Annotated in this window: 58 protein-coding genes and 1 tRNA gene (2 of these 59 cut by a window edge); 30 read left to right on the forward strand and 29 right to left on the reverse strand. The window is 56.1% G+C overall.

The annotated features are described in order from the left end of the window. The 6 genes from GGE09_RS03875 to GGE09_RS03900 form a co-directional block, all read left to right on the forward strand. Positions 1–665: the 3' portion of a Zn-dependent hydrolase gene (locus GGE09_RS03875; protein WP_309744049.1), read on the forward strand. 586 nt of this gene lie to the left of the window's left edge; only the last 665 of its 1251 coding nucleotides appear in the window; its start codon lies off the left edge, out of view; it ends in the stop codon at positions 663–665. A gap of 169 nt (positions 666–834) precedes the next feature. Then, entirely contained in the window at positions 835–2298 is a 1464-nt protein-coding gene (gene hydA, locus GGE09_RS03880; RefSeq protein WP_309744051.1) for a dihydropyrimidinase, read from the forward strand. Positions 2299–2313: 15 nt separating this feature from the next. Further along, positions 2314–3096, forward strand: coding sequence for an ABC transporter ATP-binding protein (locus GGE09_RS03885; protein ID WP_309744052.1), 783 nt, complete (start codon positions 2314–2316; stop codon positions 3094–3096). A gap of 272 nt (positions 3097–3368) precedes the next feature. After that, positions 3369–4244 (forward strand): ABC transporter permease, encoded by an 876-nt coding sequence (locus tag GGE09_RS03890; RefSeq protein WP_309744054.1) that lies wholly within the window; start codon positions 3369–3371, stop codon positions 4242–4244. Then, positions 4241–5080, forward strand: a complete 840-nt coding sequence (locus GGE09_RS03895) for an ABC transporter permease (RefSeq protein ID WP_309744056.1) — start codon at positions 4241–4243, stop codon at positions 5078–5080. The genes GGE09_RS03890 and GGE09_RS03895 overlap by 4 nt, the downstream gene beginning before the upstream one ends. 35 nt (positions 5081–5115) lie before the next feature. Beyond that, the gene (locus GGE09_RS03900; RefSeq protein ID WP_309744058.1) at positions 5116–6105 is read left to right on the forward strand and encodes an ABC transporter substrate-binding protein; all 990 of its coding nucleotides are present in this window, start codon (positions 5116–5118) and stop codon (positions 6103–6105) included. Positions 6106–6182: 77 nt separating this feature from the next. Here GGE09_RS03900 and idi read toward each other — a convergent pair whose 3' ends face one another. Beyond that, on the reverse strand, positions 6183–6704 hold the full coding sequence (gene idi / locus GGE09_RS03905; RefSeq protein WP_309744059.1) for an isopentenyl-diphosphate delta-isomerase: 522 nt from the start codon (positions 6702–6704) through the stop codon (positions 6183–6185). A 235-nt stretch (positions 6705–6939) separates the two neighbouring features. Here idi and fnrL point away from each other — a divergent pair, with 235 nt between their 5' ends. The 11 genes from fnrL (at position 6940) to GGE09_RS03960 (ending at position 17385) form a co-directional block, all read left to right on the forward strand. Next, the gene (gene fnrL / locus GGE09_RS03910; RefSeq protein WP_309744061.1) at positions 6940–7668 is read left to right on the forward strand and encodes a transcriptional regulator FnrL; all 729 of its coding nucleotides are present in this window, start codon (positions 6940–6942) and stop codon (positions 7666–7668) included. A gap of 132 nt (positions 7669–7800) precedes the next feature. Next, the gene (gene ccoN, locus GGE09_RS03915; protein ID WP_309744063.1) at positions 7801–9417 is read left to right on the forward strand and encodes a cytochrome-c oxidase, cbb3-type subunit I; all 1617 of its coding nucleotides are present in this window, start codon (positions 7801–7803) and stop codon (positions 9415–9417) included. A gap of 12 nt (positions 9418–9429) precedes the next feature. Further along, positions 9430–10155, forward strand: a complete 726-nt coding sequence (ccoO, locus tag GGE09_RS03920; RefSeq protein ID WP_309744064.1) for a cytochrome-c oxidase, cbb3-type subunit II — start codon at positions 9430–9432, stop codon at positions 10153–10155. 9 nt (positions 10156–10164) lie between these two features. Then, the gene (locus GGE09_RS03925) at positions 10165–10377 is read left to right on the forward strand and encodes a cbb3-type cytochrome c oxidase subunit 3 (protein WP_309744066.1); all 213 of its coding nucleotides are present in this window, start codon (positions 10165–10167) and stop codon (positions 10375–10377) included. Next, the gene (ccoP, locus tag GGE09_RS03930) at positions 10370–11242 is read left to right on the forward strand and encodes a cytochrome-c oxidase, cbb3-type subunit III (RefSeq protein WP_309744068.1); all 873 of its coding nucleotides are present in this window, start codon (positions 10370–10372) and stop codon (positions 11240–11242) included. Before GGE09_RS03925 ends, ccoP begins: the two co-directional genes overlap by 8 nt. Before the next feature lie 148 nt (positions 11243–11390). Next, positions 11391–12818 (forward strand): cytochrome c oxidase accessory protein CcoG, encoded by a 1428-nt coding sequence (gene ccoG, locus GGE09_RS03935; protein WP_309744070.1) that lies wholly within the window; start codon positions 11391–11393, stop codon positions 12816–12818. Beyond that, on the forward strand, positions 12818–13270 hold the full coding sequence (locus GGE09_RS03940; RefSeq protein WP_309744072.1) for a FixH family protein: 453 nt from the start codon (positions 12818–12820) through the stop codon (positions 13268–13270). The genes ccoG and GGE09_RS03940 overlap by 1 nt, the downstream gene beginning before the upstream one ends. Next, on the forward strand, positions 13267–15432 hold the full coding sequence (locus GGE09_RS03945) for a heavy metal translocating P-type ATPase (protein WP_309744073.1): 2166 nt from the start codon (positions 13267–13269) through the stop codon (positions 15430–15432). The genes GGE09_RS03940 and GGE09_RS03945 overlap by 4 nt, the downstream gene beginning before the upstream one ends. Continuing rightward, complete coding sequence (ccoS, locus tag GGE09_RS03950; protein ID WP_309744075.1) at positions 15429–15590, forward strand: cbb3-type cytochrome oxidase assembly protein CcoS; 162 nt, start codon at positions 15429–15431, stop codon at positions 15588–15590. Before GGE09_RS03945 ends, ccoS begins: the two co-directional genes overlap by 4 nt. 104 nt (positions 15591–15694) lie before the next feature. Continuing rightward, entirely contained in the window at positions 15695–16471 is a 777-nt protein-coding gene (locus GGE09_RS03955; protein WP_309744077.1) for a sulfotransferase family 2 domain-containing protein, read from the forward strand. Next, positions 16468–17385: a phosphoadenosine phosphosulfate reductase gene (locus tag GGE09_RS03960; protein WP_309744079.1), complete on the forward strand. Its 918-nt coding sequence runs from the start codon at positions 16468–16470 to the stop codon at positions 17383–17385. The genes GGE09_RS03955 and GGE09_RS03960 overlap by 4 nt, the downstream gene beginning before the upstream one ends. Positions 17386–17616: 231 nt before the next feature. Here GGE09_RS03960 and GGE09_RS03965 read toward each other — a convergent pair. From GGE09_RS03965 to GGE09_RS03985, 5 genes are all read right to left on the reverse strand, one after another. Further along, positions 17617–17691: transfer RNA gene (locus GGE09_RS03965), tRNA-Glu, on the reverse strand. A 75-nt stretch (positions 17692–17766) separates the two neighbouring features. Continuing rightward, positions 17767–19512 carry a single-stranded-DNA-specific exonuclease RecJ gene (recJ, locus tag GGE09_RS03970; protein ID WP_309744080.1) on the reverse strand — a complete coding sequence of 582 codons (1746 nt, stop codon included), beginning with the start codon at positions 19510–19512 and terminating at the stop codon, positions 17767–17769. Continuing rightward, on the reverse strand, positions 19505–19852 hold the full coding sequence (locus GGE09_RS03975) for a hypothetical protein (RefSeq protein WP_309744081.1): 348 nt from the start codon (positions 19850–19852) through the stop codon (positions 19505–19507). Before GGE09_RS03975 ends, recJ begins: the two co-directional genes overlap by 8 nt. A 10-nt stretch (positions 19853–19862) precedes the next feature. After that, positions 19863–20828, reverse strand: a complete 966-nt coding sequence (gene glpX, locus GGE09_RS03980; protein ID WP_309744083.1) for a class II fructose-bisphosphatase — start codon at positions 20826–20828, stop codon at positions 19863–19865. Between the two features lie 151 nt (positions 20829–20979). After that, a complete protein-coding gene (locus GGE09_RS03985) occupies positions 20980–21750 on the reverse strand; it encodes an FCD domain-containing protein (protein WP_309744085.1) in 771 nt (256 codons plus the stop codon). A 187-nt stretch (positions 21751–21937) separates the two neighbouring features. On the opposite strand from GGE09_RS03985, the gene yghX reads away from it, so the two are divergent. Beyond that, positions 21938–22825 (forward strand): YghX family hydrolase, encoded by an 888-nt coding sequence (yghX, locus tag GGE09_RS03990; RefSeq protein WP_309744087.1) that lies wholly within the window; start codon positions 21938–21940, stop codon positions 22823–22825. Positions 22826–22929: 104 nt separating this feature from the next. Here the strand turns inward: yghX and GGE09_RS03995 are convergent, their stop codons facing one another. From GGE09_RS03995 to GGE09_RS04010, 4 genes are all read right to left on the reverse strand, one after another. Further along, positions 22930–23571 (reverse strand): OmpA family protein, encoded by a 642-nt coding sequence (locus GGE09_RS03995; RefSeq protein WP_309744089.1) that lies wholly within the window; start codon positions 23569–23571, stop codon positions 22930–22932. Positions 23572–23659: 88 nt separating this feature from the next. Beyond that, a complete protein-coding gene (locus GGE09_RS04000; protein ID WP_309744091.1) occupies positions 23660–24523 on the reverse strand; it encodes a bifunctional helix-turn-helix domain-containing protein/methylated-DNA--[protein]-cysteine S-methyltransferase in 864 nt (287 codons plus the stop codon). 28 nt (positions 24524–24551) lie between these two features. Next, positions 24552–25295, reverse strand: a complete 744-nt coding sequence (locus tag GGE09_RS04005) for an SGNH/GDSL hydrolase family protein (RefSeq protein WP_309744093.1) — start codon at positions 25293–25295, stop codon at positions 24552–24554. An 11-nt stretch (positions 25296–25306) separates the two neighbouring features. Continuing rightward, the gene (locus GGE09_RS04010; protein WP_309744095.1) at positions 25307–25543 is read right to left on the reverse strand and encodes a hypothetical protein; all 237 of its coding nucleotides are present in this window, start codon (positions 25541–25543) and stop codon (positions 25307–25309) included. 266 nt (positions 25544–25809) lie between these two features. On the opposite strand from GGE09_RS04010, the gene nth reads away from it, so the two are divergent. The 3 genes from nth to GGE09_RS04025 are packed head-to-tail and all read left to right on the forward strand — an operon-like array spanning position 25810 to position 28379. Continuing rightward, positions 25810–26454, forward strand: coding sequence for an endonuclease III (nth, locus tag GGE09_RS04015; RefSeq protein WP_309744096.1), 645 nt, complete (start codon positions 25810–25812; stop codon positions 26452–26454). Next, positions 26451–27446, forward strand: a complete 996-nt coding sequence (locus GGE09_RS04020; protein WP_309744098.1) for an adenosine kinase — start codon at positions 26451–26453, stop codon at positions 27444–27446. The genes nth and GGE09_RS04020 overlap by 4 nt, the downstream gene beginning before the upstream one ends. Positions 27447–27470: 24 nt before the next feature. Continuing rightward, the gene (locus GGE09_RS04025; protein WP_309744100.1) at positions 27471–28379 is read left to right on the forward strand and encodes a DMT family transporter; all 909 of its coding nucleotides are present in this window, start codon (positions 27471–27473) and stop codon (positions 28377–28379) included. Positions 28380–28537: 158 nt separating this feature from the next. Here the strand turns inward: GGE09_RS04025 and GGE09_RS04030 are convergent, their stop codons facing one another. From GGE09_RS04030 to GGE09_RS04075, 10 genes are all read right to left on the reverse strand, one after another. Further along, entirely contained in the window at positions 28538–30742 is a 2205-nt protein-coding gene (locus GGE09_RS04030) for a 3-hydroxyacyl-CoA dehydrogenase NAD-binding domain-containing protein (protein ID WP_309744102.1), read from the reverse strand. Between the two features lie 28 nt (positions 30743–30770). After that, a complete protein-coding gene (locus GGE09_RS04035; RefSeq protein WP_309744103.1) occupies positions 30771–31724 on the reverse strand; it encodes a cupin domain-containing protein in 954 nt (317 codons plus the stop codon). Positions 31725–31802: 78 nt separating this feature from the next. After that, complete coding sequence (locus GGE09_RS04040; protein WP_309744105.1) at positions 31803–32372, reverse strand: hypothetical protein; 570 nt, start codon at positions 32370–32372, stop codon at positions 31803–31805. Then, positions 32372–33586, reverse strand: a complete 1215-nt coding sequence (locus GGE09_RS04045; protein WP_309744106.1) for an acetyl-CoA C-acetyltransferase — start codon at positions 33584–33586, stop codon at positions 32372–32374. The genes GGE09_RS04040 and GGE09_RS04045 overlap by 1 nt, the downstream gene beginning before the upstream one ends. A 30-nt stretch (positions 33587–33616) precedes the next feature. Beyond that, entirely contained in the window at positions 33617–34249 is a 633-nt protein-coding gene (locus GGE09_RS04050) for a glutathione S-transferase (RefSeq protein WP_309744108.1), read from the reverse strand. Between the two features lie 93 nt (positions 34250–34342). Then, positions 34343–35497, reverse strand: coding sequence for an acyl-CoA dehydrogenase family protein (locus GGE09_RS04055; protein ID WP_309744110.1), 1155 nt, complete (start codon positions 35495–35497; stop codon positions 34343–34345). Between the two features lie 60 nt (positions 35498–35557). After that, positions 35558–37333, reverse strand: coding sequence for an acyl-CoA dehydrogenase C-terminal domain-containing protein (locus tag GGE09_RS04060; RefSeq protein ID WP_309744111.1), 1776 nt, complete (start codon positions 37331–37333; stop codon positions 35558–35560). 46 nt (positions 37334–37379) lie between these two features. After that, positions 37380–37778 carry a MerR family DNA-binding transcriptional regulator gene (locus GGE09_RS04065; protein ID WP_309744113.1) on the reverse strand — a complete coding sequence of 133 codons (399 nt, stop codon included), beginning with the start codon at positions 37776–37778 and terminating at the stop codon, positions 37380–37382. Between the two features lie 161 nt (positions 37779–37939). Next, positions 37940–38335 (reverse strand): MerR family DNA-binding transcriptional regulator, encoded by a 396-nt coding sequence (locus tag GGE09_RS04070; protein WP_309744114.1) that lies wholly within the window; start codon positions 38333–38335, stop codon positions 37940–37942. A gap of 97 nt (positions 38336–38432) precedes the next feature. Next, the gene (locus GGE09_RS04075) at positions 38433–39596 is read right to left on the reverse strand and encodes a putative manganese transporter (protein ID WP_309744831.1); all 1164 of its coding nucleotides are present in this window, start codon (positions 39594–39596) and stop codon (positions 38433–38435) included. A 129-nt stretch (positions 39597–39725) separates the two neighbouring features. On the opposite strand from GGE09_RS04075, the gene GGE09_RS04080 reads away from it, so the two are divergent. The 3 genes from GGE09_RS04080 to GGE09_RS04090 are packed head-to-tail and all read left to right on the forward strand — an operon-like array spanning position 39726 to position 42026. Continuing rightward, a complete protein-coding gene (locus tag GGE09_RS04080) occupies positions 39726–40181 on the forward strand; it encodes a PaaI family thioesterase (RefSeq protein WP_309744116.1) in 456 nt (151 codons plus the stop codon). Continuing rightward, positions 40178–40687, forward strand: a complete 510-nt coding sequence (locus tag GGE09_RS04085) for a PaaI family thioesterase (protein WP_309744117.1) — start codon at positions 40178–40180, stop codon at positions 40685–40687. The genes GGE09_RS04080 and GGE09_RS04085 overlap by 4 nt, the downstream gene beginning before the upstream one ends. Positions 40688–40721: 34 nt before the next feature. Further along, the gene (locus GGE09_RS04090; protein ID WP_309744119.1) at positions 40722–42026 is read left to right on the forward strand and encodes an MATE family efflux transporter; all 1305 of its coding nucleotides are present in this window, start codon (positions 40722–40724) and stop codon (positions 42024–42026) included. A gap of 38 nt (positions 42027–42064) precedes the next feature. On the opposite strand, the gene arsC is transcribed toward GGE09_RS04090, so the two are convergent. Genes arsC through GGE09_RS04105 form a run of 3 tightly spaced genes read right to left on the reverse strand, consistent with a single transcriptional unit; the run spans position 42065 to position 43799 of the window. Next, positions 42065–42412, reverse strand: coding sequence for an arsenate reductase (glutaredoxin) (gene arsC / locus GGE09_RS04095; RefSeq protein ID WP_309744121.1), 348 nt, complete (start codon positions 42410–42412; stop codon positions 42065–42067). Next, entirely contained in the window at positions 42409–43467 is a 1059-nt protein-coding gene (locus tag GGE09_RS04100) for a quinone-dependent dihydroorotate dehydrogenase (protein WP_309744123.1), read from the reverse strand. Before GGE09_RS04100 ends, arsC begins: the two co-directional genes overlap by 4 nt. Next, entirely contained in the window at positions 43464–43799 is a 336-nt protein-coding gene (locus GGE09_RS04105) for a DUF952 domain-containing protein (RefSeq protein WP_309744124.1), read from the reverse strand. Before GGE09_RS04105 ends, GGE09_RS04100 begins: the two co-directional genes overlap by 4 nt. A gap of 106 nt (positions 43800–43905) precedes the next feature. Here GGE09_RS04105 and GGE09_RS04110 point away from each other — a divergent pair, with 106 nt between their 5' ends. Continuing rightward, the gene (locus GGE09_RS04110; protein WP_309744126.1) at positions 43906–45279 is read left to right on the forward strand and encodes an MATE family efflux transporter; all 1374 of its coding nucleotides are present in this window, start codon (positions 43906–43908) and stop codon (positions 45277–45279) included. Between the two features lie 36 nt (positions 45280–45315). Here GGE09_RS04110 and GGE09_RS04115 read toward each other — a convergent pair whose 3' ends face one another. The 5 genes from GGE09_RS04115 to GGE09_RS04135 form a co-directional block, all read right to left on the reverse strand. Then, positions 45316–45507, reverse strand: coding sequence for a hypothetical protein (locus tag GGE09_RS04115; protein WP_309744128.1), 192 nt, complete (start codon positions 45505–45507; stop codon positions 45316–45318). A 172-nt stretch (positions 45508–45679) separates the two neighbouring features. After that, on the reverse strand, positions 45680–46204 hold the full coding sequence (locus GGE09_RS04120) for a GNAT family N-acetyltransferase (RefSeq protein ID WP_309744130.1): 525 nt from the start codon (positions 46202–46204) through the stop codon (positions 45680–45682). Positions 46205–46211: 7 nt separating this feature from the next. Next, on the reverse strand, positions 46212–48158 hold the full coding sequence (gene thrS, locus GGE09_RS04125; RefSeq protein ID WP_309744131.1) for a threonine--tRNA ligase: 1947 nt from the start codon (positions 48156–48158) through the stop codon (positions 46212–46214). A 97-nt stretch (positions 48159–48255) separates the two neighbouring features. Beyond that, positions 48256–48657: a hypothetical protein gene (locus tag GGE09_RS04130; RefSeq protein ID WP_309744133.1), complete on the reverse strand. Its 402-nt coding sequence runs from the start codon at positions 48655–48657 to the stop codon at positions 48256–48258. Next, the gene (locus tag GGE09_RS04135; RefSeq protein WP_309744134.1) at positions 48638–49333 is read right to left on the reverse strand and encodes a hypothetical protein; all 696 of its coding nucleotides are present in this window, start codon (positions 49331–49333) and stop codon (positions 48638–48640) included. The genes GGE09_RS04130 and GGE09_RS04135 overlap by 20 nt, the downstream gene beginning before the upstream one ends. An 83-nt stretch (positions 49334–49416) precedes the next feature. Here GGE09_RS04135 and GGE09_RS04140 point away from each other — a divergent pair, with 83 nt between their 5' ends. The 5 genes from GGE09_RS04140 to GGE09_RS04160 all read left to right on the forward strand — a co-directional run bounded on the left by GGE09_RS04140 (position 49417) and on the right by GGE09_RS04160 (position 53337). Continuing rightward, complete coding sequence (locus GGE09_RS04140; RefSeq protein ID WP_309744136.1) at positions 49417–50304, forward strand: DMT family transporter; 888 nt, start codon at positions 49417–49419, stop codon at positions 50302–50304. A gap of 81 nt (positions 50305–50385) precedes the next feature. Next, entirely contained in the window at positions 50386–51333 is a 948-nt protein-coding gene (locus tag GGE09_RS04145; RefSeq protein WP_309744138.1) for a hypothetical protein, read from the forward strand. Positions 51334–51391: 58 nt separating this feature from the next. Then, a complete protein-coding gene (locus GGE09_RS04150) occupies positions 51392–51931 on the forward strand; it encodes a pseudouridine synthase (RefSeq protein WP_309744139.1) in 540 nt (179 codons plus the stop codon). 9 nt (positions 51932–51940) lie between these two features. Further along, complete coding sequence (locus GGE09_RS04155; RefSeq protein WP_309744141.1) at positions 51941–52678, forward strand: alpha/beta hydrolase; 738 nt, start codon at positions 51941–51943, stop codon at positions 52676–52678. Then, a complete protein-coding gene (locus GGE09_RS04160; RefSeq protein ID WP_309744143.1) occupies positions 52675–53337 on the forward strand; it encodes a nitroreductase in 663 nt (220 codons plus the stop codon). Before GGE09_RS04155 ends, GGE09_RS04160 begins: the two co-directional genes overlap by 4 nt. A 5-nt stretch (positions 53338–53342) precedes the next feature. Here GGE09_RS04160 and GGE09_RS04165 read toward each other — a convergent pair whose 3' ends face one another. Next, on the reverse strand, positions 53343–56394 hold the 3' portion of the coding sequence (locus GGE09_RS04165) for an efflux RND transporter permease subunit (RefSeq protein ID WP_309744145.1). The gene runs 365 nt beyond the window's last position; 3052 of the gene's 3417 nt are visible here — the last part of the coding sequence; the start codon falls outside the window, past its right edge; it ends in the stop codon at positions 53343–53345.

Here is a 56394-nt window from a genome sequence, read left to right on the forward strand (position 1 = left end):
AACAAGGTCCGATTCTGGAAGCTGAGGGCATTGAAGTGGGCGTTGTTACCCACGGGCAGGGCCTGTCTTGGACCCAAGTGACCGTAACGGGGAATGATGCGCACACGGGGTCTACCCCGATGCCCATGCGAAAAAATGCCGGCCTTGGTATGGCGCGGATGCTAGAGCTGGTCGAAGAAATTGCATGGAGCCACGCCCCTGACGCGGTTGGCGCGGCGGGGCATATTGATGTGTTCCCGAACTCGCGCAATGTGATCCCGGGCAAGGTGGTGTTCACGGTTGATTTCCGCTCGCCCCAGCTTGACGTGATCGAAGATATGGAAGCGCGGTTTAAGGCGGGTGCGCAAAAGATCGCGGATGATATGGGGCTGGGTGTTGCCTTTGAAAAGGTTGGCGGCTTTGACCCCGTGGAATTTGACGAAGGCTGTGTCAGTGCTGTGCGCAACGCGGCTGAACGGCTGGGTTATTCCCACCGGAATCTGGTGTCTGGCGCAGGGCATGATGCCTGTTGGATCAACCGCATGGCCCCGACTGCTATGGTAATGTGCCCTTGTGTGGACGGGCTGTCGCACAACGAGGCCGAGGAGATTTCCAAGGACTGGGCGGCTGCGGGGGCGGATGTTCTGATGCACGCGGTGTTGGAGACAGCGGAGGTTGTCGGTTAAAACAACATCAGGCTCACAACTTTAAGGTGCGGGAGCCGAAGCTGGAAAGATTGATGAAACGAAGAAAGAAATCCGCAATAGCAGAAAATAACGGGGTAAAATCCGTTGTGATGCTGCAGGTGGTTTTGACCAAAGGTCGGAGCGCTGCGGAGAAACAGGGAGAAAAAACATGACAACTAAAGTCATCAAAGGCGGCACCGTTTGTACCGCAGATCGCGCTTGGAAAGCGGATGTTTTGATCGAGGGAGAAACGATCAAACAAATCGGCGAGGATCTGAAGGGCGATGAATACATCGACGCAGAAGGCGCCTATGTGATCCCCGGCGGGATCGACCCGCACACCCATTTGGAAATGCCTTTCATGGGCACCACGGCGGCGGAAACCTTTGAATCCGGCACTTGGGCCGCCGCTGCGGGGGGCACCACCATGCTGGTGGATTTCTGTCTGCCGGGCGAAGACGGGTCCATCGTGAACGGCATCAAGGAATGGCACCGCAAGTCTGCGCCGCAGATTTGTTCGGACATCGGCTATCACATGGCGGTGACAGGCTGGAACGAACAAATTTTTGCGGAAATGAAAACCGCAGTTGAAATGGGCGTGAACTCGTTCAAACACTTCATGGCCTATAAAGGCGCGCTGATGATTGAGGATGACGAAATGTTCGCCTCGTTCCAGCGCTGCAAGGAACTGGGCGCGCTGCCTATGGTCCACGCCGAAAACGGCGATTTGGTGGCGATCCTGCAGGAAAAATACATGAAGGAAGGCATCACCGGCCCCGAAGGCCACGCCTATTCCCGCCCACCCGAGTTGGAAGGCGAAGCCGCCAACCGCGCGATCACTATTGCGGATGCGGCGGGCGTGCCTTTGTACATCGTGCATGTGTCCTGTGAGCAAGCCCATGAGGCGATCCGCCGTGCGCGCCAAAAGGGTATGCGCGTCTATGGCGAACCGCTGATTCAGTTCCTGACGCTGGACGAGAGCGAATATTTTAACAAGGACTGGGACCACGCCGCCCGTCGCGTCATGTCCCCGCCTTTCCGTCACAAAGACCATCAAGCCAGCCTTTGGGCAGGTCTGCAATCAGGTTCCTTGCAGGTGGTCGCCACCGATCACGCAGCCTTTAGCACCGAACAGAAACGGGCAGGGCGCGATGATTTCCGGATCATCCCGAACGGATCAAACGGCCTAGAGGAACGTCTGGCGGTTCTGTGGACCGAAGGTGTGGAAACAGGTCGCCTGACCCCGCAGGAATTTGTTGCGGCCACATCTACGAATGTTGCGAAAATCCTGAACATCTATCCCAAGAAGGGTGCAATTGTCGAAGGCGCGGATGCGGATATAGTGGTTTGGGATCCAAAAATCTCCAAAACCATCAGCCCTAGCAACCACCATTCCGTGTTGGATTACAACGTGTTTGAGGGCTTTGAAGTCACCGCCAACGCCCGCTTTACACTGTCTCGGGGAGATGTGATCTGGGCTTGGGGCAAAAACTCGCAGCCCCAACCTGGCCGAGGCCGCTTTGTGCCGCGCCCCGCCTTCCCGTCCGCCCATACCGCGTTGAGCAAATGGAAAGAGTTGAACTCTCCGCGCAAAATCGAGCGGGATCCTATGAACATTCCGGCGGGGATATAAGATGAAGGCCAGCAAGTGAGCGAGACTACCGTAATCAAAGCACAAAACCTGTCGCTGACGTTTGAAACAAATGACGGGCCAGTCCATGCGCTGAAAGACATTAACCTTGATATCAACAAGGGCGAGTTCGTGTCCTTTATCGGCCCGTCAGGCTGTGGCAAAACCACGTTTCTACGCTGTATGGCCGATCTGGAACAACCCACGGGCGGGTCGATCACCGTTAACGGAGTCAGCCCGCGCGAAGCACGAAAATCCCGCGCCTATGGCTATGTGTTTCAGGCCGCGGGTCTCTATCCGTGGCGCACCATTGGCGGCAATATCCGTCTGCCGCTGGAAATTATGGGCTATTCCAAAGAAGATCAGGCCGAACGTGTGAATCGTGTGCTTGAACTGGTGGAACTTGAAGGGTTCGACCGGAAATTCCCATGGCAATTGTCAGGCGGCATGCAGCAACGGGCCTCGATCGCCCGCGCGCTGGCCTTTGATGCGGATATTCTGCTGATGGACGAACCCTTTGGCGCGCTTGACGAAATTGTCCGCGACCATCTGAACGAACAACTGCTTGCGCTTTGGGCGCGTACAGAAAAAACCATCGGCTTTGTGACCCATTCGATCCCCGAGGCCGTGTATCTTTCCACCAAAATAGTCGTTATGTCCCCACGCCCGGGGCGCATTGCGGATGTGATTGAAAGCACGCTGCCCAAGGAACGCCCGCTTGATATCCGCGACTCGCCTGAATTCATCGAAATCGCGCACCGTGTGCGGGACGGTCTGCGTGAAGGCCATGCTGATGGGTAAAATGCAGCCGGTTCAAAAGAGAAGGAGCGCCCGACCTCGCTTTGCGCGCGCTCCTCAGATTAGATCACTTTTGCCCTATAGGGAGGGTAAAGTGGCTTCAACGTTCACGGCCATCGGCTCTCCAGCCTGTTCCGCAAGATCAGGATGCGACTCAAATAGTTTCAATGTTCTTAAAGTACTCAAAGAAACCGTCGCACTCGGCGCTGGGTTTTCAAATAATATGCCTCCGGCGGGAGTATTTCGGGGAACATTGAAGCTGGGGGAGTGTGCCTGTGCGTAATTTTTTACCGATAGGCACTGTGGTGCTGGTGCTTTTTGCGTTTTGGTATGGCGGCGCGGTTCTACTGAATAAGAATTGGGCTTATGATAAGGCTGAGCGAGCCAATATAGAACTGTCTTTTGGCGACATGGTGAAAGACACGATGACGCAAGACAAACCGCGTTTGCCCCCGCCCCATCAAGTGGCAGCGGAGCTGTGGAAAACCACCGGCGCGATGGTTCAGGCGGGTAAGGCGTTTGGCAAACGGTCGTTGATTTATCACGGCTGGATCACCCTGAGTTCAACTGTTCTGGGGTTTGTTTTTGGAACCGGCTTGGGAATTTTACTGGCGGTTGGTATTGTCCATAATCGGGCGATGGACAAGTCGGTGATGCCGTGGATTATTGCCAGTCAAACCATCCCGATTCTTGCGATTGCGCCGATGATTGTGGTGGTTCTGGCCAGCGCGCAGGTGGATGATCTGATCGCGAAAGGGGTGATTTCCATGTATCTGTCATTCTTCCCCGTGGTGGTTGGCATGGTCAAAGGGTTGCGTTCCCCTGATCACATGCAGATGGACCAGATGCGCACGTGGAATGCCTCGCGCAGTCAGACCTTCTGGAGACTGCGGTTGCCTGCATCAGCCCCTTATTTGTTTGCATCCCTAAAGGTCGGTATTGCGGCCAGTTTGATCGGGGCTGTGGTGGCTGAATTGTCTTTGTCACAGGATGGTGGCCTTGGGGCGCGTATGCTGGTTGGCAGTTATTATGGTCAGACGGTTCAGATCTGGAGCGCCCTTATCGCGGCGGCTACATTGGCGGCTTTGATGGTGGCGGTGATTGGCATGATCCAGACGCTAACGTTGAAACGGATGGGGATGGCGCAATGATCTGGATTCTGTCTGTTTTGGTGTTCTGGGCCGTGGCGTGGTGGGTAAATATCCGGCTGACCGCACAAAAGCCCTCTCGGTTTATCGGGTTTGCAGTTCCGGCCCTGTTCGGCATTACGTTGTTGCTGCTGTGGGAGGGACTTGTGCGCGGGCTGGGCATTAGCCCTGTGCTGTTGCCGCCACCCTCGGCGATTGGGGTGACGTTTGTGCAGAGCCTGCCAATCCTTTGGGCGGATTTCTTTCAGACCTTTGTGAAGGGCGCTTTGTCTGGCTATATCATCGGCTGTAGCGCTGCGGTTCTGGTGGCGATTGCTGTGGATCGCAGCCCGTTTTTGCAGCGTGGCTTGTTGCCTGTGGGGAACTTTGTGGCGGCCTTGCCGATCATTGGTCTGGCGCCGATTATGGTGATGTGGTTCGGGTTTGACTGGCATTCCAAAGCCGCCGTGGTTGTCGCGATGGTGTTCTTTCCCGTGCTGGTGAACACTGTGCAGGGGTTGCAGGCAAGTGACACGATGCAGCGGGATTTGATGCGCACCTATGCCGCCAGCTATCCCCAAGCCCTGATGAAATTACGCCTGCCCGCCGCCATGCCGTTTATTTTTAACGGGTTGAAGATTGCGACGACGCTGGCGCTGATCGGCGCTATTGTGGCAGAGTTCTTTGGCTCGCCCATCAAGGGAATGGGGTTCCGGATTTCCACCGAGGTGGGGCGTCTGGCACTGGATATGGTCTGGGCCGAAATAACCGTGGCAGCGATTGCGGGGTCGGCCTTTTACGGGCTGGTTGCGCTGCTGGAAAAAGGGGTCACCTTCTGGCACCCTTCGCAACGAGGCTGAGCACAATAATTATCGAATCAACAAGGAGAGAGACTATGAAAAAAATTATAACAACAGCACTGGCAGGGGCGATGGCATTCAGCGCAACCCTTGCGCAGGCCAAAGACGATGTAACGTTGCAGCTGAAATGGGTCACACAGGCGCAGTTTGCGGGCTATTATGTGGCGCAGGACAAAGGGTTTTACGATGAAGAAGACCTGAACGTCACCATCAAACCGGGCGGCCCTGACATTGCCCCTGCACAGGTGATTGCTGGCGGTGGTGCGGATGTGGTTCTGGACTGGATGCCATCTGCTTTGGCCTCCCGTGAAAAGGGTCTGGATCTGGTGAATATCGCCCAACCGTTCAAATCCTCGGGCATGATGCTGACCTGTCGCAAAGACGCGGGCATTGCGACATCCGATGATTTTCCGGGCAAAACACTAGGCGTTTGGTTCTTTGGAAACGAATATCCGTTCCTAAGCTGGATGAGCAAACTTGGCCTGAAAACCGATGGTTCTGACGGCGGTGTGACCGTTCTGAAACAAGGGTTCAACGTAGACCCGCTGCTGCAAAAACAGGCGGCTTGTGTGTCGACGATGACCTACAACGAATACTGGCAGGTTATTGATGCGGGTCTGACATCGGACGATCTGGTTGTTTTCAAATACGAAGATCTGGGTGTGGCTACATTGGAAGACGGCATGTATGTGCTGGGCGACAACCTGAAAGACGAAGCATTCAAAGCCAAGATGGTGAAATTTGTGCGCGCGTCCATGAAGGGTTGGAAATACGCAGAAGAGCATCCTGACGAAGCTGCGATGATCGTTCTGGACAATGATTCCACTGGTGCGCAAACCGAAGAACACCAAAAACGGATGATGGCCGAGGTTGCAAAACTGACTGCCGGGTCCAATGGCGCGTTGGATGTTGCGGATTACCAACGGACTGTGGACAGCCTGCTGACCGCTGGCTCTGATCCTGTGATCACCAAAACCCCTGAAGGGGCATACACTTTGGATATTTCGGACGCCGCGCTGAACTAAGCCGCGTTTGTTGAAATCAACCGCGCCGTGGGGAAACCTGCGGCGCGGTTTTTTGTGTTTGGCGTCTTGCGCGGCGATCAACCGGCTGCCGAAATCCAAGTAAGATGATCGCGCATGTAAACACGCAACCACGGCGTAAACGCCTCGGGGGTTGCTTGTACTTCCGCTGCAAGCACTTTGAGATCGACCCAGCGTACGGCCTGTACTTCGTCCGGATTCAGCGCATGGCTGAGAGGCTCGGCAACGCGGGCGGTGAAAATATCGACCACTTCGTGTTCCACCATACCACCACCCACATCTGCGCGGTATTCTACGGTTTGCCCGAAGGTCAGATCGCAGCCAGTGATACCCAGTTCTTCGTCCAGACGCCGCGCGGCGCAAGTCAGGCTTGGTTCATCAAAAAAGGGATGGGTACAGACCGTATTCGCCCAGAGGTTTGGCGTATGATATTTATGCGCCGCCCTTTGCTGGATTAGGGTTTTACCCCCTGACAACAGGAACACCGAAATGGCGGGATGTTTCAGGCCGCGCAGGTGAACGTCCAGTTTATCAACGGGGGTTAACTGACCGTCAATCCAGGCGGGGATAAGCTGTGTCATAAGAGGGCCTGTGTTGGCTGGGCCTTAGGTGGCTGTGGCGCGGATGATTAAAGCAGGGATAAACGTGCAGTGCATCTGCGCTATCGGGGCCGATTTTGCAAGGGGGCTGCAGGGGGCGTTCGTGTCTGCTGTGTCACTTTGCGCCACAGGTGCGGCGATGTGGCGGGATCGCTTCTTTTGCTATATCCTATAGACAGTGCCTGCCTCTTTTTGTCCTGCGAATGGTCCTGACCCGATGAATGCGCCTGTTCTGGCTAATGTAAAATGCAGCGAATGCCCGATCCGCCACCGCGCGGTGTGTTCCCGTTGTGATACGGACGAACTGGCTGTGCTTGAGCAGATTAAAATCTACCGCAATTTTAAAGCGGGCGATCAGGTGTTCTGGCGCGGAGAGCCGATGGACTATGTGGCCTCTATTGTCAGCGGAGTGGCGACCCTTGGCAAAACTCTGGAAGACGGACGAACCCAGATGGTGGGGCTGTTGTTGCCATCGGATTTTATCGGCAGGCCGGGGCGTAGTAAGGTTGAATTTGATGTAACCGCCGTAACCGATGTGACCCTGTGCTGCTTTGAACGGCAACCGTTTGAGCGGCTGCTGGTTGCCACCCCGCGCATTGCGCAGCGGTTGGTGGAAATCGCACTGGATGAACTGGATGCGGCGCGGGACTGGATGCTGTTGCTGGGGCGCAAAACCGCCCGTGAAAAGATCGCGACCTTTATTGATATGCTGGTACAGCGCAACAGTGTGGATCATGGGATCACCCCGGCGCTGGCGCTCGCCCTGCCGCTGACCCGTGAAGAGATTGCCAATTATCTGGGGCTGACACTGGAAACCGTCAGCCGTCATTTGTCTGCGCTGAAATCCGAAGGCGTTCTGAATTTCAGCGACCGGCGCAATTTTGTGGTGACGGACCTAGAGGCCTTGCGGGCGATTTCGGGCGATGAATCCGACGATTGTCTTTAATTTCCCCCTAAAATTCGCTGTGTCCCGCCAAACTTGACCCAGATCAAAGAAGCCATCCCCCATCCCGCCTAACCCTCTCCTTGCGAACAGGAGTGTCTGCTTTGGCAGGGCTCGTATTTTTCGAGGTGTCAGATGGACTATATCAAGGCTTTTTTATTGGCTATGGTCGCGCTTGTCGCGGCTATGGGGGCGAACTGGGCGCAGGATGCGGCCTATCAATTGCATGCGCTGCTGATCATGATGATCGCTATTTGCATGTTCTTGTGGGTGACACTGCATTCGGGTGAGCCGCAAAAACAGGCGGTGGATACAAGCGGTTATCAAGACGGCGTGATTCGTGCGGGTGTAATTGCCACCGCATTCTGGGGAATTGTCGGGTTTCTGGTGGGCACGTTTATCGCCTTTCAACTGGCGTTTCCATCGTTGAATTTTGACTGGGCACAACCCTTTGCAAATTTTGGTCGCCTGCGCCCACTGCACACTTCTGCGGTGATTTTTGCTTTTGGCGGTAATGGTTTGATTGCCACGTCGTTTTATGTGGTGCAGCGCACCAGCGCGGCGCGGCTGTGGGGCGGGAACCTGTCGTGGTTTGTGTTCTGGGGCTATCAGCTGTTCATCGTTCTGGCGGCCACGGGCTATCTGTTGGGGTCTACCCAATCCAAAGAATACGCTGAACCCGAATGGTATGTGGATATCTGGCTGACCGTTGTGTGGCTGGCCTATCTGGCGGTGTTTCTGGGCACGATTTTCAAGCGACGTGAACGGCATATCTATGTGGCCAACTGGTTCTATCTGGCCTTCATCGTCACGGTCGCCATGCTGCATGTGGTCAATAACCTGTCCATACCTGTGTCGATCTGGGGCAGCAAATCCGTACAGGTTTTTGCAGGCGTCCAAGACGCCATGACCCAGTGGTGGTACGGCCATAACGCGGTAGGGTTCTTCCTGACGGCGGGGTTCCTTGGGATGATGTACTACTTCGTACCAAAACAGGCAGGCCGTCCGGTTTATAGCTATAAACTGTCGATCATTCACTTCTGGGCGCTGATCTTTTTGTACATCTGGGCGGGTCCGCACCACTTGCATTACACAGCATTGCCCGATTGGGCCTCGACCCTTGGGATGGTGTTTTCGATCATCCTGTGGATGCCCAGTTGGGGTGGTATGATCAACGGTTTGATGACCCTGCAAGGCGCGTGGGACAAGCTGCGCACCGATCCGATCCTGCGGATGTTTGTGCTGTCTCTTGGCTTTTACGGCATGTCCACCTTTGAAGGCCCGATGATGTCGATCCGCGCGGTCAACAGCCTGAGCCACTATACCGACTGGACCATTGGCCATGTGCATTCCGGTGCGCTGGGCTGGAACGGCATGATCACCTTTGCCTGTCTCTACTTCCTAACGCCCCGTCTGTGGGGACGCGCCAAGATGTATTCCAACAGCGCGATCAACTGGCATTTCTGGTTGGCCACCATCGGCATCGTTCTTTACGCGGCGTCCATGTGGGTGACAGGCATTATGGAGGGCCTGATGTGGCGCGAGGTGGATGATCAGGGTTTCTTGGTGAATTCCTTCGCTGACACGGTTGCCGCCAAATACCCGATGTATGTGGTGCGCGGCTTGGGCGGGGTGATGTATCTGTCCGGTGCTTTGATCATGGTGTGGAATATGTGGATGACCATTCGCGGCAAAAAATCCGAGAATGCATCTGACGAAGCCACTTCCTCCAACGCAATTCCAGCAGAATAAGGGGCGCAGATCATGGCATTCCTAGATAAACACGCAATCCTTGAAAAAAGCCCGACCTTGTTGCTGGTCTTTTCCTTACTGGTGGTTTCCGTCGGCGGTATCGTCGAAATCGCCCCGCTGTTCTGGTTGGAAAATACCATCGAAAAGGTCAAAGGTGTGCGCCCTTATACGCCGTTGGAACTGACCGGACGGGACGTCTATGTGCGCGAGGGCTGTTACCTGTGCCACAGCCAGATGATCCGCCCCATGCGCGATGAGGTCGAACGCTACGGCCATTATTCACTGGCCGCCGAAAGCATGTACGACCACCCGTTTCAATGGGGGTCCAAACGCACAGGGCCGGATGTGGCCCGTGTGGGGGGGCGTTATTCCGACAGTTGGCATGTGGATCATCTAAGCGACCCGCAATCGGTTGTGCCTGAATCAATCATGCCGAAATATGCCTTTCTGGCAGAAACGCGGATTGAACCCTCACAGATCAAGGCGTTGTTGAAAACCCACCGCATGGTCGGCGTGCCCTACACCGACGAAATGTTGGAAAACGCCGTGGCGGATTACTACGTGCAGGCCGATCCCGAGGGCGATTACGAGGACATGTTAGAACGTTACCCCGGTGCGGCCGTGTCCAATTTTGACGGGCAAAAAGAGCTGACAGAAATGGACGCGCTGATTGCCTATTTGCAAGTTCTGGGGACCATGGTTGATTTTTCAACCTTCACCCCAGACGCCAGTCGATAGGGGGTAAAGATGGATACCTATTCAATCCTGCGCGAATTGGCCGACAGTTGGTTTTTGCTGGCCATGTTCTGCTTCTTTCTTGGCGCAATCGTCTGGGCCTTTCGTCCGGGCAGCCGCAGTTTGCACGATGACGCCAGCCAAATCCCGTTGCGCGACACAGCGCCAAAGGCCTCTTGTTCAGGCACTTGCTCTGGCTGCATGAAAGGACAAAACGATGTCTGATCAGACTGATAAAAATGTGGATGACGTCACAGGTGTTGAAACCACTGGCCACAGTTGGGACGGCATTCAGGAACTGAACAACCCGATGCCCCGCTGGTGGCTGTGGACCCTGTACGCGACCATCGTTTGGGCCATCGGCTATACCATCTTTTATCCCGCATGGCCGATGATCAGCGGCGCCACTACGGGGACGATGGGCTGGTCCACGCGGGCCAATGTGGCCGAGGCGATCAAGACCCATGACGCAAAAAATGCGACTTTGGTGGATACGCTGCTGGCAGCTGAAATGAACCAACTGGGGGATGATCCCGACTTGCTGCGCTATGCGGTGGCACGGGGCGGCGCAGTGTTCAAAGCGCAGTGTTCCCAATGCCATGGGTCTGGGGCCGCCGGGGCCAAGGCCTATCCCAACCTGCTGGATGATGACTGGCTTTGGGGCGGCAGTATGGATGAAATCGGTTATTCCGTGCGCCACGGTATTCGCAATGATACCGACGACGACGCCCGCTATTCCCAGATGCCCGCTTTTGGCGAATTTATGGAAAAAACTGAAATCGCCGCTGTGGTGGAATATGTCTATTCCCTGTCCAATGCGGATGCAGAGCCTGCCAAGGCACAGGTTGGGCAACAGTTGTTTGCCGATCAATGTGCTTCCTGTCACGGCGCGGCAGGTTTGGGGGATCGGGATCAGGGCGCGCCCAATCTGGCGGATGCCATCTGGCTTTATGGCGGTGATCGCGAGACTTTGACACAAACCGTCACCAACGCCCGTTTCGGCATCATGCCCGCATGGGGGCAACGCCTGTCCGAAGCTGACGTGCGTGCGGTATCTGCCTATGTCCACGGGTTGGGCGGGGGCGAGTAAAGCGAACACAGGGCTGTATCCCACCACAACCCTGTACCCCGAGACGGCCCTGTTCGCAAAACATGCTGTCTCGGGGGTCTTTTTGATCCACATCAAGGCAGGCTGTTTGTCCTGCGGGTAATGTGGGCTTGCGAACAGGACCAAACAGATGACCCAAACCAACACTCCCCCTTTATATGCGGCGCAAGAGCCCGTGTTCCCCCGCAAGGTTTCAGGCAAGTTCCGCCGATTGAAATGGTGGATCATGTTGGTGACGCTGGGCATTTATTACCTGACCCCGTGGATTCGTTGGGATCGCGGGCCACAATTGCCCGATCAGGCAGTGCTGCTGGATATGGCGGGGCGGCGGTTCTACTTTTTTTGGATCGAAATCTGGCCCCATGAATTCTACTTCGTAGCGGGTTTGCTGGTGATGGCCGGGCTGGGGTTGTTTTTGTTCACTTCGGCGCTGGGGCGGGTGTGGTGCGGCTATACCTGTCCGCAAACCGTCTGGACCGATCTGTTTATTCTGGTGGAACGCTGGGTTGAGGGCGACCGCAATGCGCGGGTCCGTCTGTGGAAGGCCAAGTGGGATTTCCACAAATGGCGGCTGCGGCTGACCAAATGGGTGATCTGGCTGATGATTGCTATGGCGACAGGCGGGGCTTGGGTGTTTTACTTCACCGATGCCCCTGCGCTGGCGAGGGATTTGCTGACTTTCAGCGCTCACCCGATCGCCTATGGCACCATTGCGGTGTTGACGGCGACGACCTTTATTTTTGGCGGGTTTCTGCGTGAACAGGTTTGCATTTATATGTGCCCGTGGCCCCGTATTCAGGCCGCGATGATGGACCCTGATACCATCACCGTTGCCTATCGTGACTGGCGCGGCGAACCCCGTGGTAAACACCGCAAAGCCGCCACAGTCGAACCCCTTGGCGATTGCATCGACTGTATGGCCTGCGTGAATGTCTGCCCTATGGGCATCGACATCCGCAATGGCCAGCAGATGGAATGTATCACCTGCGCGCTGTGTATTGATGCCTGTGATGACGTGATGGACAAGATCGGCAAGCCGCGCGGACTGATCGATTATCTGGCCTTATCGGATGAACCTGCGGAACGGGCAGGCGCACAACCGACCCCGATCTGGAAACATGTTTTACGCCCCAGAACCCTGTTTTACACGGCGTTGTGGTCTTTCGTGGGGATCGGCCTGATCTATGCGCTGTTCCTGCGCACCGACATCGAACTAACCATATCTGCGGTGCGCAATCCGACTTTTGTCACCCTGTCTGATGGCAGCATCCGCAACATTTATGACGTGCGGCTGCGCAACAAAAACGGGACGGATCGCTTGTTCCACCTGTCTTTGACCAGCGACAGCATCCTGCGCATCCAGCTAGAGGGCAACAGCCAGGATCGCGACGTGTCTGTGCCTGCCAACAGCACCTATTTGCAACGGGTCTATATCACGGCCCGCCCCCAAGATCTGGCCGCGCATCAAGACCACACCGATTTGCGCCTTTGGGTCGAAGACACCACCTCGGGTGAGCGGGCGTCCAAAGAGACCACATTCACGGGAAAGGGTAAGTGATGGTAAGGCAGATCACAGGATGGCATGTTTTTGGCGGTTTTGCCGCTGCATTTTCAATCATCATCGGCGTCAATCTGGTCTTGGCCTATAACGCTGTGCACAGTTTTCCGGGGCTTGAGGTCAAGAATTCCTACGTGGCCAGCCAGAGTTTTGATAAAGATCGCGACGCCCAAGTGGCGCTGGGCTGGTCGGTCAGCGCTTCAGTCAAAGGTGACAGCCTGCGCCTGTTGATCGACAAAGACGGGGCGGCTGTGGTGCCTGTGATTGAGCAAGCGACATTCGGGCGGGCCACCAGTGTGGCGCAAGACCAAGAACTGGCGTTCCTCCACACAGGCGATGCATTTGTGGCCCCCGTTCACGCAGGCACTGGCAATTGGAACCTGCGTCTAAAGGCGCGCGCGGCGAATGGCACTGTGTTCCAGCAGCGCATCGTGGTGCGGGTGTTGCCATGACCACCGCCCTTGGCGCATCCTTGTGCCCGGGGTGTGGCCCCGCCCGACAGATCGCCGCCTCGGTTGCCGAAAAGATCGCAGCTACTGCCAGATTTTCAGTTCCATCCATCCATTGCGCCGCCTGCATCGCCAGGATTGAACGGGGTTTGCAGGCCTGTGATGGCATCCAAAAGGCCCGCGTGAACCTGTCGTTGAAACGGGTCAACGTAGAGGCAGAGCCTTGGGTGGATGACGCCCAAATCGTCGCATTTTTGGCGGATCTCGGCTTTCCGGCCTATCCTTTGGACGCCGAGGTTTTGGGTGCGGATACAGACCCAATTGGCCGCAACCTGTTGATGCGTTTGGCGGTGGCAGGGTTTGCCATGATGAATGTGATGCTGCTGTCCGTGGCTGTCTGGTCCGGTGCCACAGACAGCACGCGCGACCTGTTTCACTTGATCTCGGCCACCATCGCCGTGCCTGTGGTCGGGTTTTCCGCCCAGCCGTTTTTCGCCAGCGCATGGCAGGCGCTGCGGCATCAACGGTTGAACATGGATGTGCCGATTTCGCTGGCGATCTTGCTGGCGGTTGGGATGTCTTTGTTTGAAACCCTGCAAGGTGGAGCGCATGCCTATTTCGATGCCGCGTTATCACTGACGTTTTTCCTGCTGATCGGCAAGTTTCTGGATCATAAGACCCGTGGTGCGGCCCGTTCCGCTGCCAAAGAGCTTTCTGCCCTAGAGGTCCATTCCGCCACCGTAATCCGCGGGGGGCAGGCTATGGTAAAACCTGTGTCAACGCTGTCTGTGGGGGATGAAGTTCTGGTGCCAAGCGGGGCGCGGGTGCCTGTGGACGGGCAGTTACTGTCGCAGTCCGGTCAAATGGACCGGTCTTTTCTGACAGGGGAAACAGCGCAAATCGACCTGCAATCAGGGGCGGTGGTTCAGGCGGGTGAAGTGAACCTCGGCGCGCCCATCACCCTGCGGGCTACGGCGGTTGGGCAGGATACCACCCTGCGGCGGGTGGCCGCGATGGTGGAACTGGCCGAAACGGGGCGCAACACCTATACATCGCTTGCGGCCCGCGCGGCGCAAATTTATGCCCCCGCCGTTCACCTGCTGGCGCTGCTGGCCTTTCTGGGGTGGTATTTTGCGACAAATGACCTGCGCCTGTCGCTGAATATTGCGGTGGCTGTGCTGATCATAACCTGCCCCTGCGCGCTGGGGCTAGCTGTTCCAGCGGTCTCCACAGGCGCAATTGGCAAGCTGTTCAGTGCGGGATTTCTGGTGCGCCACGCCACAGCACTGGAACGCCTGTCCGAGGTGAATTTCGCCGTCTTTGACAAAACCGGCACCCTGACCCATCCTGGTTTTGATGCCGCCGCAACGGATTTATCCGCGACAGAGCTGTCGGTGCTTTTGGGGTTGGCGCAAGCGTCGGATCATCCTGTTTCAAAAGCTATTTGCACCAGTTTGGCCGACAGTCAGACTGCGGCCCCGTTGACGGATATTCAAGAAGTAGCTGGCTGCGGTGTGTCTGCGCATTTTGGGCCGCAGGCTGTCCGATTAGGGCGTGCTGACTGGCTGGAGGCTGGCTTTACAGGCACTGGTTTGCAGATCGGCGATGCCCCGCCCCGCCAAATCGTGATGACAGAAACCCTGCGCAACGGGGCGGCAGCGGCAGTTAAAGCCCTGCAAAACGCAGAGATTCCAGTGCAGATCGTAACGGGCGATGGTCAAGTTGCAGCAGATCGCATTGCACGGCTTTTAGGCGTGACGGACGTAAAGGCCGCCGTTTCAGCCACAGGAAAGCTGGCCCATCTGGATCAGCTGAAAGCCGCTGGCCACCGCGTTTTGATGATCGGGGACGGGTTAAATGATACGGCGGCACTGGCGGGGGCGCATGGGTCGATGGCGCCGTCTTCAGCGTTGGATGCGTCGCGCAATGCGGCGGACATCGTGATCTTGCGGCAGGATTTATCCGACATTCCGCTGGCCCTTGCGGTGGCCAAGGCCGCAGTCCATCTGTCCAAACAGAATTTCGCAATTGCGGCCGGTTATAACCTGATCGCCATTCCCGTTGCACTGGCAGGTTTTGCTACACCTTTGTTGGCCGCCCTTGCCATGTCTGCGTCGTCCTTAACAGTGCTGCTAAATGCCATGCGGATCAGGTGGGTCAAATGAACGTTCTGGTGATTTTGATCCCTGCGTCCCTGATCCTTGGCGGTGTGGGACTGGTCGGGTTTCTCTGGACGGTGCGCAGTTCCCAATACGACGACCCCGAGGGCAGTGCTGCGCGGATTTTGATGGAGGAAGACCCAAAACCCGACCTGCCAGACTAGCCCAACATCGCTCATACCGCTGTTTCCTTTCAGACTTCCACCACGCTGCCATTTGTTGTAATCCCGTTTGAAACGATGATGAAAAGACCCGTGTGGAGTGGAAAATGGCGTTCAAAGATGAAATTCTGGGCAATTATCTGCACGAACGGCACTTCCTTCAGACCGTCTATATGCCCGCGTTCCAACCCAAAGGGCGTAATTTCGTCTATATGAAAAACCACAAGGCAGCCTGCACCACAGTGATCGCCACCCTGATGGCCCATCTGCTGGCAGAAATGGGCGACAGCCGTGATATTTCCATGCAGAACGTGCATATGCCCCCCATGGATGTGATCCACGCAGGGAAACGAGCGCTGAAACTGCCCCGCGCGCTAGAGGCGCTGCAATCCAGCGATGTGCTGCGCTTTACCGTGGTGCGCGATCCTGTGTCACGTACGGTCAGCGCATGGGCCGATAAAGTTGCTGGGACAGGGGCCAAAAAACACAAATTGATGGAAATTCTGGGGCAGCCTGCGGATGAAGATCTTAGCCTCTCCGCCTTTCTAGACCTGTTGGCACAAGACCCTGTTGCGCTGGATGTAGATCGCCACTGGCGTCCGCAAAGTAAAGAAATTTCTTGGGGGTTGGTCAATTACGATGTGGTGGGCACCACAGATGATCTGGACCCCGCGCTGGAAGAAATCGTGTTGAAATGCTTCAACGAGAAAAAGCCGATGGTGCAGGATACCCGCGCCTCTTTGGGGCATAAAACAGCGGCCAATGACATGGTGCAAAGCCTGACCAAAAAAGACCGCCGCAATATTGAGCGGGCCTTCGGGGCTGATCTGGAAATGTATGAGGCCGTCAAATCCCAACAAATTCAAACGGTTCTCGCCCTATGAACAAACCGACCCAGAAAGACCTGCAAAACCATCTGAAATCGGTTGGCGCCGAAAAAGGCTTTTTTCAACCACTGGGGGCGGAGCATTCCGCATTGTTTGTTCAAGGTGCAGGCAAGGGCGGCAAGACGCTGATTGTCACCTTTGAAAATCTGGATGATGTGGCCAAAGACGAAGAGGCCAGAATGCCTTGGGGGTATAATTTCGTCACCGCACAGGGCTGGTCGATGCTGGGAATGATGGCCCATGGCTGGACCTGGTACCGCGACGAAACTGTGTTTGATTTCTTTGACAGATTGCGGGACGAGGGCTTTTTCGATCGCTTCGATAAAGTCCTGTTCTACGGTGCCTCTATGGGGGCCTATGCTGCCAGCGTGTTCAGCGCCGCGGCCCCTGGGTCAACCGTGATCCTTTTGTCGCCCCAGGCCACACTGTCACGGGATGTGGCGTCTTGGGAAACCCGCTACCGCAAGGCATGGGCACGGGATTTTTCTTCGCGCTATGGTTATGGCCCGACACTAAGCGCCAGCGCCCATCAGGTGCATCTGTTTTATGATCCGCAAGCCAGCCTTGATGCCATGCACGCCGCCCTGTTTCAGGGCGAAAACGTGCGTAAATACAAATGTCGCTTTATGGGTCACCGGATTGCTTCGCTCTGGCAACAGATGAGCGTGCTGAAACAGGTGGTTCTGGGCTGTGTCGAAGATACGCTCACCACCACTGAATTTTACACGCTGATGCGGGCGCGGTTGCACAATCATCGCTATCAAAAAGAAATGCTGACCCGTTTGGTACAGTTGGAACGCCCCCATCTGGTGGCCCGCTACACCCGTGCCGTGTTGAACACGCGGGGCGGGCCGAATTTTCGCAAGGCGCTGCGCAAAGCAGAAGAGCAGATAGCGCAGGCTAAAGGATAGACCCGGCGCGTCTGACCTTCCCCGTTTGCCCCTAAACAGAAATCGGGCCTCCAGCGGGGATATTTCAGGAAAGAAGAAGCTGGTGGGCCAAAGAAGAGGTTGATGGGTCTGTGACCCTGATTCTCTTTTTGGAAAAATATCCCGGGGTCGTAGGGGCAGCCAGACACGCCGTTACTAAGGTCGGGCGAGATCAATAAATACTGAGCATGTCGGGGATATTTTCAACAGAAGTGGCAGTCCCTAGGGGAATCGAACCCCTCTTTTCAGGTTGAAAACCTGACGTCCTAACCGATAGACGAAGGGACCGCATCTTCTGTGAAGGCGCTTTTAGTCGGAAGGTTTGGGGGTATCAAGAGGTTTCTTGCTCTAATTTACACTTTTTCACTCTGCGAGTGCTGCGTCTTCCAGCCGAAGCTTGGCTTTCTTGCGTCCACCCCAATCATCGACCTCTAATCGGCCTGCCAGATGGAATAATTTGCCGCGATTCTCGTCGATCAGGGGTCCAAGGGGGCTGTCGTAGGCGCCAAAGCAGATTGCATCGATTCGCCCGCCGCCTGCATCCTGTGCTGTAATGCGCAAATGGGATTCGCCTGCGCGTTTTGCAAAGGTGATGCGCTGGGCGGGCAGAGCGAATCGCGGGGCGGGTGCGCCGGCGCCAAAGGGTCCGGCCTGTTCCAGTTGTTCGATCAAATCCGTGGTGATTGCGCTTGGCATTACCGAGCCGTCCAACATCAGGTCTTTGGGACCGATGTCATTTGCGCCCTGTTTTTCCAGCAGTTCAGACAGACGGGCCATGGCGGGTTCCAGGTTTTCGGCGGTCACTGTCAGGCCTGCCGCCATTTTATGCCCGCCACCTTTCAGCAGCAGTCCTTCGCGGGTGCAGGTGGCAATGGCAGAGCCCAGATCAATGCCTGTGACGGAACGCCCTGATCCTTTGCCTTCATCCCCGTCAAAGCCGATGACGACTGTGGGGCGGTTTGTGGCCTCTTTCAGGCGGGCAGCGACGATGCCGACCACGCCCGGGTGCCAGCCTTCGTGGGCGGCCCAGACAAGCGGCGCGTCAAAGCCACGGGCCTCGGCCTGTTCCATGGCTTGCAGGCGTACCTGCATTTCGATTTCGCGGCGGTCGTCGTTCAGCTGGCTGAGGTGATCTGCAAGGGAGGCGGCCTCGTGTGGGTCGATAGTGGACAGCAGGCGTGCGCCAAGGTCGGCTTTGCCGATGCGCCCCCCTGCATTGATGCGCGGGCCAAGGGCAAAACCCAGATGATAACTGTTCGGGGCCGAAGTTAGCCGCGCCGCATCTGACAAAGCCGCCAGCCCGACACGGTTGCGCCGTCCCATGATCACCAATCCTTGACGGACCAACGCACGGTTCAGCCCTGTCAGCGGGGCCACATCGGCCACTGTGGCCAGCGCCACCAGATCCAGCAGCGCCATCAGGTCAGGTGTGGTCTGATTGTCGGCGCGCAGCAGGCGGTTGATGGCCACAAGGGTCAGGAACACCACACCAGCGGCGCAAAGATTGCCGAAGTCATTGTCTTCGTCCTGTCGGTTCGGGTTCACCACGGCCAGTGCGGGGGGCAGGGTCTCGCCGCCCATGTGGTGGTCGAGTACGATCACATCCGTGCCTTTAGCCGCGCCGATTGCGTCATGGGACAGAGTGCCACAATCCACGCAGATGATCAGGTCGTGGGCGGCTGCCAGCTCGGCCATGGCGGGTTCGTTGGGGCCGTAGCCTTCGTCGATCCGGTCGGGCACGTATAGGGTTGCCGTCAGGCCCATCTGGCGCAGAAAGTCGATCAGCAGCGCGGCGGAACTACCCCCGTCCACATCATAATCGGCAAAAATGGCGATGCGCTGGCGGGCGGAAATCGCCTGTTTGATCCGCGCGGCGGCTGTGTCCATATCCCGAAAGATCGACGGGTCGGGCATCAGATCGCGCAACGAAGGCGCAAGAAAGGCCGTCGCTGCTTCGGGCAACACGCCAAGGCGCGCCAGCGTGCGGGACAAGGTGGCAGGCAGGCCGGTTTGTTGCGCGATAACCTGCGCCTGACGGTCGCTGGCTTCGGACAGGCCGACCCAGCGGCGACCAGTTGCAGAGCGGGAGACGCCTAAGAAATCAGCCATTTGTACCTTTAGTAACGGGTTTGCCTTTGACCTGCTGCACCAGCGCATAGACCGCTATGATCCAGCCGACAGATGCCGCTGAAAGCCAGATATAAAGGAACGGTTCACCGTTCCCTGACAACAGAATGCCAGACACCAACAGCATCCCACAGCTCCAGGCAGTCAGCCAGACGCCCAAGAAGACAATCACAAACCAGTTGCGTTTGCGTTTTGGGGGGCTGGCATAGGGATCGGGTTTCAGGTCGTGATTATGGCGCTGGCGGAATTCATCCAGATAGCTGTCGGCGATAGATTTCTTCGCCTCTGTATCGGGTTGTGAAAATCCGACCTTGCGCGCCATATTCGTCCGATCAGTTGTTGTTTTGACGGTATTTGATCCGCCGCACGGAGCCGGTTTTAGAGCGCATCAGGATGGTCTCGGTTTCCATAAAGTCGCCGTCTTGATGGGCGCCTGAAAGGATAGAGCCGTCGGTTACGCCTGTTGCGGCAAAGATCACATCGGCAGTGACCAGTTCGTCGCGGGTGTAGATGCGATCAAAGTCGGTGATGCCAGCGCGTGTGGCGCGGCCCCGCTCGTCGTCATTGCGAAAGGTCAGGCGGCCATAGAACTGCCCGCCCATACATTTCAGCGCGGCTGCGGCCAACACACCTTCGGGTGCGCCGCCAGATCCCATATACATGTCGATGCCAGTTGTGGCGGCTTCGGCGCAGTGGATCACGCCTGCAACGTCACCGTCGGTGATCAGGCGGATGGCACAGCCTGTGCTGCGCAATTCGGCGATCATTTCTTCGTGGCGCGGGCGTTCCAGAACACAAACGGTGATCTGGTTGGCGTCGCAGCCTTTGGCTTTGGCAAGGTTTTGCACCCGTTCCGCAGGGGACATGGCAAAGGTCACTGTGTCCACAGGGTAGCCCGGGCCAACGGCCAGTTTATCCATATAAACGTCCGGTGCGTGCAGCATAGATCCGCGCGGCCCCATGGCGATAACGGTCAGCGCGTTTGGCATGTCTTTGGCAGTCAGTGTGGTGCCTTCGAGCGGGTCCAGCGCGATGTCCACGCCCGGGCCGTTGCCTGTGCCGACTTCTTCGCCGATGAACAGCATAGGGGCTTCGTCCCGCTCGCCTTCGCCAATCACCACGACGCCTGCAATATCCAGCATGTTCAACTGTTCGCGCATGGCGTTTACAGCGGCCTGATCTGCCGCTTTTTCGTCACCGCGCCCGATCAGTTTGGCGCTGGCAATCGCCGCAGCCTCTGAAACGCGGGCCAAACCCAGTGAAAGCATACGGTCGGCGAAGTCTGTGGTGTCGGTCATGAAATCGGTCCTGAAAGTTAATCGACGTTGCGCCCAAATGCAGGAAAAAACCGTCCGTTACAACTAAAAACCCGCATTTTCGGTAATCTCGATACGGGCCATACAGGGACGAGGTAACAGGATTACGGCGCGGTCAGGGGGCTGGTGCAAATCACTTGCGATCCAGTTCTTGGGCAAAGCGCAGTAAGGCCACTTGTTCGTTGGTCTGTGCCTTGCGGTCCTGATGCATGCAGGTTTCCACAAAATTCAGATGATCCTCAACGGCTTGTCTGGCGGCAACGGGATCGCGGGACAGGATAGCATCGTGGATCAGACGGTGTTGTTCCAGCAAGGATTCGCGGGTGGTGCGGACCTTGAACATGATCTTGCGGTTGTAAAACACCCCAGCGCGCAGCATTTCAAACATAGAGCGCATCATATGCAGCATAAACACGTTGTGGCTGGCCTCAACTATGGCCATGTGGAATTCCGCGTCCAAAGCGGCTTCTTCGGCGGGATTGCGTTTGGTGTGGGCGTTTTCCATCTTGGCAAACAGGGTTGTGATCACTTTATGATCGGTATCGCTGCCCAGCCTTGCCGCCCGTTCCGCCGCCATACCCTCTAGGTCGCGGCGAAAGGCGATATAGTCGAACAGGGCTTCTTCGTGGGTGGAAAACAGTTTGATCAGCGGTTCTGAAAACGCCGAGCCTAGCACATCGGCCACATAAATCCCCGACCCCGCCCGCGTTGCCAGTAATCCCCGTTCCACCAGATCGGCAATCGCTTCGCGGATAGAGGGGCGTGACACCCCCAACCGTTCGGCAAGATCCCGTTCCGATGGCAGACGTTCGCCCGGGCGCAGCACGCCGCGCAGGATCAGTTGTTCAATCTGGCGAACCACCGTATCGGCGATCCGTTCGGGGTGGATTTTTTGAAACGGCATGGGCGGCGTCCAGTTTGGAATTGAGTGAATATAAGGACGAAGGGCAGGGATCGGCAAGGCATTGCCGCATTTTGAACCAGTTGGCGGTATTGTGATCCATGGGCGGCAAAAAGCGTTTGGTGAAACGCAGGCTGTAGTGCTTACCTATAATTCAAGGCGCAAAAGACACCTCAAACGGGAGCCCCCAATGGAACGGATGACTGCAAAAGATTTTGATCAAGGATTGTTGGACCTTTATGATTTTTATGCCCACGGACTGATGTCCAAGCGGGAATTTCTGGAAAAGGCGGGCAAGTTCACCGCAGGTGCCGTAACGGCGAGCATGTTGTTAAGCATGCTTAGCCCCGATTATGCCATGGCGGAGCAAGTGTCCTTTAATGATCCGGATATTCTGGCAAGTTACGAAAAATACGACTCGCCCAACGGTAATGGAGAGATCGAGGGTTATCTGGTAAAGCCAACAGCGGCCACGGGGAAAATTCCTGCGGTTCTGGTGATCCATGAAAACCGCGGGCTGAACCCCTATGTCAAAGACGTGGCGCGCCGTGTGGCAAAGGCAGGGTTTCTGGCTTTTGCACCTGACGGGTTAAGTTCGGTCGGGGGGTATCCTGGCAATGATGCTGAGGGTAAGGCATTACAGGCGACGGTGGATGGCACCAAGCTGATGAATGATTTCTTTGCGGGGTTTGAACATCTGATGGGCCATGAGGCCAGCACGGGGAAGGTCGGCGCTGTTGGTTTTTGTTATGGCGGCGGTGTGTGTAATGCGCTGGCGGTGGCCTATCCTGAAATGGGCGCCTCTGTGCCGTTTTATGGCCGTCAGGCCAGCGCCGCAGATGTGCCAAAAATTCAGGCGCCATTGATGCTGCAATACGGTGGCTTGGACGAGCGGGTCAACGCGGGCTGGCCCGAATATGAAGCCGCGTTAAAGGCCAACGGCAAAGAATATGTGGCGCATTTCTACGAAGGCGCGAACCACGGCTTTCACAATGACAGCACCCCCCGCTATGACGAGGCACAGGCCGCTTTGGCATGGCAGCGCACGATAGATTTCTTTGGTGAAAAACTGGCCTAGCCCATCCACAAAACCACCCGCTGAACCACTTGTCAAAATGCACAACGCCGCCCTGAAAAATTATCAGGACGGCGTTGGTTGCGCGGTGTCGTATTCTATACGGATCAGTTGGTCGGACGGATCACAACTTCGACGCGGCGGTTGGCGGCGCGCCCTGCTGCGGTGTCGTTGCTGGCGATAAACTGGGTCTCACCCCGGCCATAAGCGCGGATACGGCTAGAGCTGACGCCGCTGCTGGTCAAAACACCCGCGACAGATTGGGCACGGCGGGTAGACAGGTTTTGGTTGTAGGCGGTATCGCCCACGCTGTCAGTATGGCCGATCACGTCAACGGTGCTGTCGGGGTAGCGTTGCAGGTTGTTCGCCAAAGAGCGCAGGTCGTCTTGTAACGACGGCCGCACATAGGTGCTGTCAGTGTCAAAGGTGATCGCCTCGGGCAGGGTCACGATCAATTCGTTGCCTGTGTTGGTAATCGTCGCGCCTGATCCGGCCATGCTTTGACGCAGGTCTTTTTCCTGCTGGTCAAGGATCGCGCCAAACACGCCGCCAACGGCTGCGCCAACAACAGCGCCCTTTACAATGGACCCGTTAGAGTTGCCTGCAATAATCTGGCTGGCCACACCGACGGCCGCGCCAATTGCAGCCCCGTTGCGGGTCTTTTGATAGTCCGGATTTGTCGCCTCGTCACAAGCGGTCAGTGCGAAAACGGCTGCGGATGCAGCAAGAATGGATTTGGTCAGAGCCATTGTACTGGCCTTTCATTGTTAATCGGCCTGCTACAAATTGGGCAGAACAGGTCGCAATTCAAGGCTTGGTGTGTACACAGTATCGGGATCAGGCGGATTTTTGCGCAATTGGCTGGTTTTCGGGGGTGGCATCGGCCCGCGCGCCTTCCCATGCCAGAAGCGCGCGCTTGACGGGAAGGCCCCAGTGATAGCCGCCCAAAGCGCCTGTTTTGCGCAAAGCACGATGGCAGGGGATTAGCCAGCTGATCGGATTGCGCCCCACGGCGGTGCCCACTGCGCGTACGGCTTTGGGGGTGCCGATGGATTTGGCGATCTCGGAGTAGGTGGTGACATGGCCGGTTGGCACGTTCAGCAAAGCCTCCCATACTTTGATCTGGAAAGGTGCGCCGATCAGATGCAGGTTGGCGGCATCCCCGCCAAGAATTGCAGAGACTTGGGGCTGAAGGGCCGTTTCGTTTTGAATGAACGTGGCCTCGGGCCAGCGGGCGTGCATATCATCCAGAGACCAGTCGCGGCCAAATTCAGCCGTGAAGCCCATGCCACAGATGCCCCGCGGTGTGGCGGTGACGATCATCTCGCCAAAAGGGCTTTCAAACCAACCCCATGTGATGGTTAACCCCTTGCCTTTGGCGGCATATTCGCCGGGGCTCATGGCTTCCCATGTCAGGAATAGATCGTGCAGGCGACCGGTGCCTGACAGACCCGTTTCCAGTGCCGTGTCGAGTAGGGTAAACCGTTCGCGCAGCAGGGATTTGGCGTGATCCAGCGTCAGATATTGCTGATACCGTTTGGGCGAGACGCCGGCCCATTGGGAAAACACCCGCTGGAAATGCATCGGCGACAAGCCAACGGCGGCGGCGACTTGCTCCAGTCGCGGCTGTTCGCCCACAGTGCTGTCGATAAAGGCAATCGCACGGGCGATAACGGCGTGATGATATGTATCTTGTTCCATAGACCCAAGATGCCGCTGCGCTGCGATTCTATCCACCCGTTTCTTGCGCAATGTCAGGTGTGCCGAAATCTTCGCGGATATGATCGGCCAGTGCCTTTGCCCATTGGGCATAGACGGCGGCACCGGGGTGAAATCCATCCTCAGCCATCAGGGCAGGGTCCATCGGCAAATCCATCTGCAAGCGGGTGATTTCAGGGCGGGTGGCCTGATAGCGGGCCATAGCCGCGTCATATCGGCGGGCCGTCATCCCAATGATTCCGCGTAGCGGTTGGGGCAGGGCCGGAAACTGACCCATCGGGGGCAAATCCGAGGTGTAAATCCGTTTTGCCTTGAACTTGCTGTGCAGCAGGTCAAACAGTTGGCCATGAAGCGAGATCCAGCGGTTCAACGGCACAGAGCGGGTGATGTCATTGACCCCAACGGCCAGAATAACCGCATCGTAATCCCGCGGATCAAGCCGTTTCAGACGTTCCAATGTGATGGCTGTTGTGGCACCGGTCCGGGCGGTCAAATCCCATGTCACGGTGAAAAATGGTGCAAGTTCGTTCAGCAATTGCCCCGTTAGGGCCATCTCTTGGGTGGGAACACCGACCCCTGCCGCAGAACTGTCGCCCAGAATAAGCAGGCTTAGCGCAGGGCCGTTTCCATCCACCCCAAAGCGTGGGCCAGTGGGTTCTGGTAAGATCAGCGCATGTTTACGCACCCGCAGGCCTTGCCAAACCAACAGGGGCGAAAGCAGCAGTTTTAAAGTTGTTTCAAAGACTGCTTTCACCCTAATTCCCCTTAAAACCCGTGATAGCGCCGGTTCGCTTGTTCGACGAAAGCATTCAGCGCCGCATCGTCAATGCCGATGTCTGTAGCGCCGGAAAACTCAATCGCAGAGAATTTGGCCGTATAGGCCTGCGTTTGATATGCCCGCGTTTGATAAGCTCGTGTGGATTCAACAATGCGATCATGCGAGACCTGCACAATCGGTGTAGACAACAAAGTTGTCAGTATGACAGCGGTAAGAGCCGACATCTGTATTTCCTTTTAGAAAACCGATCGCCTGTGATGTAAAATCGGCAGGGCACCGGTGCAATTTGAGTTGGGGGTTAAATAGTTATGTGAGCAGTGCTTTCAAGAGCAATGTAACAAATTTACTAAAAATTGCCGAAGTTGTGATCGCGCCCTTCAGACCAACGGATGCCATGCGGTGATTTCGCAGCGTTCTGCGGCCAATTTGCCTGCATCCCTGCGCAGGTTCCGCTCTTCCCATTTCACCAAGGTCATGGCAAACACGTTTTATGGCCAAACAGTTAGACTACCACACGATCTATAAGATTTTCGACCGCTTCCGCGATAGCGAACCGGAACCGAAAGGCGAATTGGACCATTCCAACGCCTATACTTTGGTGGTGGCGGTTGCTTTGTCGGCGCAGGCCACGGACGTGGGGGTCAACAGGGCAACCCGCGGGTTGTTCGCAGTGGCCGACACGCCTGAAAAAATGCTGGCCTTGGGGTTAGAAGGCGTCACCGAACACGTCAAAACCATCGGCCTGTTCCGCCAAAAAGCCAAGAACGTGATGAAGCTAAGCCAGATATTGGTGGATGATTACGGTGGCGTTGTTCCCAGCAGTCGCGCCGCACTGGAAAGCCTGCCAGGTGTCGGACGTAAAACCGCCAACGTGGTGCTGAATATGTGGTTCGGACAACCCACACAGGCGGTGGACACCCATGTGTTCCGCTTTGGCAATCGCACCGGCGTGGCCCCCGGCAAAGACGTGGTCGCGGTGGAACGCGCGGTCGAGGATCAAATTCCCGCTGAATTCCAACGCCACGCCCACCACTGGATGATTTTGCACGGGCGCTATATTTGCAAAGCCCGTAAACCCGTATGCACAAATTGCATTATCGAAGATCTTTGCCCGTTTGAGGAGAAAACCACGTGACGAAGAAATACCAAGTAGTCGGCATCGGCAATGCGCTGGTGGATGTGCTGGCCAATTGTGATGACTCTTTTCTGTCGGACAACGGCGTCGAAAAAGGCATCATGCAACTGATCGACACCACGCGCGCCGCTGATTTGTACGGCATGATGGGGCCCGCCAAGGAAATCTCTGGCGGATCGGCGGCCAACACAATTGCGGGCATTGCAGCCCTTGGCGGGCGCACGGCCTATGTTGGCAAGGTGAAAGCCGACCAGCTTGGCGATATCTTCGCCCATGATATGCGCGCACAGGGGGCTGACTTTGAAGTCCCCCGTTCACCCAAAGACGAGGTCGACGAAACAGGGCGCTGCATGGTTCTGGTGACGCCGGATAGCGAACGCTCGCTCAACACCTATCTGGGCGTGTCCGAACATCTTGGCCCTGATGATATTGATCCTGCGATGATGGCTGATGCGGAATGGATCTATCTTGAAGGCTACCGTTTTGATGGCGCGCTTAGTCATGCGGCCTTTGCCAAGGCGATTGAGGCTTGCAAAAGCACCGGCGGCAAAGTGTCCGTGACGCTGAGCGACCCTTTCTGCGTGGACCGCCACCACCAAGCCTTTCGTGATATGATCCGCGATCACATCGACCTGTTGTTCTGCAACGAACATGAAATGGCCGCGATGTACCCTGCCGACACATTGGACGAAAGCATCGCCCAAGCCGCCGAGCGGGTGGAAATCGTCGCCTGCACCGTGGGGGCCAAAGGCGCGATCATCGTCAAGGACGGCATCCGCGTCGAAGCCCCGGCCGAGGCTACCAGCGTTGTAGACGTCACAGGCGCGGGCGATCTGTTCGCCGCAGGCTTCTTGCACGGTCTGGTCAACGGACGCGATATGCTGACCTGCGGGCGCATGGGGTGCATCGCAGCGGGTGAAATTATCAGCCACATCGGTGCCCGCCCCGAAGCCGACCTAGGAGCGCTGTTCCGTGAAAAAGGTCTTGAATAATCAGACCTCAAAGGGCGCAGGTCAGTGAGCGGCTTCTTCCGCTCTAATCTGGTCCGTGCCCTTTTAGTGCTGTTGCTGGGCATCGTCTTTCTGGACGGAATGTCGGTGTTCATCAAAACCCTGCTGCCCCGCTATAGCGCGCTGGAACTGTCAGCTTACCGCAATGTCATCGGCATGATCCCCGCGATCCTTTTGATGATGTGGAGCGGGGAGTTGCGCACAAATCCCCGCAAGCTGATGATCCCGCAATGGAAACTGGCCTTCGGGCGGGGGCTGATGGTCACCGCGGCGCAACTGTTCTGGTATGTGGCGCTGGGCAAAACCGAATTCGCTTTGGTGGCGGCGCTTGGCTATACCATGTCCCTGTTTGTGGTGATCCTGTCGGTGCCTTTGCTGGGAGAACGGGTCGGCATCTGGCGCTCTATCGCGGTGGTGATGGGCTTTGTAGGGGCGGTCTGGATCGTGCGCCCCACAGCGGACAGTTTTAACCTGATGGCCCTGCTACCCCTTGGCGCGGCGCTGTTTTATGCGCTGTCTATGGTGACGGTACGGCTGGTGGACCGTTCTGTTTCAAACGCTTTACTGTATCTCTATTCGGCGATCTCGGCGGCGGTAGTGAATGTGATTGTGGTGCTGGCCACCACAGGTTTTGACGGGATCGAAAACCTGCACGACGGCATCCAGATCACAGTGATGTCCCTGCTGGGCGGTTGCGGCGTGATCTGTATGTTGATTTCCGTGCGTATGGCCGAACCGAGCCTGCTGGCCCCGTTCAACTATTTCGGCCTGATTTCCGCCTTTACTATGGGCTGGCTGGTGTTTGGGGAAGCCCCCTTTGACAAGATATTCCCCGGGGTTTTGTTTATTATTGGCGGCGGATTGCTGGTCTTATGGCGGGAAAATCCCGGCAAGAGGGTTGCTTTGCAGAAATAACAGAACAGGGGCGCTGCCCCTGACCCCGAGGTGTTTTCTCTCAAAAGAAGCCGGACCCCGTTTTTCTTCTTTCTAAAAATATCCCCGCCGGAGGCATTGAAATCAAAAAAAAGCCCCGCAGCATGCTGCGGGGCTTTTTTGTCAGTGTAAGGGGGCTGTTACGCGGCTTTGGCGTCTGCGCCAAAGCGTCCGTAAAAGCTTTGGCCTTTTTCAGCCATTTCGCGCAACAGGGCAGGGGCTTGGAAACGATCGCCGTAATTTGCGGCCAATGCGTCGCAGATTTCCACGGCTTTTTCCGATCCCAGAATATCCAGCCATGAAAACGGACCACCAGACCAAGGCATAAAGCCCCAGCCAAGGATCGCGCCTACATCGCCTTCGCGGATGTCTTCGAGCACGCCTTCTTCCAAAGCGCGCACGGCTTCCAGCACTTGGGCCATTGCCAGACGGTGTTGCACGTCGGTCAGGCTGGGTTGGTCTTCGCGCACAGGGAAGTAATCGCCGAGACCTTTCCAAAGACCCGTGCGTTTACCCTTTTCGTCATAATCGTAAAAGCCGGATTTGGTTTTGCGACCCAGACGGCCCATGTCGAACAGTTTTTGCACCACATCATCGCCGTTGGACGCAGGATAGGCGTTGCCCAATGCGGCTTTGGTGGCGCGCATGATTTTTTCGGCCAGATCAATGGAGGTTTCATCGCCCAACTGAAGCGGGCCAAGTGGGAAGCCCAGTTGTTTGGCGGCGTTTTCGATCAAGGCTGGCTCGATTCCTTCGGCCACCATGCGGTTGGCCTCGGCGCCGTAGGGGATGATGCAGCGATTGGCGTAGAAGAAGCGTTCGTCGTTCACAACAATCGGGGTTTTGCGGATCTGGCGCACGAAATCGAGCGATTTTGCCACTGCGCGCCCACCAGTTTCTGCGCCTTTGATGATTTCCACCAGCAGCATTTTATCCACTGGCGAAAAGAAGTGGATGCCGATGAATTGATCAGGACGTTGGCTGGCTTTGGCCAGTTGGCTGATCGGCAGAGTAGAGGTGTTAGTGGCAAAGATGCAGTCGTCGCCCACGATGGCCTCGACTTTTTTGGTCATCTCGGCTTTGACGCCCACATCCTCGAACACGGCCTCTACGATCAAATCACAGCCTTTCAGCGCGTGCAGATCGGTTGTGGCGGTGATCTGGTTCAGCAGGGCCTCTTTCTTTTCTGGCGTAGATTTTTTGCGCGCGATGCCTTTGTCTGCGTAGGTTTCGGAATAGGCTTTGCCTTTGTCGGCGGCTTCCTGTGTCTGGTCGATCAGAACCACCTCGATCCCTGCAAGGGCGGAGACCAGTGCAATACCAGCGCCCATCATGCCCGCGCCCAGAACGCCAAGTTTTTTGACCGATTGGTCTGGCACGTCTTTGGGCCGCACAGCGCCTTTTTCCAACGCGCCCTTGTTGATGAACAGGCTGTTGATCATGGCGGCTGACGAGGGGTTCATCAGGATGTTGGTGAACCAGCGGGCCTCGATTTTGATGGCTTGATCAAAGGGCACCAGAGCGCCTTCATAGACAGCGGCGAGCATGGCTTTGGCCGCAGGAAAAGCACCTTGGGTTTTGCCGTGAACCATGGCGGTGGCCCCGACAAAGGTCATGAACCCCGCAGGGTGATAAGGCGTGCCGCCCGGCATCTTATAGCCTTTGGCATCCCAAGGTTTCAGCAGATCGGCGTCTGTGGCGGCGTTGATCCAGTCTTTGGCCGCTGAAATTAACTGATCCGCAGGTACAACAGCGTCGATCAGCCCTGCGGCTTTGGCTTTGGCGGGTTCAACTGTTTTACCTTCCAGCAGGTAGCTTGATGCCGACATCACGCCCAGTTTGCGCACCAGACGTGTGGTGCCGCCGCCACCTGGAAACAGGCCGACCATGATTTCGGGCAGGCCGATTTTGCCTTTGGGATTGTCAGCGGCGATGATGTGGTGGCACGATAGCGCCAGTTCATATCCGATGCCCATGGCGATGCCGGGCAGGGCGGCGACGATGGGTTTACCGCCTTTGTTGGTTTTTGCATCCATGCCCGCGCGTTCAATTTTGCGCATGACCGTGTGGCCCTGCATGATGCCTTCCATCAAAGCGGGCGCAGGATTGTCCCCACCACGTTTTTTCCATTCCGCCAGAATGTTCAGATCCATACCGCCTGCGAAATCTTTCTTGGCTGAGGTGATGATCGCCCCTTTGATCGCGTCATCGCCAAGCACAGTGTCGATGGCGTCAGACAGTTCCTGAAACCCGTGTTCGGACATCACATTCATGGATTTGTCGGGGCAATCCCACGTGATAATGGCAATGCCGTCGTCGTCTAGTTTGTAGTGAAAGTCAGTCATGAGGGTGTTCCCTTTTTTGATGGGTTATTCAAAGTTTCGAGCCGTCAACCCGAGAGTAGGCTTTCGCCGCCCCGTCGATTTCAAGCATAAGATCGTCGTCCGGATAATGGACGGTTTGGGTGTCAGCACTGGGGCCGATGACCACAAAGCTGACGGGAAAGCCGGTGCGATTCACAAAGCTGTGCGCATCGTCAATGCCCGCGGGAAAGGCGGCGCATTCGCCCGTTTCCAGTTCTATTTCGCCAGCATTATGCACCAATGTGCAGACGCCACTGGTCACGATGACTATTTCGTCCTGATGTTCGTGCCAATGAAGCAATGCGGATTTCGCACCCGGTTGCAACGTCACCATTTTAGCATCCATCTGGTGCAATCCAGCGGCGTCATGCAGGTTCTTTACACTGCGCCCCTGCGTGACGGCTTGGTGCGGCGGGGGGTAATCGGCGGTATGATCATCCGGAATAGTGTCCAGATCCAGCTTGCCACTGATTTGGGTTTTGGATTTTGGCTGGGCCAAAGTGTTTTCGACCGCCGCATTCCACTGGGGCATCGCGCTGAATTCCGGCTTTGGGATATACAGCATTTCAATCTTGAAATCCGGCCCCAGATCACGGCCGAATGCCGTATTGGAGGCCATCTTTTTGACTTCGCCTTCAGCGTCGATGAATTCCCATGTTAGCGAGGCTTTAAAGCGGTTGTCGCCCCGATCCTCGACGTGGGACACGCGGCGGCGGAGTTCATGAATGCCCATGGCTGCAAAGCGTTTGCCAAAATCAAGGAACATTTCCCCGATGGCGTCCAATGTGTCGAAGGACAGTATTTGGTCTTCGATAAAAACGATCAGCGGCGGGGGGGTGTGGCAGCTTTCGGAAAAATGGCCATGTTCATGAAAATACGCCACATCATTGGCGATTTCTGCCTCTATCATAGCGGCGAATTCGGACATGTCTTGGGCGGGGGCTGCGGATGAATTTGGTGACATTACAGGACTTTCCAATCAAATGTATTCTTGAAGAATTCGAAATGTAGTGGAGTCTTGATATTCAATTCTGGACTGGGGTTAAGCATCTGCGCCCCCCAGTTCTGCGATGCGTTTTTGCAAGGCGCGCAGTTGGGTTGCCGGTGAACCGGACAGGTCTTGGTCTGAAACGACCAAGCGTTTGTGATAGCCGAAAGTGATACGGTCTATGTTGGAATTGGGGTCGCCGTGATATTTGACCAATACCTCGGGGTTTGAAAAAACCAAGCCGGTGTAGGGGTGATTTGGCGGGTCGTAGATGTCGATTGTATCCAGACCCAAAGAGCGGGCGTAATCATAGATTGCATAAAGCGGATGGGGCGGAGTAGGCGCCGTCAACCGCACGGCCAAGGCGTGTAAGGTCTCCCAGTTGTGTGCAGCCCCCTTGGCGATCTGGGCGTCTGTCAGGCGCACAAATTGCGCGCCTTCATCTTGTTTCCAACGATCCCGCATGGACCCGTCTTCTGATTTCAGCAAAACCCAGATGGACGGGGACTTGCAGGTCAGACGGGTCAACCCAGTGGCTGCGTCAACCAGCAGCGCAAACGGAAAGGTTCCGTCTGCATCGGCCAGTTGCGCGATCTGCGCCAAGGGATGCGGGGTTTGCGTCATTACACGCGTTCGATGATGGTTGCGGCACCCATGCCGGAACCGATGCACAGGGTGGCAAGACCGGTTTCCTTGTCAGAGCGTTCCAGTTCGTCCAGCAGCGTGCCAAGGATCATCGCGCCTGTTGCGCCCAGCGGGTGCCCCATAGCGATTGCGCCGCCGTTTACGTTCAGTTTGGCGTGATCCACGTTGAAATAATGCTGGAAGCGCAGAACAACAGATGCAAAGGCCTCGTTCACTTCGAACAGGTCGATATCGCCGATGTTCATGCCTGTGCGTTCCAGAATACGTTCTGTCACGGGCACGGGGCCTGTCAGCATGATGGTCGGGTCAGTGCCGATCTTGGCCGTTGCCTTGATCCGTGCGCGCGGTGTCAGGCCGTTTCTGATGCCGAACTCATTGTTGCCGATCAAGATCGCCGCAGCGCCATCTGCGATCCCTGATGAATTGCCAGCGTGATGCACGTGGTTGATCTTTTCCAACTCGGGGTATTTCAACAGGGCAACCGCGTCAAAGCCCGGCATCACTTCGCCCATTTGTTTGAACGACGGGTTCAGCGCGCCCAAGGATTGCATATCGGTTTCGCCGCGCACCATTTCATCACGGCCCAGAATTTCGATGCCGTTCTGGTCCTTCAGGCTGATGACGGATTTGTCAAAGCGGCCTTCCTGTTGCGAGCGGGCTGCGCGTTTTTGGGATTCAACGGCGTATTCATCGCACATGTCACGGGTGAAGCCGTATTTTGTGGCGATGATGTCGGATGAAATGCCTTGCGGTACGAAATAGGCTTTCATGGCCAGTGTCGGGTCAACAGCGATTGCGCCGCCGTCCGATCCCATTGGCACGCGGGACATGGATTCAACACCGCCCGCGATATAGGCGTTGCCCATACCGCCCATGACCTGACCTGCGGCCATGTTCACAGCTTCCAGACCTGACGCGCAGAAGCGGTTCACGGATACGCCGGCCACGCTTTCGTCCAGATTGGAATTCAGCACGGCAGAGCGGGCCAGACAGCCGCCCTGTTCGCCAACCTGGCTGACGTTGCCCCAGATCAGATCGTCCACGTCTTTGCTGTCAAATCCGGTGCGGGCTTGCAGTTCGTTCAAAACTTCAGAAGACAGGCGCACGGCGGATACTTCGTGCAGGGATCCGTCTTGCTTGCCTTTGCCCCGTGGGGAACGGGCTGTGTCATAAATATAGGCGTCGTGGGTCATGGGATGGGTCCCTTTTGCTAAGAGTTCGAATTAAGCGGCTGCGCGCGGCATCAGATCATAGGGGGCTTTATAGCCCTCAAGACCCTCGATATTGCCAAGCCAGCGGTTGATATTGGCCCATTCACTGCGGTCAAAACCGAAATGTTCAGGGTAGAAAAGATAGCCGCAGCAGGAAAAATCCGCGTGGGTCGGGCCATTGCCCACCAACCAGTCGCGGCCTTCAAGGGCGGCGTCCAGAACGGCGTAAGCGGCTTTCAGGCGGCCAAGGCTAAAGCCGATGACCTCTTGGGGGCGTTTGTCTTCGGGTAGAAAGTTCATCAGGAAACGGGTCATGCCCGCTTGGGATGACAGTTTGTGATTATCCCATAAAACCCAACGCAAAACCTCGCGTTTTTCGGCAGGGGTGTCGCCGCCGTATTTGCCTGTCAACTCGGTGATGTAGGATTGGATCACGCCGGATTGGGTGATTTTTTCGTCGCCGTGGATCAGAATCGGTACTTCGCCCATGACAGACAGGTCTTTGCGGAATTCAGGGGTGCGGGTTTCGCCGTTAAAGAAATCGACCCAAACCGGTTCCCAGTTCAGCCCTGACAATTCCAGCGGGAGGGCGCATTTATAGGCGTTTCCGCTTTCGCCCATACAGTAGAGTTTCATATCAGCCATGTTCAGTCCTTTGGGGTGGTATTGCCGCGAAATGTGTTTCGGGGCCGCAGGGTGCGGGCGGTCCCGGGGAAATACCCGGGACGGCCTGTGTGCTTATAACGACCGGCCGACGAGTTCTTTCATGATCTCGTTGGTGCCGCCGTAAATCCGCTGGACGCGGGCGTCGGTGTACATTTCGGCCACTGCATATTCCATCATAAAGCCGTAACCGCCGTGCAATTGCAAACATTCGTCCAGCACTTCGCCTTGGGTGTCTGTCAGCCAGTATTTCGACATGGCCGCCTGTTCCACACTCAATTCCCCCTTCAGGTGGGCCGCAATCAGCGTGTCCAGATAGGACCGCGCCACTTGGGTTTTGGTGACACATTCAACCAGCTTGAAACGGGTGTTCTGGAACTGGGTCAACGGGCCGCCAAAGGCCTGACGTTCTTTGCAATATTCGATGGTGCGTGCCACGGCGCCTTCCATTGCGCCAACCGCGCCACAGCCGATGATCAGGCGTTCTTGCGGCAGTTGTTGCATCATTTGGTAAAAGCCGCGGCCCTCATCTCCGCCCAACAGGTTTTCTGGCGGGATTTCCACGTTGTCAAAGAACAATTCGGATGTGTCAGCGGCTTTCATGCCGATTTTATCCAGATTGCGCCCGCGCTGAAAACCTTCGGCCCCGTCGGTTTCCAGAACCATCAGGGATGTGCCCTTGGACCCTTGGGTTGGGTCGGTTTTGGCCGCCACAAGGATCAGGTTGGCGTGTTGACCGTTGGTGATAAAGGTCTTTTGCCCCGACATTTTATAGTTATTGCCGTCTTTGATGGCTTTGGTTTTGATCGCTTGCACGTCAGAGCCGCCAGAGGGTTCGGTCATGGCCAAGGCACCGACCAACTCCCCTGATACCAGTTTGGGCAGCCAGCGTTTTTTCTGTTCTTCGGTGCCGCAGTTCAGGATGTAATGGCCGACAATACCCGAATGGATGCCATGGCCCCAGCTTGCCAGATTTTGCCGCGAACCGGACATCAAGATCACCGCTTCATGGCCAAAATCACCGCCTGCGCCGCCGTATTCTTCGGGGATAGAGGGGCACAGCAGGCCCAGTTCGCCTGCTTGTTGCCAAGTGTCGCGGTCCATTTCACCCTGTTTACGCCATTTTTCGAATTTTGGCGCCCATTCTGTGTCGATGAACTGGGTTGTCATCTCGTCGAGCATGCGGTGCTCGTCGGTCATCCATGCGGATGGCAGGCTGGTGATGGTCATTGTCTCTCTCCCGATCAAGGTCGGGTGGCGGTTGCGCCACCCGTGTGTGCGTTGTGTTGTTTAAAACGCCTCGGCGTTCAAACCCATCACGGTTTCCCCTCCGGATTGGATGCGGGCAAGGTGCATCCCTGTAGCAGGCAATTGGCGCTGCATGTAATAGCGCCCCGTGATCAGTTTATTCTTATAGAAGTCGGGATCATCGGCATTGCCGTCAAGAGCAGACGTTGCGGCTTTTGCCATACGCGCCCACATCAGGCCCATGCAGACATGACCGAACAGGTGCATAAAGTCCGAAGACCCTGACAGCGCCGCATTCGGGTTTTTCATACCTTCCTGCATAAAGAACATGCCAGCCGTTTGCAGGTCTTTGGATGCCTGTTTCAACGGGTTGATAAAATCGGCAATCGCTTCGTTTTCCTTGTTTTCGGAAATGAAGGTTTTCACCATTTCAAAGAAGGCCATTACATGTTTGCCGCCGTCCTGGGCCAGCTTGCGCCCCACCAGATCCAGCGCCTGAACCCCGTTTGCCCCTTCATAGATCATCGCAATGCGGGCATCGCGGGTGAACTGGGACATGCCGTGTTCTTCGATATAGCCGTGGCCGCCATAGATTTGCTGGGCCTGCACGGTCATGTCATAGCCCTTATCGGTAAGGAACCCTTTCAGAACAGGGGTCAGCAGGGAAATCAGCCCGTCGGCGTCTTTGTCGTCATTTTCATGGGCTTTGTCGATCATCATCGCGCCCCAATAGACAAAGGCCCGTGCGCCTTCGACAAAGGATTTCTGATCCATCAGGCTGCGGCGGATATCAGGGTGAACGATCAGCGGGTCGGCTGGACCATCGGGGTTTTCCGCCCCTGTGACAGCGCGGCCTTGCAGGCGGTCTTTGGCATAGATCACAGCGTTCTGATACGCGGTTTCGGCCTGTGCCAGCCCTTGCATGGCCACACCCAGACGGGCGTGGTTCATCATGGTGAACATGGCGCGCATGCCTTTGTGTTCCGTGCCCAGCAGATAGCCAGTGGCCCCGTCATAGTTCATCACGCAGGTGGAATTGCCGTGGATACCCATTTTTTCTTCGATCGAGCCAACGGCAACACCGTTGCGCGCGCCCACAGAGCCGTCTTCGTTCACCATGAATTTTGGCACGATAAACAGTGACACGCCTTTGATGCCTTCTGGCCCGCCAACGATCTTGGCCAGCACCAGATGGATGATGTTGTCGGACATATCGTGTTCACCGGATGAGATGAAAATCTTCTCGCCAGTGATTTTATACGACCCGTCGTCCTGTGGTTCGGCTTTGGTGCGCATCAGGCCCAGATCGGTGCCGCAATGGGATTCGGTCAGGTTCATTGTACCTGTCCAGTCGCAAGACACCATCTTGGGCAAGTAGGTTTGCTTTTGTTCATCCGTCCCGTGGGCGTGGATCGCGGCATAGGCACCGTTGGTCAGGCCGGAATACATCCCAAAGGCCTGATTGGCAGATGACACCATTTCAGACACCGCCATCCCCATAATGTAGGGCATGCCCTGCCCACCATATTCAGGATCGGATGCAATGCCCGTCCAGCCGCCTTCGCGGAACTGGTCAAAGGCGGCTTTGAACCCTGTTGGTGTGCGCACGACGCCATTTTCCAGCTTACAGCCTTCACGATCGCCCACAACATTCAACGGCGCGATGACTTCGCCGGTGATTTTGCCCGCTTCTTCCAGAATGGCCGAGGTGAAATCAGGGGTCAGGTCGTCATAGCCAGGGATTTTTGTGTTTTCCACGTCCAGCAGTTCATGCAGCACGAAAGACATATCTTTGGTCGGGGCGGTATATGTTGGCATTAGGGTGCTCCTTGGGGTCTTGGGATAAGTTCGGATGGAAGGGCGGCTATTCAGCCGCCTCTTGTGCGAAAGTTTTGGCGATAAAGCGGGCGCCCCATTCGAGTTGGCCTTCAAACTCGGCAATGGTTTTATCCAGCTCGGCGCGTTGTTGTTTCATCGCGGTCAGCCGTTCCTGCCCCAACTCATAGGTCTGGGTCAGTTGGGTGCGTTGTTGGTCCCCGATATAGTAGAGGTCCAGCAATTGGCGAATTTCCTCAAGTGAGAAGCCAAAGCGTTTGCCTTGCAGAATCAGTTTCAAACGGGCCTGCGAGCGTTTTCCGTACAGACGTTTCTGACCCTCACGCAGGGGGGATAACAGCTCTTTAGACTCGTAAAATCGCAATGTACGCGGGGTGACATCAAATTCTTCGCACATCTGGCGAATGGTCTTGCGGACTTCTGACATGAGTTACCTCTTTTACAGATTTGAATTATGATGCTTACGTGTACGTCAACATAGCACGAAACAAGTGCGTGTGCATTACGTTTACGTAAAGATACGCAACGTCACTTTGATTTTAACCATATTAGAAGGGGAAAACCCGGATGCAGTGCACCCGGGCGTGCCTAGCTGGCCTTGCCCGTGATGCGGGCGTTGGCCAGCCGCTCGGTGGTGCGCATTTTCAATTCACGCAACTCTTCCAGCGTTTCGGCCACTTGTTTATAGCGCGCTTCCATCTCGATTAATTGACGGTCTACCATGTCCATCAGGGTTTCGAGCTGGTTTTGCTGGTTTTCCTTGTCGTACATTTCCAGCCATTGTCGAATCTCTTCGAGGCTGAATCCCCAGCGCTTGCCCCGCAGGATCAGTTCCATGCGGGCAAACTCGGTTGGGCCATAATAACGGGTACGGCCTTCTTTTTCGGGAAAGATTAGTTCAATATATTCATAGTAACGCAGGGTTCGTGTGGTGACATCAAACTTTGCGCACATCTCTTTTAGGTTCAGGCGATCGCCGGGCATAATGTATCATTCCTCCCAGGAAGATTTGGGCGAAACCTACCAAACCTTTGACGGTTTGCAATACGAAACCCAATTCCGCACTGCAAAACCGACTTACCTAAAGGAAATTAGGGGCAAAAAAGTAGAAGCCATAGGCCACAATGAACGCGGGAATCGACGAATAGATCGTTGCAACAAAGGCTGCTTTGGGATTCAGCGCGATGGCAGGGAACAGCGCGTCGCCGTCATTGGCAATGGCATTCCCGATCAATGCAGAAAACGGCACCAGACCATTAATGTAGAATGTGGTCACCAGAATCTGCGGCCCGCAGCCCGGAATAAAGCCCACAAGGATCGCCATCAACGGAAGCGCGATGCCCACGGTGTTGAACAGGGATTCCAGATCAAGACCCGTAAAAGCGTTCACATATTCAAACAGCAAGAAGGCCAGAATAACCCAAGCGGTGATAAAGCTGGTCTCTTCTGTGACCCGCGTCACCGCAGAATCATCTGGATTGGTCATGGAATGGATAGGGGATGTGGCCCAGACCAGCATTGAAACTGTAATGCCACATAGGGCCAATGCGGTTGAGAAATCGGCAATCAGCCCGGAAAATTCAACCTGCGCCAATGCTGCGATACCGAAAAACAAACCCGGCAGAATAAGCGCAAGATACACGTAGTCCCGTTTGCGCGCCCGCCCGATCATCGGGATTTCCAACTGCGCCGTTTCGCTGGCATAGCTGCGTTTGTCCAACAGATCGACGATATACCCAGACAGAATCCCGATGATAAAGCTGGTTGGCAACAGGATCATCGCGGCCTCGGGGCGTTTGGCGATCAACAGAAAGGCCGCGTCGCCCATAGTGGCCGTCAGGGTCGCAACAATAGCGCCCATGGACACATTGCCTGACGAGTAAGCGGCCACAACAACCACTGCGCCCCCACAGCCGGGCATCGCGCCAAGCAGAGCGGCCAGTGGCACTTGGGCCAGTTTGGCATTGCGAAAGGTGGTGCCGATATCAAAGCCAAAGGCTTTTTCCGCGCCGTAAAACAACAACAAAGTGGCCGCCACGAATACAGCGACCCCTACATAGGCGTCTTCCAATGCGCCGCGTGTGACTTCGCCCAAGGTTCCGGGCATGGCTGCAAAGGCCAGCAACAACAGAGCCAGCAACATGCGATTGGTCCGCATCGGGCCAAATTGCTCCGGCAGCCCGAGAATCGCTTTGCCCGCACGTTGTGCGGCTTTTGACTGGCGGCCTACTGTATCTGGTTGCATTGTCACTTTTCTGTCCATTGCTGCTATTGCGAATTATTCTCAATTGCAAACTTAGGACTTGTGTAGTGAATTGCAAGTTAAATATCACTGACACACTATTTGGGCATATTACCGAGGAAGTTAGCAGGAATGACCGAAGAAGAATTACGCCAGCGTGTTGCCATCGCAAAACAATTTATGGCGGCTTTGCCGTTCTGTCAGGCGGTGGATATGCAAATAGACCAAGCCGGCGTGTCCGAGGCAACCATGTCCATGCCCTATAACCCGATGATCGTCGGTGACCCTGAAACGGGCGTGGTGCACGGGGGCGCGGTTTCGGCCTTGATGGATACATGCTGCGGTTTTGCGGTAAACCTGCATCCCGATTGCGCCAAACCCACCGCCACAATTGATTTGCGGATAGATTACATGCGCCCTGCAAAACCGGGCGAACGGATTATCGCCAAGGCCGAGGTGTATAAAGCGACGCGAACGGTGGCCTTTGTGCGCGCGATTGCCCATGACGGAGATGCAGAACATCCGGTGGCTACAGCCACAGGGGCCTTTGTTTTCAGCAAGATCAAATCAGCCGAGGTGGCATCATGAGCAAAACAGAAGCATTGCAGGTGATCAAGAAACGGCGGGACGGGGCGTTGGCGGCGCTGGTGGACAGTGTGCCCTACATTAAATTCCTCGGGATTTCCTTTGACCGTCGCGGGGACGAGTTAACGGCGCTGATGCAATTTTCGGACAAGCTGATCGGCAATCCTGCCTTGCCTGCGATCCACGGCGGGGCGACGGCGTCTTTTCTGGAAACCGCTGCTTTGATCGAACTTGCGTGGCAACGGGCTTGGAACGCGATGGAAGAAAGCCCCCAAGACGCCGAGACCGTGGCGGCTGCGGGGTATTTGCGCCTGCCAAAGACCATCGACTTTACCGTGGATTACCTGCGCCCGGGGCTGGCGCGGGATTGTTATGCGCGCGCCACTGTAAACCGGTCGGGCAGGCGATATGCCAGCGTCCACGTCGAAGCATGGCAGGACAATCGTGCCAAGCTGTTTGCGCAGGCCACGGGGCATTTCCTGATGCCCCGGCTTGAAACGGGTGCTTAACCCTGCCGCACAGCAATTGGTCTCTGAAGGACCCATGCGCCTGACCCATCGCCGCGTTTTGAATGTCGCGGTGCCGATTGTGATTTCCAATGCGACGATTCCGATTTTGGGGGCGGTGGACACTGGCGTTGTAGGCCAATTGGGTCTGGCGGCCCCTATCGGTGCAGTGGGGATCGGGGCGATTATCCTGACGGCAATCTATTGGGTCTTTGGGTTCTTGCGCATGGGCACGGCGGGGCTGACGGCCCAAGCGATTGGGGCAAAAGATCAAGGCGAGGTTTGTGCCCTTTTGGTGCGCGGATTGATGATCGGGCTGGCTGGCGGGCTGGCGTTCATCCTGTTGCAAGTGCCGGTGTTCTGGGCGGCGTTTCAACTGGCGCCCGCATCAGATGAGGTTGAGGGGCTGGCGCGCACCTATTTGCAAATCCGCGTCTGGAGCGCTCCTGCCGCCATCGCCATTTACGGGCTGACCGGCTGGCTGGTGGCCCATGAACGCACCAAGGCCATTCTGATACTGCAACTGTGGATGAACGGGCTGAACATCCTGTTGGATCTGGTGTTTGTGCTGCAATTGGGCTGGGGCGTTGCGGGTGTCGCAAGCGCGACAGTCATTGCAGAGATCAGCGGGCTGGGGCTTGGCCTGTGGCTGGTTCGGGACGCCTTTAAAGGAGATTACTGGCGCAATTGGGCGGTTGTGTTTGATCGGGTGATCCTGCGGCGCATGGCCTCGGTAAACGGGGATATCATGATCCGTTCGATCCTGCTGGAAATCGGCTTTGTGTCGTTTCTGTTTCTGGGGTCTTCGTTTGATGATACCACTTTGGCGGCCAATCAGGTGTTGATCCAGTTCCTGTTCATCACCGCCCATGGCATGGACGGGTTTGCCTTTGCCGCGGAGGCCTTGATCGGGCAGGCGCTGGGTGCAAAGGACCGCAAGTCTTTGCGGCGCAGTGTTTTGTTAACCAGTTTTTGGGCTGCTGTGGTGATCTTCATCCTGTCTACGTTTTTCGCCCTTTGCGGTGGCTGGCTGATCGACGTGATGGCCAAAGCCCCCGAGGTTCAGATCGTAGCACGGGACTATTTGTTTTGGATGGTACTGGCCCCGTTTCTGGGCGGCCCGTCGTGGATGCTGGATGGCATCTTTATCGGCGCCACCCGCAGCCGCGATATGCGCAATATGATGGCACTGTCTTTTGGGATTTATTGGCTGTCGGTCTGGTTGCTGTTGGAACCCTTTGGCAATCACGGGCTATGGGCGAGTTTGATCATCTTCTTTGTGGCGCGCGGGGCGACGCTTGCGGCCCGCTATCCCGCGTTGGAGCGGGCAGCGGATGCGTGATTTGAGTATTTGTGGAACATTGAAGCGGATGTGTCGGGTTATTTGAACAGGTCGAGAACGGCTTCGGGAGGGCGGCCTATGGCGGCTTTGGTGTCTGTCAGAACCACAGGGCGTTCGATCAGGATCGGGTTTTCCTCCATGGCTGTGATCAACGTTTCGGCGCTGTCGGTTTTGCTAAGGCCCAGTTCTTTGAACCGTTTTTCGCCAGCGCGCATCAGTTTGATGGCGGGGAGGTCAAGTAATGCCAGCGCGGAGCGGATGTGCTCGGCTGTGGGCGGTGTGTCCAGATAGCGGATTACGGTTGGCGTATGGCCTGCGGTTTGCAGCAGGTCTAGTGTTTGGCGGGATTTAGAGCAGCGCGGGTTGTGCCAGATAGTCAGGGTCATAGCCACAGGTGCCTTTCGGTTCCAACTGCCTCGGCCACTGAAGCAAAGCCGTCTTTGGCCAACAGGCGATCCAGTTCGGTTGCGATGTCCTTGGCAAGGGACAGGCCGCCATAGACCAATGCGGTGTAAAGCTGCACGGCCGAGGCACCGGCGCGGATTTTGGCATAGGCTTGGGCCGCGCTGGCAATGCCACCCACGCCAATCAGGGGGATGGTCCCTTCGGTCAACTGGCTGAGTTGGGCCAATATGCGGGTTGATTTTTCAAACAATGGTTGGCCCGACAGCCCGCCTTGCTGATCACGGTCCGCGCTTTTCAGCCCGTCGCGGGACAGGGTTGTATTGGTGGCGATGACTGCGTCGAGCTTGGCGTTTAGGGCTACTTCGGCGATGTCTTGCAATTCGTCACTGGTCAGGTCGGGGGCGATTTTCAAAAAGATCGGAATTTTGCGATCCAGCCCGTTGCGGGCGTCCACCACCCCTGCCAACAGCGAGGCGAGGGCGGCTTTGCCCTGTAGATCCCGCAGTTTTTCTGTGTTGGGGGATGATACATTCACCGTGGCGAAATCCACATGTGCGCCGCAGGTTTTCAGGACTGTTGCAAAGTCTGCCGCTTTGTCGCTGGCGGTTTTATTCGCGCCAAGGTTCAACCCGACGATGCCTGTTTTCGGGCGCGTTGCCAGCCGTTCAGCAATGGCATCTGCCCCGTCATTGTTAAACCCAAAGCGGTTGATCGCAGCCGCGTCTTCGCGCAGGCGGAACAGGCGGGGTTTGTCGTTGCCAGATTGGGGCAGGGGCGTGGCCGCGCCCACCTCGATAAAGCCAAAGCCCGATTGCAGCAGGGGTTTTATCGCGGTTGCGTTTTTATCGAAACCTGCGGCCAGCCCGATGGGGTTGGGCAGGGACAGACCTGCGATTTTGGTTTTTAGCCGTTCAGTGGTGACGGGGCCGGATTTCGGGGTCAGCCCCATTTGCAGGGCTTTGATCGCAAGGCTGTGACCCGTTTCTGGGTCCATCTGATACATGGCCGCGAGCGCGAGCTTTTCAGTCAGCCTCATGCCATTTTGGCCGGAAATTGATGGCCATCCGCGCCAAGGGGCAGTTTTGCCGCCCAAGCCACATGCTCCATTTTGAACGGGGCGTAAAGATGGGGGAATTCAGCCCCGCCGCGTGAAACCTCCCATTCCAGCGCATCCATTTTTTGGGTGTCTGCGGCAATCAGCCAAAGCCCTGCCTCGCCTGCAAAATGTTTGGCCGCTGTTTCGCGGGCCTGTTTGGCTGTAGAGAAATGCACGTAGCCATCGGACAGGTCGATGGGTGCACCAAGGGTTTCACCATCAGACTGCATGGCAGCCCATTCGTCAGAGCGGAAGATTTTGTATATCAGCATAAAGCGGTGATGCCGTGAGATCGGCATCAGGTCAAGGTGGATTGATGCTCGACAGGGCACAGAAACCGTGCGACCGCTGAGCCTGCATTTTAAAGGAGCCGTTTGAATGTCACGTGCCCGCGATTTGACCACAGGCCCAATTTCAGGGCATTTTCGTGCGTTGGCCGTGCCGATGGGCATCGGGATGGTGTTTAACACGCTCTATAATGTGGTGGACACGTTTTATGCGGGCCTGTTGTCAACCGATGCGCAGGCGGGGCTGGCGATTTCGTTTCAGGTGTTTTTCGTGATGATCGCCTTTGGCTTTGGCCTGAATGCAGCGCTGAGTGCGTTGGTCGGGCGGGCCTTGGGGCAAAAGCGGCTGGGGCAGGCGAAGCGGATCGCCTGTCAGGGGATCACCTATGCGGTGCTGGCGTCGGGTGTTCTGGCGCTGGTGGGGGTGGTGGTGACGCCCTATTTGCTGGCGATTGTGTCTGAACCGGGCGGCTACCGCGATGCGGGGCAGGCCTATTTGCAGATTTTGTTGTTTACCGCGCCCAGTTTTCTGGTGGCGTTCAGTGCCAATGGAATTTTAGGTGCGCAGGGGGATATGACGTCTATGCTACACGCGCAGATTGCGTCATTTTTTGCTAATCTGGCGCTGAACCCGTTGTTTATCTTCGGAATCCCAGGGGTGATTGACGGGATAGGCTTTAACGGAATCGCACTGTCTACGGCTGTCAGCCAGACGGGGGTGACGGTGTTTATTCTGTACCGTGTGTTCCAGTCGGATGTGATGGCCCATAATCAGGCAGCGGTGTTCTGGCCGCGTTTCAAATGGCTAGGGCAGATCACACAGCAGGCGGTTCCGACCAGTTTTACCATGATGGTGATGATGCTGGCGGGCTTTGTGGTGCAGTATTTCCTTAAAGGGTTTGGCGGTGCGGCGGTGGCGGCTTATGGTGTGGGGCTGCGGGTGGAACAACTGATCCTGCTGCCCGGATTGGGGCTATCAGGAGCATTACTGCCTATTGCGGCGCAGAATTTTGGTGCTGGACAGTTTGATCGCGTGCGCGAGGCGTTGTGGTTCTGTTGCAAGGCGGGGCTGGTCCTGATGCTTTCCGGGTCTGTGCTGCTGTGGGGGGCCGCGCCCTATGCGATTGCGGTGTTTAGCGACGACCCCGACGTGATCCGCATCGGATCGAATTACCTGCGCGTGGATGGGTTTATCCTGCCCGTTTACATCATCCTGTTTTCGATGAATTCATTCCTGCAAGCCTTGCAAAAGCCGATCTATACCCTGTGGATCGGTATTTACCGCCAAGCCTTTGGTGTGTGGTTTTTCAGTTGGCTTTTGGTGCGAGTGTTTGATCTGGGCACATGGGGCGTTTGGTTCGGCGTGGCCATTGCGGTGACCACAGGGCTGGTGCTGTCCCTGACTGTTAGCGCAAGGGTGGCGCGCGACCAGATTGGTGGATGGCGTCAGAAACCCGCTGTATAGTACAGCAGATGAATGCCGGTTTAACAGGGGGTGTGATCAGCCGTAACGGGCTTGAAGCACGTTGAACAAAGACAACATGCGGGGGGCGGGTTCTTTGCTGTTGGGATGATATTGCGGAATTTCTGCCTTGATTTTCAGGGTCTGCGAGGTGCGCAGAACATGGGGATCAGGGGCGTTTGTACAGGGTGTTTTGGGCGCGGATTTGCGCGGGTCGAATTGGGATGCCATTTGCTGTGCCTCTTGACTGCCGCGCCATTCTTGAGGGCGCTTAACACAGCCACGGTGCGCCCTGAATCGGGCGGAAATGGGGCGGGTATGGGATTTCAAGAGGCCGAATCCGCCTAATTACACTAAAATGCAACAGTTCTGTGGCGTAACAGGCACAGTCTTCTTGAGCGAATTATTTCCGGCTTACCCGTTTCATAACAACCGAGTCGCCGCCCATATACTGGGCCACATGGGATTTCTGATAGCCCAGTTTCTCCGCGAGTTTTTGAGATACAGTGTGATCAGGGTCAAAAATAGCGACAGTTTCGTCAAACCGCGTATCACCCCAATCAAGGGCTGCATTCATTGCCTCGCGGGCAAAGCCTTGGCCTTGAGCCCAAGGGGCGATGACCCAGCCTGCTTCGGGGGTATCGCCCAAAGGCGGGGTCATATCGCGTTTGTAATTGGCAAAGCCGATTTCCCCGACAAAGCGGTCGTCATGGGTTGTGACGCACCAATAGCCATAGCCCAGTATCTGCCAATGTCCGTTATAGCGCAGCAGGCGGGACCATGTTTCGGACGGGGTTGCGGGCTGGGAAGATATGTATTTTGTCACCGCAGCATCGCCCCACATGGCGGCGGACTCGGCGTAATCCTGCACGCGGTGGGCGCGCAGGATTAGGCGTTCGGTATTCAGTCTGGGGGCGATGGCTGGCATGAAGGGATCAGCGCATGTCCGGCGGGGTTGCTTCGCCAGTCAGATCAGCAAGCACGCTGTCCAAAGCCTGAACACTGGTGTTCTTTTCGCCCAGACGCCGCACGGAAACGGTGCGTTCTTCCACTTCTTTCATGCCGATCGCAAGGATCACAGGTACTTTCCCAAGCGAATGTTCACGGACCTTATAGTTGATCTTTTCGTTGCGGATATCCGCCTCGGAACGCACGCCCGCAGCGTTCAGGGCTGCAACAACTTCGTGAACGTAATCATTTGCATCCGACACAATAGAGGCCACAACAACCTGACGCGGAGCCAGCCAGAATGGCAATTTACCCGCATGGCTTTCGATCAGGATACCGATGAACCGTTCAAACGACCCCAAGGTCGCGCGGTGCAGCATATAGGGGCGGTGTTTCGCGCCGTCTTCACCGATGTAATTCGCGTCCAGCCGCTCGGGCAGGTTGGGGTCCACTTGGAAGGTGCCGCATTGCCACACCCGACCAATGGCATCGGTCAGTTTAAAGTCCAGCTTTGGCCCGTAAAACGCGCCTTCACCCGGATCGAGCGTGTAAGAATGGCCAGTTTTCTTGATGGCGCTTTCCAGGGCGTTTTCTACGTGGTCCCAAGATTCTTCGGTTCCGACCCGTTTTTCAGGGCGGGTGGCGAACATGATTTCGAAATCTTCAAATCCAAGATCGCTGTAGACTGACGACAAAAAGTCGATGAAACGGGCGCATTCTTCTTCGATCTGGTCTTCGGTACAAAAGATATGCGCGTCGTCTTGGGTAAAGCCGCGCACCCGCATAATGCCGTGCAATGCGCCCGAGGGTTCATAGCGGTTGCACGAACCAAATTCAGCCATACGCAGGGGCAGATCGCGATAGGATTTCAGCCCTTGGTTATAGACCTGAACGTGGCAGGGGCAGTTCATTGGCTTCAGCGCGTTGATGGATTTTTCCCGTGCATGGTCTTCGTCCACTTCAACGATGAACATATGTTCCTGATATTTGTCCCAATGGCCCGATGCTTCCCACAATTTGCGGTCCACAACTTGCGGGGTGTTCACCTCTACATAACCGCCAGCCCGCTGTTTGCGGCGCATGTAATCCTGAAGAGTTGTATAGATGCTCCAGCCGTTCGGGTGCCAGAAAATCTGGCCGGGCGCTTCTTCTTGCATGTGGAACAGGTTCATTTCGCGGCCCAGCTTGCGGTGGTCCCGTTTGGCGGCCTCTTCCAGCATCAAAAGATGGGCTTTCAGGTCGTTCTTGTTCTTGAACGCCACGCCGTAGATGCGTTGTAACATGGCGTTGTTGGAATCACCGCGCCAATAGGCCCCCGCAACCGACATCAGCTTAAAGCTGTCACCCGGAACCTGCCCTGTGTGCTGCAAATGCGGTCCGCGGCACAAGTCTTGCCAGTCGCCGTGCCAATACATGCGCAGAGGTTCGTCGCCCGGAATGGCGTCGATCAGTTCAACTTTGTAGGGTTCGTTATTGTCTTTGTAGAATTGCACCGCGCGGTCCCGATCCCAAACTTCGGTGGTCACAGGCTCGCGCTTGTTGATGATCTCGCGCATCTTTTTCTCAATCGCGCCGAGGTCTTCTGGGGTGAACGGCTCTTGCCGGTCGAAATCGTAATACCAACCGTCTTTGATAACGGGGCCGATGGTGACTTTCACGTCCGGCCACAGTTCTTGCACGGCGCGGGCCATGATATGGGCGCAGTCGTGCCGGATCAGTTCCAAGGCTTGGGCGTCGTCTTTGATGGTGTAGATCGCAAAATCTGCATCGGTGTCGATGCTGCGGGACAAATCGCGGTGTTCGCCGTTCACAGAACAGGAAAACGCGGCTTTGGACAGGGATTTCGAAATATCCGCGGCCACCTCTGCGCCAGTGGTACCGGCAGGGTAAACGCGTGCTGCGCCATCGGGAAGGGTAAGGGTAATGTCGGCCATCTGTTGGCACCTCCATCATTTTGGCGCCTACGAAACGCCCGGTTGCGGTTATGTTGCCGCGGTTCTGGAGATGAAGATGCTATATGTCAAGTGGGGTCTAATATAGTGATCTAAACTTCGAACCCTTACCCTCGGGTAATAGAAATAAACCATTTGCAAGTCGTGCTCGTTGATCACAAATTTTATCCCACTGCCAAAGAATCGTAGCAGCTTGTTGTGTGATAGTTTGTTTACCGACCGTAGGAGACAAATAAAAAGTTAGAACCCCTGACCTGATAATCGCCTCGCGTTCTGGTTTACGCTTCGCGTTGGCCACGTCCTTCGAAATGACCACCCAGTCACGTTCTTTTCCTAAGCCCGCGAAATAGTCAATATCTTCTATATCAACAGGAAATTTGTCCCGTAATGGGATTGCTTGATGTCCTAATGGGCGCACAAGCAAGTCCAGTGCTCGAGGGATCACAGGTGGCATATTATGATCAAATAATACGTTTACCATTCTCGTCTTGCTGTTTTTCTAAAGAATTTTCGTAAGCAATTGCATTCTTAATAATTGGTTTAGGAATGTCATATATCGAACTTAAATATTCAAAGTTTTGATGGTAATGAAACTCGTCAAACAGTGTTCTTGTAGAAACACCGTATTTATCCAAAAGTGGCGCCCCGAAAAGCCGCTTCGGGTCGATAACAATACTGTTTGAGGAGTGTGGCCGCCATCTCACTGCCTTGCCGTTATCGTATTCAAGATTTTTTATCGACTGACTGACAATTCTTGAAAATACTTTCTGGCCAGCATTCTCTCTGGCAAGGCTGTAATATTCGCCATCTTGTTCCAAAGCGGAAATTAAAATTTGCGTGCCGTCAGTCTTGAAGACTAAGGTAGACAAAGGATGCGCAACGCCTAACTTATCTTTCGCAAACTCAATTGCATAACGAATTGATTGGAGAGAAATATTTGCTTTTCGAAATGCCCTTACGACTCTAACTTCAATGAGATCTAGAAAACTCAATTCAGTTGTATCTTCTATATCTTGATAGCGAGCTTTCCACAGCGGATCTGTGGGGCCGCTCCCCCGAGTCCAACGTAGAATTTCTTGTGGAGTGCTTGCAATGAGGCGCGCCGCTTGCCGTGGCGTGTAGATTCCTTCTCCAAATATCTCAAAGTCTCTCGGCACTTGCGGTCCTCCTCCCTCTAAATATAGGTAATGTTAGCGAAGTCCAACAGTATCCGCCTTCTCTCTCCAAATTGAGTATTTCTGTGCCCCACCCCCGTCCTCTCTGGCTGATCCTTGCCCCTGTTATTTTTCTGCTGCTGTGGTCGGGAGGCTACACAGTGGCTAAGATCGGTCTGCAATATGCGCCGCCTTTAACCTTGTTATTACTGCGGTTCGGCTTTGTGGTGCTGATTATGGCGGTGCTGTTTGTGGTGCTGCGCCCGCCTTTGCCTCAAACACGGGCGGGGTGGTTGCATCTGGCGATTGTTGGGGTGCTGATCCAGACGGTCTATTTCGGGTTCAGCTATATTGGGTTTGTAAACGGTATAGCGGCGGGCACATTGGCGTTGATCATGTCGTTGCAGCCCATTGTCGTGGCCCTGATCGCGCCGCGCTGGACGGGCGAGCGGATCGGCTGGCGGCAATGGGGCGGCTTGGCGCTTGCCCTTTTGGGTACGGCAGTGGTGATTGTGGCACGGCTGGATATCGGGCCGGCGCCCGTGCTGGGGTTTGTCTTTGCCACTTTGGCGCTGGCAGGGATTGTGATGGGCAGCCTTTGGGAAAAACGGTTCGGGCGCCAGCATCATCCGGTGACTGCCAATCTCGTGGGCTACAGCGCGGGGCTGGTCTGTTTGTTGCCCTTCGTGGCAGCGCTGGGTTTGGGCCATGTCAGTTGGACCGCGCCGTTTATCTGGTCGCTGGGGTATTTGGTGATTGGCAACTCGGTCATCGCGGTCGGATTGCTTCTGGCGATGATCCGCGCGGGCGAAGTTTCGAAAGTCTCGGCGCAACTGTTTCTGGTTCCCCCTGTGGCTGCGGTGATGGCGTGGTATGTTTTGGGCGAACACATGCCCGTGCTGGCATGGCTGGGGCTGGTGCTGGCGGGCTTGGGGGTGTTTATCGCAACGCGGAAAAGCAGGCCCCCGCTTTAGAATGCCTAATTTGACAGATCGACTCAAGTCTCGGTAGAGTGGGGCATATTTCGCTCTATTTTAGCTATACGTTGAGGGATCATGCCTGATTATGCCACGGACCCGCCGCCCCCCGAAAAGAAACCCGTAAGAAGCTATTCGGCGCTGCGGCCATCCAAGTTGATCGTGGAGATCGGCGCGGCTGCGTTATGCCTGCTACTTATTGCTGTATGCGGTCTGCTGGTGGTGGATCAGTTACGCAATTGGACAAGCGAGCACTATCGTCTGGCGCAGGTTGAACGTCGCGATTTTTATTGTGCCAGACATTTTGATGACTCTAAGGTTTTGTCCAGCAACGCTACTGATATTCAAAGGGCCGAATATGAGGTGCAAAAGCTGCTAGAGGACGCGCGGATGCGTGCATTGCCGACTGATAGTCTGGGGAAGCTGAGTACCTTTATGCTCTGCGCCAAAGTGTCGAAGGTTTCGCTGAATACGGTCGAAATCATCGAAACTGACGAGGTAGGTCAGGTGGCTGCCTTGAAAGCCGTTGAAAATGTGGAAGAATTGCGGGGGCGCTTGAAGGGGGTTAAAGCAGCGGTCAGGCGGTTTCCCGACACGATTTATCAGGAACAAGACCGGATTCTGGTGGCTTTGCGGGTTTCTGCCGAAAAACAGGTTGATCCGGTTCAAGTCGCAGATATTGATCCCAGTGATAGCAATCGCTGGCTGATTGTTGCGGGCGCCGATCAGTCAGATGAGGCAGCTTTGGTAGAAGTAAAACGGTTGAAAGCTCTGGTGGCCGAACTGCCCGATAATCTGAAAACCGCAGCCCTGCCACCACAGATTTATCTGATCGGGTCATGGCGGCGAACGGCTGTGCCTTTTGACAGCCAAGCGACTGCTGCGGCTGCTTTAGAGGCCCTACTCCCCAAACTGCCCTATGGCGGGTATCTGCGCGCCGAAGCGCAATGGTGCCCTGATGCGACCGCAGGCACATCTGTTGGCACAGGGAATGGCAGCACTCCTGTGACCAAATGCGGGCCCTAAATCACATTGCTTGCGCATTGATGTTGAGGGTTCTGTAAAATTCGTGCATGCGGATTGTATGACAACACTTATATTCAACAAACCATTCAATGTTCTGTCGCAATTCACATCCGAAGGCGGGCACCGATCGCTGGCTGAGTTCATCAAAGTCCCTGCGGTCTATGCCGCCGGACGGTTGGATCGTGACAGCGAGGGGCTGTTGGTGCTGACTGACGACGGGGTTTTGCAAAACAAAATCTCCTCTCCGAAATACAAAGCGCCCAAAACCTATTGGGCGCAGGTCGAAGGTATTCCTGATGATGCGGCCATCAAGGCGCTGCGCGCGGGGGTCAAACTGAAAGACGGCATGACCCGCCCCGCCGAATGTGACATGATGAAAGAGCCTGCGGGGCTTTGGCAACGCGACCCGCCTGTGCGCTATCGCAAAAGCATTCCTGACAGCTGGATTTGCCTGACCATCCGCGAAGGGCGCAACCGTCAGGTGCGGCGGATGACAGCGGCGGTGGGATATCCTACATTGCGGTTGATCCGCTACCGTGTCGGGGACTGGACCATCGACGGGGTGGAAAACGGCACATGGAAAGAAGTGCAGGTTTAAGAGGGCAGAATGGCTGAGTATCTAAACGCAAACGAACGGCGCATCGCCTATCACAAGCTGGACGGGAACGGTCCGGGCGTGGTGTTCCTCGGCGGGTTCAAATCCGACATGGACGGCACCAAAGCGGTCTATCTGCAAGACTGGGCGCAAGCTCAGGGACGGGCATTTTTGCGGTTCGATTATTCGGGCCACGGGCAAAGTTCCGAAGCTTTCACAGATGGCTGCATTGGCGACTGGGCCGCGGATGCTTTGGCGGTTCTGGATCAGTTAACCGATGGTCCGCAGGTTCTGGTGGGCAGCTCCATGGGCGGCTGGATGTCCTTGCTGACCGCACGGGCGCGTCCTGAGCGGGTCAAAGGGCTGGTTGGCATCGCCGCTGCGCCGGATTTCACCGAAGATAGCATGTGGGCTGGCTTTTCCGAGGCACAAAAGGCTGAAATGGCTGCCACGGGGCGGGTGGAACTGCCCTCTGACTATGACGACGGCCCCTATGTGATTACCCAGAAACTGATCGAGGACGGGCGCAATCAACTGGTGCTGCGCAGCCCCTTATCGCTGCCGTTTCCAGTGCGTTTGTTGCACGGAACAGCGGATGTGGATGTGGCAATGTCGGTGCCGCTGCGGATCGTGGACCATGTGGCCTGCGACGATCTGCGGCTGACCTTTGTCAAAGGCGCGGATCATCGGTTTTCGGATGATGCCTGCCTGAAAATGATCACGGATGCCGTCACCGAGGTAAGCCAATGAATGTAACCCAAGCCGTAGCACAGCGCCGGTCCTGCCGCGCCTTTCTGGATACTGAAATAGACGTGGATACAGTGCGCGATGTGCTGGTCAAAGCAGCGCGTGCAGCTTCTGGCGGCAATGTGCAGCCGTGGCGTGTGGTGCTGCTGCACGGTGCGCGGATGGCGGAATTTAAAACTGAAATGGCGGAACGCTCGGCCAAGGGTCTGGTGGATACGCCGGAATATCCCGTCTATCCGCAACCCCTGAAAGAACCTTATCGCAGCCAGCGTTTTGCGGTTGGCGAAACCATGTATGCCCAGCTTGGCATTCCGCGTGACGATAAAATGGCACGGCTGAAATGGTTCGCCAATAACTACCAGTTCTTTGGCGCCCCCGTCGCGGCATTTCTGTTTGTAGATCGCGATATGGGTGCGGCGCAATGGACCGATCTTGGCGGCTATCTGGCAACCGTGATGCTGCTGCTGGAAGAGGCGGGTCTTGCGTCTTGTCCGCAGGAAGTCTGGTCCACGCAGCATAAATTTGTTAGTGGGTTTGTGGATGCGCCCGCCGATGAAATGCTGTTTGCAGGGCTGTCCATTGGCCTACCCGATACAACCCACCCAGTGAATGACTTTATGACCACACGCGCCGCACCAGAAGTCTGGCTGCGCGACGCGTGATCTTGTCAGCTGCGGCGTGTTTTGCGCTGCACCACTGCCGCCAAAGTCAGGGCAACCAGCAGTGTCAATACCAAGGCCACCAGCAAAACCGCCAGTGATTGCGCCGTTGGCGACAGCGCACCAAGGGCCGAAAGGTTCAACACGCCAAACAGCGCTGTGATCCAAGACGCGACCCCGCCGGTTGTGATCTGCAACCCGATGGTGGCGGCCAGCAGGATCAGGCAGGTCACGCTTGCCCCCAAAATCACCATGCGCTGGCCAACGGCAGGGTGGTGGCCAAAACTGGCGCGGCGATAGGATGTGAACAGACGGGCCAGGTCTTGTTGGACGATCAGCAGGGACGGCACCACCAGCAGCACCAGAAACAGCCCCACGCCCAGCCCGTAACACAGGGTTATAACCGTGGGCTTCAGGAATTCCGCCTGACGTGATCCTTCATACAGCAGAGGAAACAGGCCCAGAACAGTGGTCAACGTAGTCAGCAATACGGGGCGCAGGCGATCCACGGCGGCGTCTACAATCGCAGGATACAGCCCTCGGGTTTTAGAATAATCATCCACCGTGGACACCAGTACAATACTGTCATTGATGATAATCCCCGACATGCCAATCAGCCCCACAACCGAGAACATGGACAGCGAAACACCCCAAGCATAATGGCCGTAGATCGTGCCGATCAGCCCGAAGGGGATCACCGCCATCACCACCAAAGGCCGCGTCCAGCTGGCGAAAATCCATGTCAGCGTCAGGTAAATCCCCAGCAGACACAGGCCGAATCCCAGCATGGCGTCGGACAGGAATTCCTGTTCCTGTTCCGCAAGCCCGCCCATGCGCCATTCCACCCCCAGATCGGCGGCGATTTTGGGCATGATCGCGTCACGCAGTTGGGTTTCAACAAAGGTGGCGCGGTCCGGGTCGTCTTCGGAAATTTCTCCGGTCACGGCGATCAAACGGATGCCGTTTTCCCGCCGCACGGTGGAAAAGCCAACGCTGGTATCGACGCTGACCACATCGGATAAGGGTACATAGGTGCCAGAAGGCGTGCGCAGGCGGGTTTTATCCAGAAAATCGGCGGTCAGTTCGGATTCGGGCAGACGCACAGTGATTTCACCCGTGCGGACACCAATAGGAAAACTTGCGGCCTCTATCCCGTTCAAACGATTGCGCAATTCACGTCCGATGGTGTCAATGGTAAAGCCAAGGGATTGCCCCTGCGGGGTTAATTCCAAGACCAGTTCGTCTTTGTCATAGGCCAGATTATCCTCGACGGCAGAAACCTCGGGGTATTGAATTACGGCGGCTTTCAAGGCTTCGGAGGCGCGTTTCAACGTATCTGCATCTGCGCCATAGATCTGGATATCCAGACTGTCGCCCCCCGGACCAGACCGCCAGCCACGAAAGCTGACGGTTTCGGCAAGGGGGAGTTCGCGCACATTGGCTTGAATGGCGGCGACCAGTTCAAAGGACGTATAGGGGCGGCTGTCTGCGTCGATCAGTTCCACCGCTATAGACCCCAGCTGATCCGCGTCTTTGGTGTCTGATCCGGCAAGCCCGCGCCCTGTGTTGCCGCCCACTTCGGCCAGAACATAGGTGACAGGGTTGATGCCGTATTTTTTCTCATACTCGGCGGCGGTGTCGGTCACGGCGCGTTGTAATTCACGCACCATTTCAAGGGTGTCTGCCCGCTTTGCGCCCGATAACATGGCAACATTTCCCGAAATCGACGCCTGCTCGGGGGCGTTGAAAAACCGCCAGCGCACTTCGCCTGACAGGAACAGCGCAGATTGCAAGGCCAGCAAGAAAACCACGCCTGCCAGCACCGGATAACGCAGGATCAGCACCCAATTGACGAAGCGGCGGAACAGGGTCTGGCGGAACCAGTCAAAACCCTTGTTGAACGTGGTCGAGGGCCAGTCATACCAGCGTTTCTTGTTAATCGCGGCAAGGGCGTGGGACATGTGGTTGGGCAGGATAATGAAGCATTCCACCAAAGACGCCATCAGCACAACGATCACGGTAAACGGAATATCCGCGATCATCGTACCAAACCGCCCGCCCACAGCCGTAAGCGCAAAAAACGCGATGACGGTGGTGATGGTGGCCGAAAACACGGGTGCTGCCATACGTTTTGCAGCATTTTCAGCGGCGCTGATCGGGTCTTCACCCAAAGTGCGGGCGCGGTAATCGGCGTGTTCGCCCACCACGATTGCGTCATCCACAACAATCCCAAGCGTGATAATCAACCCGAACAGCGAAACCATATTGATGGTCAGCCCAAAGGCATACATCAGGGCAATGGCTGCAAACATGGCCACAGGAATCCCCGCTGCCACCCAAAACGCTGTACGCGCATTCAGAAAAATAAACAGCAGCAGAACCACCAGCCCCAGCCCCATCAAGCCGTTGTCCACAAGGATGGTTAAGCGGTCTGTGATCGCCTGCGCGCGGGTGCGGATCAGTTCAATGGTGACGCCCTCTGGCAGGGTCAGTTGCATTTCGGCGGCCACTTGTTGGACCTGATTTTGCATCTGAATGGCATCACCCTGATCCGCGCGATCCACACGGATCGACACGGCGGGATTGTCGCCCACATAATAACTGCGTTCGCGGGCGACGCCTTCAACCACCACGTCGGCCACATCGCCGACCCGCAGTTTTGATCCGTCCGGATTTGATCGGACAACCACATTTTGCACCTGATCCGCACTGCGCTTTTCCACGCCGGTGCGCACACGGGCCGATCCGCCTGCCACATCACCAGCGGGGTCGGTTTCGGCCTCTTCTGCGATGGCGGCGGCGATCTGGGCCAGTGTTACATCGTTGCGGATCAGGGAGAATTCAGGTGCGTTCACCACAATTTCAGGGGCCGCCACGCCGCGAATGGTGGTGCGGGTGACGCCAACGCGAAACAGGCGGGCGGCGAATTCATCGGCAAAGCGGCCCAGTTGATCGGTGGAAACAGGGCCGGAAATCACCACATCCGTGACCCGATCCCGCCATGCCCCGCGCCGGATTGTGGGCTCATCCGCGCCTTCGGGCAGGTTGGTCACGGCATCC

Origin of the sequence: Roseobacter sp. N2S (genome assembly GCF_031454055.1) — a bacterium.
Lineage (GTDB): Bacteria > Pseudomonadota > Alphaproteobacteria > Rhodobacterales > Rhodobacteraceae > Amylibacter.

Coding starts and splice junctions, on each gene's coding strand:
- hydA (WP_309744051.1), top strand. CDS start 835: ATGACAACTAAAGTCATCAAAGGCGGCACCGTTTGTACCGCAGATCGC.
- GGE09_RS03895 (WP_309744056.1), top strand. CDS start 4,241: ATGATCTGGATTCTGTCTGTTTTGGTGTTCTGGGCCGTGGCGTGGTGG.
- GGE09_RS03900 (WP_309744058.1), top strand. CDS start 5,116: ATGAAAAAAATTATAACAACAGCACTGGCAGGGGCGATGGCATTCAGC.
- idi (WP_309744059.1), bottom strand. CDS start 6,704: ATGACACAGCTTATCCCCGCCTGGATTGACGGTCAGTTAACCCCCGTT.
- fnrL (WP_309744061.1), top strand. CDS start 6,940: ATGAATGCGCCTGTTCTGGCTAATGTAAAATGCAGCGAATGCCCGATC.
- ccoN (WP_309744063.1), top strand. CDS start 7,801: ATGGACTATATCAAGGCTTTTTTATTGGCTATGGTCGCGCTTGTCGCG.
- ccoO (WP_309744064.1), top strand. CDS start 9,430: ATGGCATTCCTAGATAAACACGCAATCCTTGAAAAAAGCCCGACCTTG.
- GGE09_RS03925 (WP_309744066.1), top strand. CDS start 10,165: ATGGATACCTATTCAATCCTGCGCGAATTGGCCGACAGTTGGTTTTTG.
- ccoP (WP_309744068.1), top strand. CDS start 10,370: ATGTCTGATCAGACTGATAAAAATGTGGATGACGTCACAGGTGTTGAA.
- ccoG (WP_309744070.1), top strand. CDS start 11,391: ATGACCCAAACCAACACTCCCCCTTTATATGCGGCGCAAGAGCCCGTG.
- GGE09_RS03940 (WP_309744072.1), top strand. CDS start 12,818: ATGGTAAGGCAGATCACAGGATGGCATGTTTTTGGCGGTTTTGCCGCT.
- GGE09_RS03945 (WP_309744073.1), top strand. CDS start 13,267: ATGACCACCGCCCTTGGCGCATCCTTGTGCCCGGGGTGTGGCCCCGCC.
- ccoS (WP_309744075.1), top strand. CDS start 15,429: ATGAACGTTCTGGTGATTTTGATCCCTGCGTCCCTGATCCTTGGCGGT.
- GGE09_RS03955 (WP_309744077.1), top strand. CDS start 15,695: ATGGCGTTCAAAGATGAAATTCTGGGCAATTATCTGCACGAACGGCAC.
- GGE09_RS03960 (WP_309744079.1), top strand. CDS start 16,468: ATGAACAAACCGACCCAGAAAGACCTGCAAAACCATCTGAAATCGGTT.
- recJ (WP_309744080.1), bottom strand. CDS start 19,512: ATGGCTGATTTCTTAGGCGTCTCCCGCTCTGCAACTGGTCGCCGCTGG.
- GGE09_RS03975 (WP_309744081.1), bottom strand. CDS start 19,852: ATGGCGCGCAAGGTCGGATTTTCACAACCCGATACAGAGGCGAAGAAA.
- glpX (WP_309744083.1), bottom strand. CDS start 20,828: ATGACCGACACCACAGACTTCGCCGACCGTATGCTTTCACTGGGTTTG.
- GGE09_RS03985 (WP_309744085.1), bottom strand. CDS start 21,750: ATGCCGTTTCAAAAAATCCACCCCGAACGGATCGCCGATACGGTGGTT.
- yghX (WP_309744087.1), top strand. CDS start 21,938: ATGGAACGGATGACTGCAAAAGATTTTGATCAAGGATTGTTGGACCTT.
- GGE09_RS03995 (WP_309744089.1), bottom strand. CDS start 23,571: ATGGCTCTGACCAAATCCATTCTTGCTGCATCCGCAGCCGTTTTCGCA.
- GGE09_RS04000 (WP_309744091.1), bottom strand. CDS start 24,523: ATGGAACAAGATACATATCATCACGCCGTTATCGCCCGTGCGATTGCC.
- GGE09_RS04010 (WP_309744095.1), bottom strand. CDS start 25,543: ATGTCGGCTCTTACCGCTGTCATACTGACAACTTTGTTGTCTACACCG.
- nth (WP_309744096.1), top strand. CDS start 25,810: ATGGCCAAACAGTTAGACTACCACACGATCTATAAGATTTTCGACCGC.
- GGE09_RS04030 (WP_309744102.1), bottom strand. CDS start 30,742: ATGACTGACTTTCACTACAAACTAGACGACGACGGCATTGCCATTATC.
- GGE09_RS04035 (WP_309744103.1), bottom strand. CDS start 31,724: ATGTCACCAAATTCATCCGCAGCCCCCGCCCAAGACATGTCCGAATTC.
- GGE09_RS04040 (WP_309744105.1), bottom strand. CDS start 32,372: ATGACGCAAACCCCGCATCCCTTGGCGCAGATCGCGCAACTGGCCGAT.
- GGE09_RS04045 (WP_309744106.1), bottom strand. CDS start 33,586: ATGACCCACGACGCCTATATTTATGACACAGCCCGTTCCCCACGGGGC.
- GGE09_RS04050 (WP_309744108.1), bottom strand. CDS start 34,249: ATGGCTGATATGAAACTCTACTGTATGGGCGAAAGCGGAAACGCCTAT.
- GGE09_RS04055 (WP_309744110.1), bottom strand. CDS start 35,497: ATGACCATCACCAGCCTGCCATCCGCATGGATGACCGACGAGCACCGC.
- GGE09_RS04060 (WP_309744111.1), bottom strand. CDS start 37,333: ATGCCAACATATACCGCCCCGACCAAAGATATGTCTTTCGTGCTGCAT.
- GGE09_RS04065 (WP_309744113.1), bottom strand. CDS start 37,778: ATGTCAGAAGTCCGCAAGACCATTCGCCAGATGTGCGAAGAATTTGAT.
- GGE09_RS04070 (WP_309744114.1), bottom strand. CDS start 38,335: ATGCCCGGCGATCGCCTGAACCTAAAAGAGATGTGCGCAAAGTTTGAT.
- GGE09_RS04075 (WP_309744831.1), bottom strand. CDS start 39,596: ATGCAACCAGATACAGTAGGCCGCCAGTCAAAAGCCGCACAACGTGCG.
- GGE09_RS04080 (WP_309744116.1), top strand. CDS start 39,726: ATGACCGAAGAAGAATTACGCCAGCGTGTTGCCATCGCAAAACAATTT.
- GGE09_RS04085 (WP_309744117.1), top strand. CDS start 40,178: ATGAGCAAAACAGAAGCATTGCAGGTGATCAAGAAACGGCGGGACGGG.
- GGE09_RS04090 (WP_309744119.1), top strand. CDS start 40,722: ATGCGCCTGACCCATCGCCGCGTTTTGAATGTCGCGGTGCCGATTGTG.
- arsC (WP_309744121.1), bottom strand. CDS start 42,412: ATGACCCTGACTATCTGGCACAACCCGCGCTGCTCTAAATCCCGCCAA.
- GGE09_RS04100 (WP_309744123.1), bottom strand. CDS start 43,467: ATGAGGCTGACTGAAAAGCTCGCGCTCGCGGCCATGTATCAGATGGAC.
- GGE09_RS04105 (WP_309744124.1), bottom strand. CDS start 43,799: ATGCTGATATACAAAATCTTCCGCTCTGACGAATGGGCTGCCATGCAG.
- GGE09_RS04110 (WP_309744126.1), top strand. CDS start 43,906: ATGTCACGTGCCCGCGATTTGACCACAGGCCCAATTTCAGGGCATTTT.
- GGE09_RS04115 (WP_309744128.1), bottom strand. CDS start 45,507: ATGGCATCCCAATTCGACCCGCGCAAATCCGCGCCCAAAACACCCTGT.
- GGE09_RS04120 (WP_309744130.1), bottom strand. CDS start 46,204: ATGCCAGCCATCGCCCCCAGACTGAATACCGAACGCCTAATCCTGCGC.
- thrS (WP_309744131.1), bottom strand. CDS start 48,158: ATGGCCGACATTACCCTTACCCTTCCCGATGGCGCAGCACGCGTTTAC.
- GGE09_RS04130 (WP_309744133.1), bottom strand. CDS start 48,657: ATGGTAAACGTATTATTTGATCATAATATGCCACCTGTGATCCCTCGA.
- GGE09_RS04145 (WP_309744138.1), top strand. CDS start 50,386: ATGCCTGATTATGCCACGGACCCGCCGCCCCCCGAAAAGAAACCCGTA.
- GGE09_RS04150 (WP_309744139.1), top strand. CDS start 51,392: ATGACAACACTTATATTCAACAAACCATTCAATGTTCTGTCGCAATTC.
- GGE09_RS04155 (WP_309744141.1), top strand. CDS start 51,941: ATGGCTGAGTATCTAAACGCAAACGAACGGCGCATCGCCTATCACAAG.
- GGE09_RS04160 (WP_309744143.1), top strand. CDS start 52,675: ATGAATGTAACCCAAGCCGTAGCACAGCGCCGGTCCTGCCGCGCCTTT.